Source organism: Paenibacillus sp. A14, assembly GCF_036864815.1.
Lineage (GTDB): Bacteria > Bacillota > Bacilli > Paenibacillales > Paenibacillaceae > Fontibacillus > Fontibacillus sanfengchensis.
On record NZ_JBAGJD010000001.1, the window covers coordinates 801673 to 859343 of the forward strand.

Here is a 57671-nt window from a genome sequence, read left to right on the forward strand (position 1 = left end):
TGCTGAGTTTGATTTCGTCTTTACCCCAATAGTTTTCGTTCTTCGTAACTTCGATCGTTTGGCCTTTTGTCCAGGTAGTCAACGTAAACGCACCGTTAACGATCATTTTGTCTTTGTTAACCGCCCATTTCGGATCGTCCTTCACGGATGGATGAACCGGATAGTAGGTATAGAAAGAAGTCAGACCCACGAAGTAAGGAGTCGGCGAAACCAGTTCCACCTCAAGGGTGTAATCGTCAACGGCTTTTACGCCGACTTGACTGAAGTCTTTGATTTTTCCTGAATTATAATCTTCAGCATTTTTCAAGTAGAACAATTGATAAGCATAAGGAGCTGCCGGATTTGTTTTCGGACTTAACACGCGCTCCCAAGCGAAAACAAAATCGCTGGCTTTCACCGGGTCGCCGTTGCTCCACTTCGCATCTTTGCGAAGATGGAAAGTAATTTTATTGCCTTTAGCTTCCCACTTCTCGGCTGCAGCCGGTTGAGGTTCACCGGACTCGTCCATACGAGTCAACCCTTCGTACATCGTTTTCAGAACCGTATTGGCCTGGCTGTCTTTCGCTTGAGCCGGGTCAAATGTAGGAGGCTCCGCACTCAGGTTGATTCTAAGCGTCTGATCCGCGGCCAACTTCTCTTCACCGCTGTTCGCAGCCTTCTCGCCGCCGTTGGAAGATGTGTTGCCACCGTTTGATGCGCCCTGGTTCCCATTCGATCCGCATGCCGCAAGCAGCGTGCCAACCGCAAGAACGAGCGTCAAAAGGAGCAAGAGGCTCTTACTCTTCTTCATCTTGCAGTTCCCCCTTAAAATTGTGGTATATGTTTTAAGATTATACAACCAGCGGTCAAAAAAATCCAACAAAAATTTTCAATAAATTAATCGAAAATTAATATAATCGAGCTTTTTCTTAACAAAATAGTCCAATATACAATATTGACTTTTCATTTCGTTTACAATTAACCTCGGATGTTAATGTTTTATGTAGATTTTTGCATACTCATTAGCTTAGCCTACTGCGCCGTAACATATGTAAAAATACTAATGAGAAATAACAAGACATAGGCCAGGCCCGTTCCCGCAAACGTAAGTCTCCAAACCGCTCTCAATAACCTGCGGACATCGACCTTCCCTTTCATCCGGTTTTGCGCTCCGCCGATGAGTCCGACGGCAATCAGCAGAATCAACAGGATAAGGTAGAACCCGAACTTGGAACCGAAGACGTTATTGAACAAGGCGGAAACCGAAAGGATCAGAAATACCGTGGTGACATCCATCGCCAGCTTGATCGCCGCTTTTTTGTCTTTCTTCATATAATTGGCGATGAAATACACCAGCAGAAAAGGAATGAATGGCATGACCGAAAGAACCCCGACAGACGAGAGTAATATACTCAATAGTTCCACCTCCCCGGCGCGATTGGAATTAAAAAGCTCACTCGCTTGGTTAAATGCTATATTTTTATACGGTTCAGACCGGATGAAGCGCCCTCACCAAGCGCCAGACAGCTTCATGTCCGGGAGCGGGAATCTTTGCCGCATGGGCCATCTCCACCAAACGCCCGTTGATATGATCCACTTCCGTTATCTCTCCCTGAAGCACGTCCTTCAACATAGAAGAGATGTTCCCCGAAGTGGAGCGGCAAACGCTCATGACCATAGCATAAGTATCGGGCTCACAGGGAATACCGTGCGCAAGGTAAATTTGCTCCGTCTCGCGGCATAACTGCTTCAGCAGTTGCCTCCGTTCTTCGCCGATGAGCAACTCTCCGTTAGAAACCCTTAACAACGCCGTTAAAGGATTAATCGCCGCATTGATCAGCAGCTTCTTGTAAATCTCCGTATCGATGTCATTCGACAAAATGGCTTGAAATCCTGCCTGCGTCAGTTTTTTTGCCAAACATTCAGCAGTTTTTACGTTTTCATGGCTCGCCCGAGTCTCATTTTCCCGACGATTCTCGCTTGAAACGGATTTCGCATACGCTTCCGCTGCCTGGGGCAGCCCTAGTTTTGTGACCCCCGCTCCGGAACGGATCACCTTGCTTTTGTCCGCCAGCTTGGCCCCTTCCGTAGTGATGGCCGCATAAACCGGAAATCCCGGGAAAGCTCCGCGCACCTTTTCGATATGTCCGATCCCGTTTTGAAAGCATAAAATCCCGGTGGTTTCGCCAAGCAGCTTCCCCGTATGCCGCAAAAGCGGCCCTTCAATATGACGCTGTTTCGTCATCAAAAAGACCCAGTCCGCCGCCTCCCCAACTTCCCCCTTCACCGCAGCATCGATAGGGTAGGCCGTAAAACTCCCCGGCGCAAGCCGAACCGCGCCGCCCGGGTATTCTATACTAAACCCGCCGGAATTCAAGAACTGGGATTGCTCCGGGGTTCTTGTCCAAAAGCGGACCCGCTCTCCGGCATGAACCAGCATTCCCCCAAACAGCAGCCCGAGCGCCCCGGCGCCTATAATCTCGATTTTCATCAGAAATACATCTCCTTCTTCTGCCCCGCCTCCGGTTTTCACTAATTCTTTTATACCAACCTTTTCTTCTCCCGAAAAGACAAAATCCCGCCGGATCGGCAGGATTTTGTCTTTTTGTTATTCGATGCGCTCCAGATTCCCGTTCGCATCCATTTTAAAACGGGTTTTCGCTTCTTCGTCCTCTTCATTCAGGAAAGCCAACCGGCGCGCCCGGTCCATAATTTGAATTAAAGCTTTGTAGTCATCGTTCACAACCCGGTAATCGGTCTGTACTTCATTCACTTGCGCAGACAACTGCTCGTTCTCTTCTCTTAGTCTGGCAAGCTGCTCCTCTTTCTCGCGCAGCTCCTTCTCCAAATTTTTTACATGCCTGTTCGTATCCTGAATGGAATTCTTCCAACCGCGTAAAAAACGGATGACGGCATCGATCGAGATCGTTTCTTCCGTAGCCCCATCGCTCCGGTAAGTCCCTTCTTCCAACTCGGCCGGGGCCAGTGAAGAAATGGCGGGATTGCCCGCGAGCGTCCCCTGCTTTTTCATATAGTTGCGTTTTTGGCGTTGCGCTTTGGCGATGCCGATCGCGGCTTCATATTTCTTCCGGACACAACTGTTCCACCGGAAACCGCAGGCTGCCGCCGTTCTTCCGATTCGTTCCCCCACTTCCTCAAATGCCGTCAACTGGGTGCTGCCTTCCCGAATATGGCGCAGAGTCACTTCCGCCAAGATCAAATCATCCTCAGCGCTCCACGCGTCTTGTCTAACTGCTGTCATGCTATAAAAACCTCCTAACGACATCCTGATATACCGTCTTCCGGCCGGAATTCCGGCAGGCTTGCTGGTAAAATATTTCTTACTCCATTTCTATGCCTCTCATAGAGTTCATAGAATCTATTTGATACTAAAATGTATTTCCAAAACGGCCCTGGTCCATACCTCACGTCAAAATAAAAGATTTTTTATAAGGGTGTAACTCAAGTCAATAACGAATATCACAAGTCAAGGTCTTAAAAGGTAAATTTAGTGACTTTTCGTTTACACTTATATGACTTGCGGGTATAATGAGGTATAGAATTCAGTAGACGTGTATACATAGGAAAGGGGGATTTCTCTTGGCACGCATGTTCCGCGTCCTCGGCTTCTTCACACTCGCCATCGGACTTATGGCATTTGCCGGTGACCTGATTGAAATGGCTTTGCTTTTTTTCCTGCAAACGGCGTTTTTCGTGTTGTTCGGCTACCTGAAATTCACGGAAAGAACCTATATCCTGTTGTTCTGGGGATATATGATCGTTGCCTTTACCGGCTTCAGCTATTGGACCATTTTCCAAATGGGGCTTCCGTTGTAAGCAATCCCCTTGGCTTTATAACTCAAAGGCGACCCGGCCGCGGCCGGGTCGCCTTTTTTTCATTTGGACAAAACTAATAACCCACTGCTATTCGCCGAACTGGTATCATATATATGATGTAATTCAACGTAGGGAGAGAAAACCATTGAACAGACGAACCACGGCGCTGTACCTTTCGATATTGTTTGCGTCCGTCCTCCTGTTCCCGGTCCAGGTTTCCGCCGTCCCGATGTCCGACGAGGAACTGAAAGTGCTGCAGGAGAGCCTTTCCATCGTGGAGCTCGACCGGGAAATCACGAGAATTGAGGAAGAACAGCGTCAAACGGAGCAATCCATCGGGGAGCTTGAACAGCAACTGTCCAGTAAGAGTGAACAGATCGAAGGCAGCCGGGAACAGGCCGGAAAGAGGCTGGCCGCTTATTATATGGGGGAAAGGGAAAGCTTGCTGTCCGCCTTGTTGTCGGCCAACAGCCTGAAAGATTTTTTGTCGATGCTGGATTATTATCAGCTTATTGCCGAAAGAGATCACTACATCTTGAACAAATACAAGACCGAGTACGACGGTTTGGAAAAGACCAAACGCAAATTGAACCGCTTGTCCGCGGAGCTTGGGTCCATGAAAGAAAGCCTTGTGAAGCAGCGGACCCGGGTAGCCGCCCTGCAACAAAGTGTTGACGGATCGCTGGGCGCAAGCGCGGACCCCGAGAAACTTAAAGCGATGATCGAGGAGTTGACCGTTTACTGGCAAAATGTCGGTCTATATGAAATACGCCGGTACTTTAAAGAACTGTCCGCGGCCATGGCGGAATTTCCGGACTTTTTGCAGGAGCACCAGGAGAGCCTTTCCTCCGAAAAAGAAGGGTATGTACTTACCGTCAAGGAGAAAGATTTGAACGATTTTTTGCATTCCCGTAGTGACTTGTTGAAAAATATGGCCTTTGTGTTCGAAAATGAACGCATTATCGCCGAAGGGCGCAGAGACGGCCTGGAGCTGAAAGTGGAAGGAACATACACGGTTGAGCAGGAACCGCAAAATTCGATTGTCTTCCACGTAAGCCGGATTGTTTTTAACGGACTGGAGCTTCCGGATACGACCCGTACGGAGCTTGAAAATGATTTTGATCTCGGCTTTTATCCCAAAAAAATCGTCCCTTTTGTGGAAGCCACCGAGGCCTCCATCCAAAAAGGGACGCTGATTGTAAAGTTAAAGCTGGATTTATAATCCTAATGAAGACAGTTCATTCAAGTAAGCCTGCATTCCTAAGCCGCCTTTAAGAAAAGCCGCGGTAACAGAGGCATATTTCTCCATCCTTTCGGGAATTTCGGCGCCTGCGGGTACCGGAGTTCCCTTTCCTTTTACAAGGGACGGAGGTAGACCGGCGGGTATACCGCCGTGCTCCGCCTGTACATACAGCTCTTTGCGAACCGGCAAGTTCCCGGTCAGTTCAAACCATTGACGCTGTTGAATCTGGTTCGTCATCGCGGCGATCCACCGCCCCGCGGCTTCCCCGTTGTCCGATCCGGCCGTCACCGCATAGCTCCGTCCCGTGATCCACATTTCCCCGGAAATAGCCTGATCCGGGAAGACGATATGGAGGCCGCCGGAATTACGCCGGCGAGCCTCACTCCATTTGACCAGCCCAAATATCGCTTCCCCGCTGGATAGTTTATTCCAGACATTATCTTGGCCGGAAGCGCCGCTTCCGGAATGGAGCAAATACGGACGCAGCGCATCCAGCAGTTTGACCGCTTCCTCGGTTTCTTTGGACCGCTTGAACACGGAGTTGGCATCGCTTGATCCGGTATGACCCGAAAGCTGCAAGGTCAATGATATCCCCGCATAAGGATCTCCATAGTCAAAGGTTATAAGAGAAGGTGGATGAGTTTGGGTTTTGTATTTTGCCAACAGTTCTTTCCAATCTTCCGTTGTCAAAGGGAGTTTCAAATTTTCCGCCTGCAGCTTGTCGTCCCGGTAAACCCACACATAGGGATCGATGTCCAACGGGACAGCCCATGTATAACCGTTCCACTCGTTCTGCGCCAAGGAAGCGCTTAACACCTCCCCGGTTAAGGTTCCCGGATAATAGTTTTCGGTCGGCAGCAAATATCCGTCGGAGGCCAGTTGGCGTACCCACGCATTGTCAAGCAGCAGCACGTCCGGAGACTCCCCGAGCTCGAGCTTCTGCCGAATCGCCTCCAATTCGCTTCCCATCGTAAGATTGGTTAACTCGACCTTCATTCCGGTTTCGTCCATAACCTTTTGATTCAGTTGCTGAAGTTCGCCAAATTCGGCTCCGCTCGTTTGAACCGCAACCGCAATATGTCCCGGCTCCTTATCCGCCTCCCTGTTTTGGGGGGCGACCGGTTCGGATTCGCCGCGATCTTCCGAACTCGTCAGCGTCGATGTCTCGCTGGGCGACAAATTTATCAAGGCGAGCAACAGGATGGCAAAAAGCACCCAGTGGTTTCTACGCTTCACACCCGTTCTTCCTCTCCGCAAGTTCAAACTTAATCACCTGTATCCCTGGACATGAGCCTATATTCCTCCTTATTGTAGCAAATCTTCCTGGAACTTGTCCTTACAAATCATGACAAAAAGCCGGGACAACGCCCGGCATTAACCCTTATTTTGCTCCTCTTTGTTACAGAAGATCGGCAGCGGCCTGCGCGAGCTTGGAGCGTTCTCCTTTTTCCAGCGTAATATGCCCGCTGATGCCCTGTTCCTTAAAACGTTCCACCAGAAAAGTCAGACCGTTGCTGGCGGAATCCAGATAAGGATGGTCGATTTGTTCGGGATCACCCATCAGGATGATTTTGCTTCCCTCCCCTACCCGGGAGACAATGGTTTTCACCTCGTGTCTCGTCAGATTTTGCGCCTCATCCACGATGATAAACTGGCCGGGAATCGAGCGGCCGCGGATGTAGGTCAGCGCTTCAACTTGGATGCTTCCCAGGCCCATCAGGATTTTTTCGATATCCCCCGATTTCTTGGTGTCAAACAAATATTCCAGATTATCGTAAATCGGCTGCATCCAAGGTCTTAGCTTCTCTTCCTTTTCCCCCGGCAAGTATCCGATATCCTTGCCCATCGGTACGACGGGCCGGGCAATGAGCAGCTTCTTATATTTATGATCATCCTCCACTTTCATCAGACCGGCGGCCAGCGCCAGCAGCGTTTTTCCGGTACCGGCCTTTCCCGTTATCGTAACGAGCGGAATCTCGTCGTTCAGCAGCAACTCCAGAGCCATCCGTTGTTGGGCATTGCGAGCGCTGATTCCCCAAACGGGATCATTGCTCAGAAATAGCGGCTCCAATCGGGAAGCATCCGCATTCACCCGCAGCAGCGCCGATTTCCCCGTCCCCATTTCATCCTTCAAAATAACAAATTCATGCGGATATAACGGATAGGTCAAACCAAGCTGATCTACGGACAAATAACGATACGAGTAAAATTCATCGATTAGCGAGGGATGTACTTGAATGGTCAAATACCCGCTATATAAATCCGAAGGCCCTGCGGTACGGTCGGACAAATAATCCTGTGCCGTAACGCCCAGAACATCCGCCTTGATCCGGACCAGGACGTCTTTGCTGACCAGAACGACCGGGCGGGGCTGGGGTTCTTCCTGCTGTTCCAGATGGTAGTTTAACGCTACTGCCAAAATCCGGTTATCATTCGTAATCTCAACAAACATGTCCTGGACTTTGAGAAAGCTACGGTGATTGAGCTCTACCTTAATCCTGCCGCCGGAGTCCAAGAGCACGCCGTCGTGAAGATGCCCTTTTTCCCTCAAGCCGTCCAATAGCCTTGATACTCTGCGGGCATTGCGGCCGATCTCTTCGGCGTTTCTTTTTTTCGAATCGATCTCTTCGAGCACCACGGCAGGTATGATCACCTCATGTTCGTCAAAAGCAAAAATCGCCCCCGGATCATGCAGCAAAACGTTCGTATCCAGCACAAAGATCTTCTTCACGGATATCCCCTCCACCGGAAATCTTGCAGCTCTGATTCGCATACATACTTTTTCCCGTCCGGGAAATGTTATTGGATAGAGGTAGTCAGATCCCTACTTGAAAGGACGGTTCAGCTTTATGCGAATATGGCTGTGTTTGTTAACGACGATGTTTCTGCTTACCAGCTGCGCCATAGGTTCTAGAAACGCATCACCCTCTCCTCAGGATCAAACGCAAACGAACCAGGTTCGGATGCAAGGCGGCAACGAAGTGGGAAATGGAGTTAGGAAAAATAACGTAAACGGAACGATGTCGCAACAAGATCGTCAAGTTCATTTGGAAGAGCTCGTAAAACGTATCCCCGGCGTACGGGACGCCCATTGCGTCATTATGGGCAATACCGCGATCGTCGGCATCGATGTGGACGCCAAGCTGGAACGGGCCCGGGTCGGAAGCATTAAGTACGCGGCGGCGGAAGCGCTGCGCAAAGACCCGAACGGAGCCGGAGCGATCGTCACCGCCGATATCGATCTCAACCAGCGGATCACCGAGATTGGCAACAAAATCTCAAATGGTCAACCGCTTGCCGGATTTGCGACCGAGCTGGCGGACATTATCGGGCGAATCGTTCCGCAAATGCCCGGCGATACGCGCCCTCGGGAGGGCCAAAATCCCGGCGACACCGGGAATCCTGGCGATCGCACGAACCAAAACGTGCCGGGAAATAACCGGACCGCTCCACAAACTGGAACCCAGCGGCAAATGAACATGGCTCCCGGCAGATAACGACCGGAGATGTCCAAAAGAAAAAGCCCAGCGAAAAAAATCGCTAGGCTTTTTTCATAGCGGCAAAAACCTGGTTGTCCAGCATTTCCGCCGCACGCTGATCATAGACCTTGGCATAGGCCGGTGCGGACGCAAGCTGTGCTCCGTAAAACAGCGCATTGCGAACCGCATCGATTTTCAGATCGAAGCAGCACATTTTGAAGGGGACCCCTTCGAGCGGGTCCTGAACCACTTTCGTTTTGCCGTTAATCGCATAGATCGTTTCTTCCCCAAACACAGTAACCGTAATTCTCGGATGGGCCACGATGTTGCGAACCAGCCTGGATCGGTGATCCAGCGCAAAACGCAGGGTGGAGTAATCCAGGGCATAAATCCAGGAAATCGCGCTGGAGGTCGGACCGCCGGTTTCTTCATCCACCGTGCTTAATAGTACGAAGGTTTCAGATTGAAATGCGGTGTACAAGGCTTCAGACAATTGGGTAACGAGTTCGGACATAAGCGCCAGCCCTCCTGTAATACAAATTACTTATATCAATTGTATTATATCATTGCCGAAAACTTGCATTCAATCGTTACTCGCCCGCTTGTACATCTTCGGATTTCTCTTCCGCGGCCCCCGCCGGCTTCGTTCCGGCCAGCTCGTCCTTCAGCGCCAGTTTCGCCTTATCAAACTCTTCCTCGCTTAAATAAACATAGGGGCTCTTCCACCGTCCCGTGACCGGGACAAAATCCACGTTTTCTTTTGAAATATTCCAATAAGTGGCGATCAAGTTCTTCATTTGCTCGGATTCCAGATCGGTCTCCATATTCTTGCCGACGGATTCGATCACCTTGCCGGCTCCAAGCACGCCGTTCAGCGACTTGGCCTGGTCGATCAATGCGTGAAGCACTTCGTTTTGCCGCCGGTTCCGGTCGAAGTCATCGGAAGCTTTCGTTCTCGGCCTGCAATTCGATTTGCGGTACCGGACAAACCCAAGCGCATCTTCGCCGTTCAAGTGCTGCGGCCCTTCTTTCAAGTTAATGTCGGTGCCGTCGGCACTGTCACGGTAGCACATATTGGCGTCAACATTGACATCGACTCCCCCGAGCGCGTCAACCACATCGCGGAAACCCTGGAAATTCAGCACAGTCACATAATCAATCGGCAAATCGAAGTACTTGCCGATCATCGTCTGCATCTCCTGCTCCGCAGGGATGCCCGACTTCTTCTCAGCAGCCAGGAAATTCGGGTAATAGGCGTTCAACTTGTTCGGCCGGTAGCCGTCCAATTCAAGGAGTGTATCCCGCGGCAGCGAAACTACTGTGGCCGATTTCGTCTTCGGATTCATCGCCACCACCATCATGACATCGCTCAAATGCGTTCCTGTCTGTTTACGGTAGTCCGTACCGAGCAGCAGCATCGTAAGCGGCTTGACTTTGGCGGATCTTTCCGGGGCCACTTTGCCGGAGGTTCCGGTATCGTCTATAACTTTGTCTACGGTCAGATACAGATAACCGGCGTAAGCCCCCACCCCAACAACGGCAAAGATCATCAGGCTGAGCAGCACTTTCAAGAACGTTTTGCCGCCCGACTTTTTCTTTTTCCTCGGTTTTGTACTTTTGGATGTGCTCTTTTGGCTCTGCCCCCGTGGAGGCAACCCGCTGCGATCAGAACTCATGAATTATCACACCTGATTTCAAGTAAAATAGTCGTGTAAATAAGGACTTTTGCTCATTCAGCAAAAGTTACGTCTGTTTACGGCTACTCTTGTTTGTTCGCTGCCGTGCCTTGCGCCGACGCGGTGGCCGAGGCCGCTTCCTGCTTCCGTTTGCGGCGTCCTTCCACAAAGTAGCGGATCCGCACCATCAGCATCAGAACGACGGCGACAAGGAGACATTGAATAATCGGCAGTTTGTCGATCTGAAAAATCAGCAAAAGGAAAGACCCTATCGCCATCAGCACGTACAGAAAGATCTCCTTAAGTAGGGGAAGCTTCTGCCCCGTGCGAAACACTTTGTTGTACACGAAAATCACCAGGGCAAAAATTAACAGATACGAAATGACCGGATTTTGCGCAAACCAAGCTTGCAAGACGGGTCCCTCCTTCATGGTTACATTCATGAATTACCTATTAGGGAAGATCAAATATTGGCATCCGCATTTTTGCGGTGCTTCTCCGCACGCTCGCGTTCGCTCTTGTTCAGAATCTTCTTGCGAAGTCTGACCGATTTCGGCGTAACTTCGCAATATTCGTCATCGTTCAAATATTCCAGCGCCTGCTCCAGCGAGAAGAGCCGCGGGGTTTTCATTTTCACCGTTTCGTCTTTGGTCGCCGAGCGGACGTTGGTCAATTGCTTCTCTTTGCAAATATTGACGACGATGTCGTTATCGCGGTTATGCTCGCCGACGATCATCCCTTCATAAATCTCCGTCCCCGGTTCCACAAACAACGTGCCCCGGTCCTCAATCGAAAGAATGCCGTAGAGAGTGGAAACGCCGTTTTCGCTGGAAACCAGAACGCCTTCATGGCGTCCGCCGACCTGTCCGCCCACAAGCGGCCCATAGCTGTCGAACGCATGGTTCATCACGCCATAGCCGCGGGTCAAAGTCAGGAAATGCGTAGTGTATCCGATCAGACCGCGGGCCGGAATCAGGAACTCAAGCCGAACTTGTCCCGTCCCCGTGTTGATCATATTGACCATCTCCGCTTTTCGGGAGCCCAGGCTTTCCATGACGGCGCCCATGCTTTCCTCCGGCACATCGATCAGCAGGCGCTCAATCGGCTCCATTTTGACGCCGTCGATTTCCTTGACAATAACCTCCGGCTTGGAAACTTGGAGCTCATAGCCTTCCCGGCGCATATTCTCGATCAGAATGCCAAGATGCAGCTCGCCGCGGCCGGATACGATGAACGCGTCCGGGCTGTCCGTTTCGTCGACACGCAGCGAAACGTCAGTCTCCAGTTCTTTAAACAGACGCTCGCGCAGTTTCCGCGAGGTGACCCATTTGCCTTCGCGTCCCGCAAACGGACTGTTGTTCACGAGAAAGGTCATCTGCAGGGTAGGCTCATCGATTTTCAAAACCGGCAAGGCTTCCGGCTGATTCGGATCGGCGATCGTTTCCCCGATGTTGATGTCCTTGATTCCCGCGATCGCCACGATATCGCCGGCACCCGCTTCTTCGGTCTCCACCCGTTTCAAACCCTGGAAGCCGAACAGCTTTTCGATTCTCGCCGTCTTCTTGCCGCCATCGCGCGTCATTACCACCACGCTCTGACCTTGACGGATAATCCCGCGATTGACGCGGCCGATGGCGATCCGGCCCAAATATTCGTTGTAATCCATCAGCGTTACCAGGAACTGCAGCGGTTGGTCCACTTTCTCGGTCGGCGCCGGGATATGATCGACAATCGTCTCATATAAAGCAAGCATATTCTCGTCCTGCTTCTCCGGATCCAGACTGGAGGTTCCGTTGAGAGCGGACGCATAAACGACCGGGAATTCCAACTGCTCATCGTTAGCTTCGAGTTCGATGAACAAATCGAGAACTTCGTCGATGACTTCAGCCGGACGAGCGGCCGGACGGTCGATTTTGTTGACGACCACAATCGGTGTCAACTGATGCTCCAGCGCTTTGCGAAGCACGAACTTCGTTTGCGGCATACAGCCTTCGTAGGCATCGACTACGAGCAGAACGCCGTCGACCATTTTCATGATCCGTTCCACCTCGCCGCCGAAATCGGCGTGTCCCGGGGTGTCCACAATGTTGATCAAATAGTCTTTATACGTAATGGCGGTGTTCTTCGCCAGAATCGTAATCCCGCGTTCCCGTTCCAGATCATTCGAGTCCATCGCGCGTTCTTGAACGGCTTCGTTCTCCCGGTAAATTCCGGATTGCTGGAGGAGCTTGTCGACCAGAGTCGTTTTGCCGTGGTCGACGTGGGCAATAATCGCAATATTGCGAATGTTTTTTCTTTCATGCATGGGTTTTCTCCAAATCCTTTCATCTCTGTTTACTTATTTCCTAAAGCTTGGATCAGCTTGATTCACCACAAAACAAGCGTCGGATAATTCACATCACCGACGCTTGGACATATCCCCTATATTATACGCAAAATCGTGAAAATTTCAAGAACTTCTCTCCGCCATCACCAGTTGCGCCGGGTTTTGCCGCGGGCCGCAATCAACCAAATTCCGATCGCGATCAAGACGATGGCCACCACATATATTAGCGCCAGGGAAAACAACGTAAATCCGAAGCAGATAACCGAAACACCCGCTAAAATGACGGCCGCGAGCAGAACGCCGCTCTGGCGCATCTTCGAGAAATACTCATATTCATAAAGCCCCACCGCGATGCCGAGGATCAGCCCCGGCCAGGTATACTTAAACGTATGCCAGCCCCAGAAATTCGCTATGAAGAACAGAATACTGTAGACGACCAGAATGCCCCCCGGCAATAACAGCTCGGAAGGTCCTTTCCGCCAAAAATGCCAGAGGTGAAAAATAATCCCCGGAACCAGCAGAATCAAAGGCCAGAGCGCCTTGCCCAAAAAGCTGAATACCCCGAGCTTTCCCAGCAGGATGACGATACCTGCGGCCAAAATCAAAATTCCCGTCGTGAGCTTGTTGTTATCGGACATCCCATCACACACCTTCCAGATGACAATGAAGGACAGGCCGCAGCAAATTACGACATTTCCTTCTCATTCCAGTTTATCACGAACAAAGCAAAAAAAACCACTCTGCCGCCCTGGCGGAAGAATGATTTTTTGCAAGGATTTCCGTTTGTACAACGGGGTTGCAATTACCCGCGATTGGCATTATATTTATGAGCCCAGCCGAACATAATAACGAGCGCGGCCAGAACAAAAGGCAGCAGGTGGGACAGAGTCGGGACGATCGTCTCAAGAAGGCCTCCCAGCTTTGGATCATTGAGGAGCATTTCCCCTGCCGTGTATCCCAAAATTCCCGCTCCGGCATAGGTCAAAATCGGCAGTCGCTGCAGCCATTCCGCAATGAGATTGCTTCCCCATACCACGATCGGAATGCTGATGCCGATGCCGATCACTAGAATAGCCAGATCACCGTTGGCCAACGCCGCAATCGCAAGGACATTGTCCAGGCTCATTATAAAGTCGGCGGCCAGAATCGTTTGAACCGCCCTCCACAAGGTGCGCGCTTCTTTCACCCGGGTATCCTCCCCATGCGGCATAAGAAGCTTAAAGGCGATGCCGGCAAGCATCAGTCCTCCGGCCGCCTGGATGAAAGGTATTTGTAATATGATAACTGCAATCCAGGTCAACAGGCAGCGCAGCAGCACCGCGCCGAGGGCTCCCCACCAGACCGCCTGTTTGCGTTGGTTGTGGGGCAGGTCTTTGCTGGCCATGGCGATGACCAGGGCGTTGTCCCCGCTGAGCACCAGATTGATAATCAAAATCTCGGAAAGCAGAAGCAATTGTTCCACACGTATCCCCCCTTTAAAACATGTATGTCCCGAGGGGGCAAGCTATGCTTTTTCTTTTGTCGGTAATAAAAATCTGGACAAATGAATCCTTTTGGTTAAATAATTCGTATATACGTTTGTAGAGGAAGTGACCTTCAAGTGGAATTATTCAGTCCAGCATTTTTTCTCGCTCTGGTCAACATCATTTTTATCGATTTGATCCTGGCCGGGGACAACGCAATCGTCATCGGGATGGCGGCCCGAAAGCTTCCGCAAAGCGTTCAGAAGAAGGCGATTTTATACGGTACCGGCGGTGCCGTTTTACTTCGTATCCTGGCTACGCTGGTCGTGGTATGGCTCCTGCGCATTCCGTGGCTCTTGGCGGTGGGCGGCCTCATGCTCGTCTTCATCGCGTATAAAGTGCTCTCCGATGAAGGTGACCACGATTCCATCGAAGCCAAGGATTCGCTTTGGCCCGCTGTCCGCACGATCGTTATCGCCGACGCGGCGATGGGACTCGATAACGTAATTGCCGTCGCCGGGGCATCCGGGCAGCATATGATTCTCGTGGTGATCGGCCTGCTGATCAGCGTTCCGATTGTCATTTGGGGAAGCACCCTGTTTATCAAGCTGTTGACCTTATTTCCGTGGATCGCTTATGTTGGCGCCGGCGTTCTGGCTTACACCGCATCCCATATGATTACCGAAGAGCCGCATTTCCTGCACTTCTTTGAGGACAACCCTGTCATTCGCTACCTGTTCATTGCCCTGGTCGTGGCGGGGGTTCTATTGGCTGGCTATCTCAAGAAACAGAAACAGAAACAACGCAACGAAGAGAAGAAGGCCAAGTCGCACCCGGCAACCCGATAAAAAGCTGTGCAAAAAAAGAAAATCGCTCCCGAAAGCCAAATCAAGGTGGCCTTCGGGAGCGATTTTTTTAAAACCATTTTTCGGGAATAGCCGCCGTCTCTTCTTGGCCGGACTTCCGCTTGACCTCTTCATGCGGACGGATGACCAGCGTTTCCGTACCGTTTACGGCAGCTTCCACCTGCTCGGCGAGTTCCGTTAACCCGGCCTCAATCTTTTCCACAATCCGAAGGTTCGGATTCGTGGAGGGGGATTTCGGCACAAATAAAGTGCAGCAATCCTCATAGGGCAAAATCGACAGGTCGTACGTACCGATTTTTTTCGCTGTTTGAATAATCTCTTCCTTGTCATTCATAACGAGAGGACGAAGCAGCGGTAGATCGGTAGCCCGCCCGATGACATTCATGCTGGGCAATGTTTGGCTGGCCACTTGTCCCAGACTGTCGCCGGTCACAAGGGCAAGCGCACCACTTTGCTCGGCAAGCTTGGTGGCGATGCGGAGCATGGATCTCCGCATCAGCGTGATGATCAAATTCTCCTGCCCGGTTCGGGCCAGCGTCGTTTGAATCTCCGTGAACGGGACGAGATGCAGCCTGACCTGGCCGGCATAGCGGGACAGCACCTTGGCCAGCTCGATCACCTTCTCCTCGGCCCTCTTGCTCGTAAACGGGTAGCTGTGAAAATGCACGCACTCGATTTCAAGACCGCGGCGCATCGCGGACCACCCCGCGACCGGACTGTCAATTCCCCCGGAGAGCAGCAGCATCGCCTTGCCGTTCGTCCCCAACGGAAAGCCGCCCGCCCCTGGAATGACTTCGGAAAAGATATAAGCTCCCTGCTCCCGAACCTCCACGCGCAGCTCCACTTCCGGGTGGTGGACATCCACCTTGAGTTGCGGGGAGGACTGAAGCACCGGCCCTCCGATCAATCGGTTCATTTCCTGAGACCCGTAAGGGAACTCCTTCCAGACCCGCCGGGCATTCACCTTGAAGGGAATGGAACGGTCGGAAGGAAGTTCCTGTACAAAATCCTTGGCCACCGCAACGATCTCCTCCAGCCGGAGAGGTGCGATTTTAACCGGGCTGATGGAGTTCACGCCAAATACCTGTTTCAGCGCTTCGGCAATCTCCATCGCGGGCTCCCCGTTTAACCGGACATAAATCCGGCCGAACTCCCTTAAAATCTCCACCGCGGGATATGGGCGAAGCAAAGTTTTTATATGCATCAACGCCGCCTTTTCAAAGCGCGTGCGGTTTTTTCCCTTGAGTGTGATTTCTCCAAAACGGAGCAGCAGCATATCGTATGCGATCATGTTATGTTCTCTCCCTTTAAGTGTCGGACTCGGGCTACCGCTTTGTTCAGTGCGACAAGCAAGTCCTGAATATCCTGCTCGGTATGCTCATCGCCCAGACTGATGCGAATGCCCGAGTGGCAGATGTCCGGCGATTTCCCCATAGCCTGAAGAACGCGGCTGGGCTCGGCTTTCCTCGACGAGCATGCGGATTTGGTGGACACGAGAAAACCCTCCTCTTCCAGCATATGCAGCAAGGCCTCCGCTTTCATGCCGGGGTGGGAAAAATGCACGATGTGCGGCGCTCCTTCCGGAATCGAATTCATCTTAAGCTCGGGCAGCCGCGAAATTCCTTCCATTAGCATCGCCTTGAGCCGCTCCAACCTTTGCGAAACCGCCGGTTCCGCAGCCTTCGTCATTCGAATCGCCTTGGCCATCCCGACGATATAAGGGATGTTCTCCGTCCCCGGACGAAGCTCCCCTTCCTGCCCTCCCCCCGTCAATAGAGGAAAAAGCGTTACACCATCACGGACATAAAGAAGCCCGATTCCTTTCGGCCCTCTTATTTTATGCGCTGACAGACTATATAAATCAATGCCGCTCCCCTTGAGGGACAACGCGGCCTTTCCGAATCCCTGAACACCGTCCACATGAAACAGTACCCGGGGATACTTCTTTTTCAGCATGCTGCCGATTTCAGCCACCGGCTGCACGCACCCCGTTTCATTATTGACATGCATCACGGAAACCAGAACCGTGTCCGTCTTAACAGCTTTCGCCACTTGCTCCCCTGTGATTCTTCCCGCCGCGTCGACTTCCAGATAGGTTACCTCCCAGCCCTGGCGTTCCAGCTGTTTGAAGGATTCAAACACGGAAGGATGCTCCGTCTTTGTCGTGATCAAATGTTTCCCCCGGCTCATCCACTGCAGGGCGGCGCCTTTAATCGCCATGTTGTTGCTTTCGGTAGCCCCGGAGGTAAAAACGATCTCTCCGGCTTGGACTCCCAAAGCTTCCGCGCAAACCTCTCTCGCCTTCCGCAACAAGCGGGCGCTTTCTTCGCCGTAACGGTGCAAAGAGGATGGATTCCCGTAGTGGGCGGACATCACCTCGGTGATCGTTCGGACGACCTCCTCATAGGGAGGTGTCGTTGCCGCGTAATCGAAATATTTCATGTATATCCCCCCTGAAGAATGTCCCATGTTAAAAAGACCAAAAGGAAAAACGCGCTCTCCGTTCAGGCGTTCTTCCTTCTGATCTTCCTTAGAGAAACCCGCTAATAAAAAGCGGGTGCTGCGACTATCCAGTTTCCCCAATCAGCCTCTAACTTCGTACTTTGAGCGGGCGGCCGCGATTTTGCCGATATAGTTCTGCGTTTCCCGCGGCAGCAGGTGCAGCTTCTCCATCAACTCCGCGTCATTGGAAATCCCCAATCTTTGCAGTCTTCCCGGACCTGCGTTGTATGCGGCCAGCGCCGTATTCTCGTTCCCGCCAAAACGTTTGAGTTGGTTGGCCAGGTACCGCGTTCCCCCATCGATGTTCTGGGCCGGATCAAAAGGATTGCTGACCCCTAGCCCGGCGGCGGTTCCATCCATCAGCTGCATCAGCCCTTTGGCCCCCGCGGACGATACGGCTTCCGGATTAAAGGAGGATTCCGTTTCAATCACCGCTTTGATCAAGCTTTCGGACACGCCGTATTTCCGGCTGGCCATGGCGATCAATTCGTCCAAATCCCCGCCAAGCCGCGGGGGTTTACCCGTAAAGGATACCGGTGCCGACTCGGAAGGCTGCACGGTCGCCTCCACAGCCTGATCTCCGCCTGCCGGCAGCGTCTGCCACAGCATGCCATCGTAACTGTCCCCATAGGCCAAAGCGGTGGCGGTCAAGGAGTCAGCCGCATCATTCATTGACGAAGATTCTCCCTCTGCCATCATCATCTCTTTCAGCAATATATCAAACAAGGAGCCCTGGCTGTCCACCGTGTTTCCCTTTTCCGAATTCCCTTGTAAATCCAACTCGCTTCTCGTTTGAAGCTGAATTAACTGTCCCATGGTTCGCGGATCGATTTGCATGTAAATAAAACTCCTCTTCTACGCTCAAAAGGTATTATTCCTATATTTTACACGGGAACCGGAAACTTGACCACCCATTTTATCGGAATTTGCAAAAATAACTCGAATCGATAAAAGGCCGGCGTCTTTCGACGTCAGCCTGAAAACGGAGTTTTACGGAAATTAGCGGGTAAACGGAATAAGGACGAAATAGCTTAACGTGGCGACGATACCTAGGCCGATGGCCCAGGCGCCCGAGGTTTTATTTCCCTGGCTGTAAGCGTAAAAGCCCATCACGGCAGCCAGCGGCCCCAAAATAATGGACCACATGAAAAGGGATGCGATCCCGAGCCCAACGCCCACATATCCGACGGTTCTCCCGGCACCTGCCGTTTGGGCTTGGTTCCGGTCTGCGGCTCTAACGCCCCCCGCTTCCGTCCGCTCCGATAAAGTCTCTCGATTGGCGACGGTTCTTATGGGCGCGACTTCGGCGGCATACTCTTCCTTATGCGTTTTTCTGGGATAATCCACACGCTTTTTGGAAGACTCCGGGTATTTCGTTTTCCCCTTGATTCGATCAGTCATCACAGCACCTCCTGAAATTAGGTAGCCCTTAGGATGATTTTGGCTTAAACGTGTGACAGCAAGTCGCTGAGGACGATGCAGCTTCGTCCCGATGATCGGTGTCGAAGGACTCACCGGCAAACTCGGCATTGTAACGGGCATCGGCGTGCTTGTCGATATCGATCATAATTAAGTCCGCCTTACAAACGTTTTGTTCTCCCCAGTAAGAGCAATTGGACACACTACATTTAACAATGGGTTTATCCCCGTTTGGCATTTTGATCACCTCACAGATCATTGTCCCCGGTCCCCGGTTGGCCTATGCGCCTCCCGTTTTGTCAAATTCATGCAACAAAAAAAGATGCCTGACCGGCATCTTGGAAATGGCTTAACCGTTATTTGCTCCGCATCCGGAGCTGTGTCAGATAATCGCTTTCATAATAAGTTAATTCATCCCGCAGTTCCTCGTACACTTTGGAAATGTCCAAAATAATGTCCCGGGCCGCGCGCACCGGTTTCTTACGGAACCGAATCGCGTCTTTACCGGTATAGGCATATCGCCCGTCTTCGGAATAGCTTTCATTTTTCGGGTAAAAAAAGGCGTTTACGCAATCGTGATAAACATGATAAAGCGTTTTTTCGGCGGATTCCGCATCAAATGTTCCCCGCCGCAGTATAATTCCCAACTTTTCCTGCCACACCTCTGAGAAAACGAGTAAATGCCGCAGATCGGCCATGAATCCCCGATAAAAATGAGCGGTCTCTTCATCCTGGCCTTCCGCCAGCTGTGGCAACGTCGTATGGTTAAGGAAGGTTTCCATTTGGCCGATTGCCAATTTCAATCGTTCTTTCGCACTCGCACATAGTTGCTGGATACTGGTTTGTGACATGGTTCCCATACTCCCTCTCCCCTGAGCCGTCAGGTTTCGGCGCCTTATAGTTTGTCCCCGGGTCCATCGTACCATAAAATCGGTGAAAGCGGTATCCTCAGGTATGAACGAGGGAATAAAACGCCCGGTATTACCTCATTCTATGCATAACACGATAATGCCTGTAAGGAGGAACTTCTGATGAAATGGCAGAGATGGGCCGCACTGGCTCTGGCGGGAGTTGGGGCCGTTGCCCTGTACAACCTGGTTCCGGACACGGCCCCTCCTGTTCCCCCCAACCCCGGAAAGGGAGCTCGGGTCGAGGCGGCTCAGGAGCAAAAGCTGAAGAAAACGATGCTGCATCGGGATATGAAGGCAACGGAAAAACTGGCGAGACTGGATGCGAAACGGCATCTCAAAAGTATGGCGGGCCAATGGCCGGCCGCGTCACAGGCAGAGCGTTTGCGAACAGCCCGGAATCTGCAACAAGACCATTTGCAGTTCCTCTCTCTAAGGTGGCGGTCCGGGGAACAGGAACAAGAAATCCGCGGCAAATCCTTCCGTCCGGAACAACAAGATTTCAAGCAGTTGAACGGATATCTGGGCTTTGCCCGCAAAGCGCTGCAAAAAGGCCGGGCTTATGAATCCCCCGCCTTTCCAAGCGGTAACCCTAAGTATTTCGTCCTCGCCGAGCCTTCCGGACAAACCGGAGAAGGGATCATTGCAGTGATGGATACGGGGATTTTACGGCGCGTACAAGAACATCAGAACAAAAACCTGCGCCTGATCCCGTATCCGAAAGAAGGAAAGTACAAAATCGAATCTGCCCATGCGGACACCTTACGGGATATAACCGTAAAAACCGGCCATGACAACGAAAAAGCCAGTCATTATTATGAGAATGAAATTGTCGTGACATTCGGGCAGACGCCTTCCGCCCGGGAGCTTACGAAAATGCAATCCGATCTCCGGTGCAAACCGGCACGAACCATCGGACGGACCTATATCTTCCGGTCAGAGACGATGAATATGCAGCAGCTCCACGACTATTTTCAAAAGAATTGGAAGCCGAATTACATGGAACCTCATTACCTGTACCTCACCAATGAAAATGAGACCGGCCTTGCGGATGAGCAGCACCCCGAGATTCCCAACGATTTGCTGTTTTCGGAATATCAATGGAACCTTCCCATCATTGAAACCAATCGGGGATGGACGCTGTCCAAAGGCAGCGATGATGTGATCGTCGCGGTAGTCGATACCGGCGTGGACCTGGATCATCCCGACCTTCAAGGGCGATTGCTGCAAGGCTATAACGTCGTTGCACCGGAAGAAGCGCCTTCGGATGATGTCGGACATGGCACGCACGTGGCGGGAATCATCTCGGCCAACGTGAATAATAACGAAGGCATTGCCGGAATGATGTGGGGCGGTAAAATCCTCCCGGTCAAAGCTTTGGACAGCACGGGTTCCGGTACCACCTATTCCGTGGCGCAAGGGATTATTTGGGCCACGGATCACGGAGCCAAGGTGATCAATATGAGCCTGGGCAATTATGCCGACTCTCAGTTTCTGCACGAAGCGATCAAATATGCCTTTGACCGGGATGTCGTGCTGATCGCGGCCACGGGGAATGACAACACGGAGCGTCCGGGTTACCCGGCCGCCTATCCCGAAGTGCTGTCCGTCTCTGCGACCGATTTTCAACAGCAGCGCGCCTCCTTCTCCAACTACGGAGATTACGTGGATGTAATGGCCCCGGGCGAAAGCATTGCAAGCACGTATCCCGGCAACCAATACGCGGCTTTGTCCGGCACCTCCATGGCCAGTCCCCATGTTTCGGCACTGGCGGCTTTGATCCGTTCGATTAACCCGGATCTGAAGAACACCGAGGTGATGGATATTATCCGCAGCAATGTCATTGACCTTGGCGACGCCGGACACGATAAATACTTCGGTTACGGACAAATCGACGTGTTTGCGGCGTTGGAGGCTGCGGGAGGCGGAAACGACGCTCCCCTTCAGTTCTGGCCCCAGTCGATGCAGCGCAAGGTCGACAAGATTTTCAAGGAAGGCAAGTAACAAAAAAAAGAGGCTGTCCTGAGCATACGCGCTCGGGACAGCCTCTCTGTACAGTTATAGAAGTAAAAAACAAGGTTGCAGTGATGAAAGTTTGCCGTAAGCCGGGTTCTGTACTCTTTGCGGTAAAACGGGAACTACCCTCCCGCGTTGAGCGACAATCATCTATCTAGGCCGCACATTACTGGGCGGCTCCAGCGACCAACCCGGACGCGCCTCGGGCTAAGGCTGCTTCGCGAAGAAGCTGCGTCCCATTAGGTCTTGCTCCAGGTGGGGTTTACCAGGAACGAAGTCACCAGCGTTCCTCGGGGTCTCTTACACCTCGGTTCCATCCTTGCCTGTGCACGCTTTGCAGCGGCCATCGGCGGTCCGTTTCTGTGGCACTATCCTTCGGCTCGCGCCGACTGGACGTTATCCAGCACCCTGCCCTATGGAGCCCGGACTTTCCTCCCGCGGCTTAAAGCCGCCGGCGATTGTCTGTCAAACTTTCGAAGGCAACACTTGATAGTATACAGGGATTGAAGAGGAATCACAAGTATGAAACTGCAGGAATTACAGGAAAATAAACGGCTCCGTTTGGATTTCGGAGGCATGCACGGCCGTACTGTACTTTTGTTCCGCAAGTTTCTCCTTCAGCCAGGAGGCAACCTTGGACTTCATGATTTTCTCCGCATTGTGACCGGGGTCGATCAGCGTCATACCGGCCATCTCCGCATCCTGAGCCGTATGATAATCGATATCCCCCGTGACGAGCACATCCGCTCCCCGGAACATCGCCGCCTTCCAATAACGGCCCCCCGAGCCGCCAAGCACCGCCGCTTTTTTGATCTGACGGTTCAAATCGCCCACTACGCGAACCTTAGGAACATGCAGCCTCTCCTTCACCCGCTGTACAAATTGCTCCAAAGTAACGGTCGTATCCAGCGGGCCGACTCTCCCCAGTCCAAAGGTTCGGCCTTTGAGATCCATCGGGTACAAGTCGTAAGCCACCTCTTCATAGGGATGGCTTTTCAGCATGGCTTGGATGACTTTGTTCCGGATGCTTTGCGGCACTACGGTTTCAAGGCGGATCTCCTCCGCTCTCTCCATTTTCCCCTGCTGGCCGATAAACGGATCGGTCCCCTCGCCGGGAATGAACGTACCGTAACCTTCGATGTTGAAGCTGCAGTGGCTGTAATTGCCGATCGCTCCCGCTCCGGCGTTAAGTACGGCATCCAGTACCCGTTCATGGTGATCCTTCGGCACGAAAACGACGAGCTTGTACAGATGGTCGGTATGAATGTCCTCCAAAGGGCCGCTGCTTCGGATCCCTAGCGCTTCCGCCATCCAGTCGTTCATTCCGCCCTCGGTAACATCCAGATTGGTATGGGCTACGTAGACGGCGATGTCGTTCTTAATAAGCTTCTCGTAGACTTTCCCCATCGGTGTGTCGCTTTGCAGATTGGCGAGCGGACGGTAAATGATCGCATGATGGGCGATGATCAGATTGGCCCCTAGCCGAATCGCTTCATCCACCACCGCTTCATTCACGTCGAGCGCGGTAAGCACGCCGGTGATCTCCTTTTGCAGACTTCCGAGCTGCAGTCCGATTTTATCGCCCTCCATGGCGACATGTTTGGGAGCAAGCTGCTCCATGATCTGAATTACGGTTTGACCTTCGGCAAGCATGCCAACACCTCCTTAAGCTGATAAATCCGGCTTGTCAATTCCGCTTCCTTCCCGCGCGCAGTCTCTTGTGTGGAGGCGGCGACGGACTGGCGTATCCTATCCAGCTTCGCGATTTCCGAACGCCACTTGGCCACCCACACTTCCGTTGGAGCCATTGTCAACCGCGGGCCCATCAGCAGTTGAAGTTCCTGTGAGAGCGATACGGAGCAGCCGGGAATGCGTCGTTCCTGATACAAAGCCTTATTCAACTCGTCAGCATCCGCAGCGCGTTCCGCCGTAAGAATTTCATAGATCTTTCCGTCTTCCTCCAAAATGGCTTCATCAGTCAAGTACCAACCGTTCTCCACCAGCCACCGCCGAACGAGTTCCTCCCCCACGTTGGGCTGGAGCACCAAGCGCGTCACTCCGGTCAACTTTTCCCGTCCCTGCGTCAATATCGCAGCGATTAAGGCTCCGCCCATCCCGGCGATCGTAACGCAATCGACCTCGCCCGGCGCGATCACGGCCAAGCCGTCACCTTTCCTTACCGAGATGCGGCTGCTTTCCCCGGCCTCGGCAACCTGCCGCTTGGCCGCTTCCAGCGGACCCTCATTGACCTCCCCGGCTACGGCGAACGCAGCGATACCGTTTTGCACGGCGTAAACGGGCAGCAACGCATGATCCGAGCCGATATCCGCCATCCTGCAGCCTGCTGGGAGCCGGTCGGCGATTTGTTGTAGTCTGGCCGAAAGTTTCATGTAAAAGCCTTCACATCCTTTTTTACCCTATATTCTGATCCAGCAGCTCCGGTCCGCCGCCTTTCTTAATTTGCAATGGCACCGGAAAAGAGCTAAAATAAATAACAATAAATCATAAAGAAGGAAATAATTCCCGAAGTCCAAAACGCGCCCCGTCAGCGAAAAAAAAGACCTTGCTGCTTGCTGCAGAAGGTCGGTTCCACGCTTATTCGAGAAAATCCTTCAGCCGTTTGCTGCGGCTTGGATGGCGCAATTTGCGGAGCGCTTTGGCTTCGATTTGGCGAATTCTTTCCCGTGTAACGCCGAATACTTTGCCCACTTCCTCCAGCGTTCTCGTTCGTCCGTCGTCCAATCCGAAACGCAGGCGAAGTACGTTCTCTTCCCGTTCGGTCAGCGTGTCAAGAACATCCTCCAATTGCTCCTTCAGAAGCTCGTATGCGGCGGCATCCGCCGGCGCCAAGGCTTCCTGGTCTTCAATAAAGTCGCCCAAATGGGAATCGTCCTCTTCCCCGATCGGTGTTTCCAGCGAAACCGGCTCTTGGGCGATCTTCATGATTTCCCGTACTTTCTCTACGCTGAGTTCCATCTCGGCGGCGATTTCTTCCGGCGTCGGTTCCCGTCCGAGCTCCTGCAGCAGCTGTCTGGATACACGGATCAATTTGTTAATGGTCTCCACCATATGAACCGGAATACGTATCGTTCTTGCCTGGTCAGCGATAGCCCGGGTAATGGCCTGGCGTATCCACCAGGTAGCATAGGTACTGAACTTGAAGCCCTTTCTGTAGTCGAATTTCTCTACGGCTTTAATCAGACCCATGTTTCCTTCCTGAATCAGGTCGAGGAACAACATCCCCCGGCCCACATAGCGTTTGGCAATACTGACGACCAGACGCAGATTCGCCTCGGCCAGACGCCGCTTGGCCTCTTCATCGCCGTTCTCGATGCGCTTGGCCAATTCCAGTTCATCGTCCCCGGTAAGCAAGGGAACCCTGCCGATTTCCTTTAGATACATCCGGACCGGATCATTGATTTTTATGCCGGGAGGCAAGGTCAGGTCATCTTCAAAACCGAATTCGTCCCTGCCAGAATCCCGACCTTCCTCATCATGATTCCGGTTGGTTAACTCCTCGTCGCTGTCGCCGGTAATGTCGATGCCCAAGTCCGCCAAATGTTCAAAAAACTCGTCCATTTGCTCCGGATCCTGTTCGAAGGGTGAGAGCTTCTCCATGATTTCTTTGTACGTTAACGAAGACCTCTTTTTTCCTTGTTCGATCAGACGGTCTTTCACCTGGTCGAGAGTTAGTTCCGTTTCTAGTTCAGTATGTTGATCATTCGTCATTCCTGGCTCCCTCCTCCCTAGAAACATCGAAAGTCCTTCCTCTTACTGTCTCTCTAGGGCAATAATCTCACTTGCAATTTGGGCCGCACGCAAAAAATCGCCGGCTTTCTCGGCCGCAACCATTTCTTCTTTTTTGCGCTTGATTTGTTGCTGGAGAGGTACTTTTTGAATCTCTCTTATACAATCATCGAGCTCCTGGGTGCTCCATTCCCGGGGCGTCTCCATCATGGCGATGGAGATGACGGTCTGCTCCAGCCGTTCATCCTGCAGCGATGAAATGAACCTGCTCGCATCCGGGGCCTTCCCTTGCGCATAATAGGCGTATAGATAAGCAGCGATCGCCGCATGATCTTCGATGTTAAATTGGTCCCCGAGCCGTTCCCCGACGTAACGGGCAACCTCGTCATCCTGAAGCATAAAGGAAAGCAGCCTGCGTTCCGCAACATGATAAGCGGGCAATAAAACCGGCATTGATGCCTGCCCCTTTTTATGCCTACCATTATTCCACCTTTTGGTCTTATTATCCCCGGGCGGGTTCTTTTTTTGCATGGCTTGGCGCAATTCGTTGCATTCCTGCTTCAAACTGTCGAAGGAAACCTGGAGATCGGAGGATAACTCCTTTAAATAAATCTCCCGCTCCGTAGGCGACGGCAATGGCGCAATCACTTCGAGCGCTTCCTTGATGTAGGCTACCTTTCCGTCTTCCTCTAGCAGTATATGGTTTTTTTTCAGATATATAAGCTTAAATTTGACGGATGAAACAGCCCCGTCCAGGATCTGATGCCTAAAGCGCTCGCCCCCGTATTTCCGGATAAATTCGTCCGGATCCAGTCCTTCGGGAAGCAGGGCAATTTTTGTCACAAAGCCGATCGCTTCCAATATCGGGATGCTCTTCAAAGCCGCGGCTTGTCCCGCATTGTCACCGTCGTAGCAAACGATCACCTCGTCGGCAAGCCCCCTCATCATGGAGGCATGGCTTTCGGTTAACGCCGTTCCCATCGTGGCCACACCGTTATGAACTCCCGTTTCCCAGGCGCTGATCACATCGCCGTATCCCTCGAAAAGGACGAATTGCCGGCTCTTCCGAATTTCGGATTTGGCCTGGTGAAGATTGTACAGCGTCCTGCTTTTGCTAAACAGCTTGCTTTCCGGCGAATTCAAGTACTTGGGCTGACCTTCTCCCAGCACCCGTCCGGCGAAGCCGATGACTTTACCGTTCCTGTTATGCAGAGGAAAAATAATACGGTCCCGAAAACGGTCGACATATCCGCTTCCGTCCTGCTTGGCGGAGATCAGACCGCCCTTCTCCATCGTTCCCAGATCAAAAGAACGCTTCTCCAAAAATTGGACCAGCGTATCCCAACGCGCCGGCGCATAACCGATTTGGAACGTGTCGATGGCTTTGTCCGTAAAACCGCGATTCTTCAAGTAATCCATGGCGGGCTTCCCATGCTCGGTATTCATCAGCAGAAAATGGTACAGCTTGGAGCTCCACTCATTGGCTTGCAGCTGTTGTTCCAGTTCAAGATTTCTGGGTGCAGCTCCTTGGCCTCCGCCCCCGAAATCAAACGGAATATGGGCTTCCTCGGCCATCATCCGGACTGCCTCCGGGAAGGTTAGACCTTCGATCTCCATACGGAACTTAATCGCGTTGCCGCCCTTGCCGCAGCCGTAACAATGAAAAATTTGCCGATCGGGCGTCACCGTAAAAGAAGGGGTCTTCTCGGAGTGGAACGGACAGAGCCCCTTCATGTATTTGCCCTGTTTAGTCAGATGAACGTGCTTGCCGACCGTGTCGACGATATCGTGCTGCCGCAAGACCGCCTCGATGACTTCCTCCGGGATCGTGCCTCGTCCGGTATTCATCCAAACCACCTTCATCTTTCATAACACGTAAATAGTTATTCGATAAAATTACCCATTCTCCTGCAAATCTCGCAAAAGTTTTACCAATACCTCGGCAAAATGCGTCCTGTCTTCATCGGTAAAAGGCTTTGGGCCTTTTAAATAGCGGCCTCCGCGCCGCGCCTTGGCATGATGATGGCGGCGTTCGAGCAAATAATCAATATTCCCCGGGTGATAAATATCGCCCCGGGGAGACATGGTTTTGCAAGATTTGGCAATGGCCAGCGCCGCAAGACCATAGTCTTGCGTAATGACGATATCGCCTCTCGCAATATGGTTGGCAATGTACAGATCGGCGCTCTGCTGGCTTCGGTCCACCTGGACAACTTCCACGCCTTCGCTTTCGCGCAGCACATGGTCGTATGAAGAAACCATCAGAACCTTGATGCCAAAGCGCCGCGCCGCCTCCGCAATTTCGGTTTTGACGGGACAGGAGTCTCCGTCAACGACGATACGCGTATTCACAGACTCCCGCTCCTTCCTTCAGCCCTTCTATTATGCCCAAACCAGCTTGCCGAAGTCGGCAAACGCCTTGAGATCTTCATCGATCGCCGCCAGTAAGGCCAGCCGGTTGGTACGGATTTCCTCATTTTCCGCCATAACCATAACCGCATCAAAAAACACGGTGATGGCTTCCTTCAATTCACCCAGCTTCCGCAGCGCCGCCGCAGTGTTCCGGGCATCAAGCAGGGCCCGGTATTCGCCGCTCACGCCGCGCCATTTCTCATAGAGGGCTTTTTCCGCCGGATCTTCAAGCAGATCGGAGCGGACTTTTACGGCGGAGGCCTTGGCAGCCAGGTTGCTGACGCGTCCGAACGATTCCACCGTCGTCTTAAAGTCATCCTGACCGTTTACGGCATCCATCAGAGCGGCCCCGCGCGATACGACGGACACCACATCTTCATACCCCGCCGCCATAACGGCGTCCACCACATCGTAACGCAGAGTGTCGGACAGAGTTTTTCTGACGCGTAAGCCAAAGAACTCCATCAAGTCCTTCATAATCTCATCGCCGGAGCTCTTCAGCTCATGGAAGTGCTGATGCGTTTCCAGGGCGATGGCGAAGACATCCGTCAGCCGGAGCGAAAGCTTGTGCTCCAAAATAATCTGTACGATGCCGGCAGCCTGACGGCGCAGGCCGTAAGGGTCCTGCGAGCCGGTCGGAATAATGCCGATCGAGAAGCATCCGGCGATCGTATCGATCTTGTCGGCGATGCTCACGATGCTTCCCACAGACGAGGCCGGCACGGCATCTCCAGCGAAACGCGGCTGGTAGTGCTCGAAAATCCCTCGCGCCACCGCTTCCGATTCTCCGGCTTTGCAGGCGTAATCTTCACCCATGACCCCTTGCAATTCCGGGAACTCGTAGACCATTTGCGTGACAAGGTCGAATTTGCAAATTTCCGCCGTCCGGTTGACCGCTTCCGCCTCGCCCGTATCGATGCCGAGCAAAGCGGTGAGCTTCTCCGCATTGCGGCGGATGCGGCGGACCTTGTCGCCCACGGTGCCCAGCTCTTCGTGGAACACAATGCTCTCGAGCTTCGACAGCGCGTCCTTGATCGCCAGCTTTTGGTCCTCTTCATAGAAGAATTTCGCGTCGGACAATCTGGCGCGCAGCACCTTCTCGTTACCCCGGGCGATGATATCCAGGGAGCGGGCATCGCCGTTGCGAACCGTGACGAAGAAAGGCAGCAGCTCCCCTTGGCCGTTCAAGACAGGGAAATAGCGCTGATGCTCGCGCATGGAGGTAATCAACACCTCCTGCGGAATCTGGAGGAACGACTCCTCGAACTTGCCGAACAGTACGGTCGGCGTTTCCACGAGGAACAGCACCTCTTCCAGCAGGTCGTCCTTCACGGCGATATTCCAGCCCTTTTCTTCCGCCAAGGCCTCGATCTGGCGTTTGATCATGTCTTCCCGTTCATTAACGTCGGCGATGACGTGCTGCCCACGCAGTGTTTCCACATAAGCGGCCGGTTCCGCGATCACAGTCTCCTGTCCAAGGAAACGATGGCCGCGCGTTACGTTGCCGGCTTTAACCCCGGCGATCTCAAGCTCGATAACTTCATCGCCGAATAAAGCCACCATCCAGCGGATCGGACGGACGAATTTGAAATCGTGGCTTCCCCAACGCATATTTTTCGGAAAATTCATCGCCTGGAGAATTCCTTGCAGCCCCGCGGCCACAAGCGATTTCGTCTCCACCCCTGCCCGGCTCTTGCTAACGTAAATGTATTCCGTTCCGCCGAGTTCCTTGAACGTAAATTGCTCGGGATCTACGCCTTGACTGCGGGCAAATCCCAGCGCCGCTTTACTCCAGGCGCCGCTCTCGTCCAAAGCGATTTTACGGGAAGGCCCCTTGACTTCTTCATGGACATCTTCCTGTTTCTCCGCTACCCTTTTCACAAGCACCGCCAGACGGCGAGGTGTAGCGTAACTCTCGATCGAGCCGTAAGGAATCACAGATTCCTCCAGCCATTTCTCCATGCGTTCCTTCAGTTGCTCCATGGCCGCGCGAATAAAGCGGGCCGGCATTTCTTCCATGCCGATTTCGAACAAAAGATCTTTAGTCACGGACAACGCCCCCTTTCTGCAGCATCGGGAATCCGAGCTTTTCACGTTCCTCCAGGTAGGTTGCCGCTACCTGACGGGCGAGATTGCGCACCCGCGTAATATACCCGGTCCGTTCCGTTACGCTGATCGCCCCGCGGGCATCCAGAAGGTTGAAGGTATGCGAACATTTCAGGACATAATCGTAAGCCGGGAACACGAGATGCTGCTCCATCGCTTTGTTCGCTTCCTGTTCATACATATTGAACAAAGTGAACAGCATTTTTACATCGGAAATCTCAAACGTGTATTTCGAATGCTCAAATTCGGGCTGGTGAAATACGTCGCCATAGCTGGTGCCGTCCACCCATTCCAGATCGAAGACGTTCTCCTTGTCCTGGATATAAGAAGCCAGACGCTCCATACCGTACGTAATTTCCACGGCCACAGGATTCGTTTCGATCCCGCCAACCTGTTGGAAATACGTAAACTGCGTAATCTCCATACCGTCGAGCCAAACTTCCCAGCCAAGTCCCCAAGCCCCGAGGCCCGGATGCTCCCAGTTGTCCTCCACGAAGCGGATATCATGCTCCAGCGCGTTGATGCCCAACCGATTCAAGCTCTCCAGATAAATTTCTTGAATATTGTCCGGCGAAGGTTTCAGGATCACCTGAAACTGATGATGCTGATACAGCCGGTTCGGGTTTTCCCCATAGCGGCCGTCCGCCGGACGGCGGGAAGGCTCCACGTAGGCTACGTTCCATGGCTCCGGCCCGATGGAACGCAGAAAGGTCATCGGATTGAGCGTTCCCGCTCCTTTTTCCACATCATACGGTTGCACGATGATACAGTTTTGTTCCGACCAGAACTGCTGCAGGGTCAAGATCATTTGCTGAAAATTCATGAACCACAACTCCTTTACACTTGGTTATGCCGAATCAGCGGGGAGAACCGGGACGCCAAAAAAAGCCCCCGCCTCTACGCCTGCTGTCAGACGTAGGGACGAGAGCTTGCTCCCGCGGTTCCACCCTACTTGATTTGCGAAAGGCACAAGTTACCCGGCCTTACCTCAAATCCGCTTTTCACGTTCATTTTCCCATGCTCCCGGGGCGCCGTTTCATGAGTCCTTCCGTCCGGGCTTGCACTCTCCCCGGCTCGCTGCAGCGGTGTCGTTCCCATTACTCTTTCCCGTTCAACACATGAGTTCCCCATAAATCCGCTATTCAAAATCATGGAGAAAATTCTCATTTATAATATCTGATTTTGCGAGCTTCGTCAAATCTCGTATTTGTCCAATTGATCCAAAAATTGACGCGACTTAAGCCGAAGGCCGAGCTGCATGTCCATAAAATGGCGCATGACGGTTTTCAGCTCCTGTTTCGTTGCATCCTTTACTTCGATGTTACCGAGCCTTCTTAAATCCATTCTTTCGAACAGCGACAGCAGTTTAAAAGTGCCCGGCGAAATTTGCAGTGCCGCCGGGTCATGATGACGGCAGGACCGGCACAGTTTGCCTCCCAGCCGCGGACTGACGGTCAGTTGATCATCGGTACGGCCGCAGGAAATGCAGGCCTCAAACGACGGGCCGTAACCGGCTGCCTGCAATATTTTCATTTCGAACAAATGGATTACGATTTGCGGATCTTTACCGGCCGACAACCCTTCCAGACACGCCTTAAGCTGGGTAAACCAGAAGCTGCCCACCTCTTCGTCCTGCAAGGTTTTGTCCAATAGCTCGCAAGCATACGAGGCATAGGCCGCCAGAAACAAATCCTCGCGCAGCGTTGCATGAGCATCGATCAACTCCCCGGCGTTCAGCGTCCCAAGGCCGCTGTTTTGCCGGAAAAACACATATTCCCCATAGGTAAATAGCTGAGTCAACGCCCCATGCCGGCTCTTGATTTTTTTCGCCCCGCGTACCAATACCCCGATCTTTCCGTGGGTTTCCGTGCACAACGTGATGATTTTATTTCCCTCGCCGTAGTCCATGCTGCGGATGACAATGCCTTCCACCCTGTATAGCATGCCTCTTCCCCCAAGCTTGACCTGTTTCAATACAGAGCTGTTCTAGACATTCAGGAACATCTCTCAGAACTGTTCGACCGTCTCCTCCTCGGCAGACAGTTCTTCCGCCGCCGCAACTTCCTCATCGGAATTGCCGCTGGCTTCTTTATACAGCAAGTAAGCATCGACATCTCCAGTCATCGCAAAATACTTCCACGAAAAATCTCGCATTCGTATTCACCCTTTCTTCGGAAATGACGCGTGCATCTTCAAAGAATAGGATGTGCGAGCGCGAGCGAACTATGCGTTGCAATTACTCCCAGTATAAAGCACTCTCCGTCCAGAACTTACGCATCCCGGTGAAACCCGAGATCCTTCAGAATCCGCTCCTGGTTGCGCCAATCTTTCTTGACTTTTACCCACAACTCCAGGAAAATCTTCGATCCCAGCAAATTTTCGATGTCTTGTCTGGCCAGCTTGCCTACTTCTTTCAGCAGGGAACCTTGCTTTCCGATGATGATTCCCTTTTGCGAATCCCGCTCCACAAAGATGACCGCCGAAATGTAGACGACTCCATTGTCTTCCACTCTCATGTCTTCGATCGTCACAGCGATCGAGTGCGGTACCTCTTCCCGAGTGAGATGGAGAATTTTCTCCCGAATGAGCTCGGCGCAGACGAACTGCTCGGGGTGATCGGTTACCTGGTCTTCGGGGTAATATTGCGGACCTTCCGGCAAATACTTGCCGATCTGTTCAATCAAGGTATTCACGTTATTCCCGAGCTTGGCCGAAATCGGCACAATCTCCGCGAAATCATAAAGCTTCCGGTATTCTTCAATAATCGGGAGCAGTTCCTCCGGTTGAATGCGGTCTATTTTGTTCAGCACCAAAATTACCGGAGTGCGCACATCCTTCAGCCGTTCGATGATAAACCGGTCTCCGCCGCCCAATCCTTCCGCGGTATCGACCAGGAATAAAACGGCCTCGACTTCGCCGAGCGTGTTAAGCGCCGTAGTGTTCATATAATCGCCGAGCTTGGACTGTCGTTTATGGATCCCTGGGGTATCCAGAAAAACGACTTGCATTTCCTCGGACGTATATACGCCGTGTATTTTGTTTCGCGTCGTCTGCGGCTTGTCCGACATGATTGCGATCTTCTGACCGATAATCTGGTTCATCAGCGTGGACTTTCCGACATTCGGCCGGCCCACGATCGCGACAAATCCGGATTTGAATTTATTTTTCGCCATGATGTTAGTCCTTTCCGTTTATTCGCCAGAGTTACAGATCCGACGAGCTGAAGTAGAAGGGCAGCAGCTCCGCAACGGTCGTCTCGCGGATCTCTCCCTTAAGGTTTCCAAGGATGACCGGCATATCCGGCCCGCACAGCTCCAGCATCACCTGACGGCATACGCCGCAGGGCGCGATCGGTCCGTCGGTGTCTCCTACAATAGCCATCGCTTGAAACGTTCCCGGCTTTAGGCCGTCGGCAATGGCCCGGAACATCGCGGTCCGCTCCGCGCAATTGGTCGGCGAATAAGCGGCGTTCTCAATGTTGCAGCCATGATGAACATGTCCGTTTTGGTCCAACAGAGCGGCCCCGACCCCAAATCCCGAATACGGAATATAGGCTGTGGCGCGAGCTTTGATCGCTTCCTGAAGCAGTTGACTGTGATTCATTCTCTCATCTCCTTGTTTACAGGTCGTTCCGGCTTACGATCCCCACCCTAAGGCTGTGCTGACCGGTTCGTAGAACAATAAAATCCCGATGAAGACGGCAAAAGCCGCGGCGACCAAAACCGCTCCGGCCGCGGCATCCTTGGCCATTTTGGCCAAGCGGTGCCATTCCGGAGCCGCCAGATCCACTGCAGCTTCGATTGCGGTATTGATCAGTTCCGCCGTGATTACCAAGGCTATGACCAGGAGCAAAACCGCCACGTCCCTTGCCGGCAAGCGAAAATACAACGCGGCAAGCATAACGACGACCGCGGCCGCCGTATGGAACCGCAGGTTACGCTCCGTCTTCAGCGAGGCGGCGATCCCTTCCCAAGCGTTCCGGAAGGCGGTCCTGCATGTACGCCGCGGTTCCATTACCGAACGAGCCCAACCTGGGCCAATGCGGCTTCCTGTTTGTCCATCATGACCTTCTCGCTCGCCGTATCCTGGTGGTCGTATCCGAGCAGGTGAAGAAAACCGTGCACGACCAAAAAACCGATTTCCCGCTCCAGCGAGTGTCCATACTCCTCGCTCTGGGCTTTGGCGCGCTCTACCGAAACGACGATGTCGCCGAGCACGTCCGTAAGTTCGTCCAGCTCTTCCCCCTCTTCAAGCTCATAAACGATATCCAGCTCCTCGTCCAACGATTCGTTCATGGCAAAGGACAGGACATCCGTCGGACGATCAATACCGCGGTACTCGCGATTCAATTCATGAATGGCTTCATCAGTGACAAAGGTGAGTGCAACCTCGCCTTCCGTAATTTCTTCAGCTTCGCCGGCTTTTTGCAGCAACCGGTCCAGCAGTTCAATGAGATCGTCGCCGATCTCGAGTACGTCCTGCTCATTGTTCCAAACCAGATTGAGCGCCATTCGCTTCCATCCCCCTGTCCTTCTCGTCATTTCCTTTGGTCTTCTTGATTTGCTCCGGGTATTCGATCCGGGAATGGAAAATCCCCATGACCGTCTCCTTCAGTGTTTGGGCGATCAGATCCAGCTCACGCATCGTCAAGTCGCACTCATTAAACTGATGGTCATCGAGCCGGCTCTTGATGATTTTCTCGATCATCGTTTCCACCTGTTCCACCGTCGGCTTGCGCAGCGAGCGCACCGCAGCTTCCACGCTGTCCGCAATACCGACGACCGCAGCCTCCTTGGACTGCGCTTTCGGACCGGGATAGCGGAAATCATCTTCGGTGAAATCCGGTTCGATGCCCTGTTCTTCCGCCAAGGCCAGCGCCTTGTGATAGAAATAATGCAGGAATGTCGTTCCGTGATGCTGCTCCGCAATATCCCGGATCGGCTTCGGCAGCTTGTACTCTTTCTGCATCTCCACCCCGTCGCGGGCATGGGCGATGATGATCGATTTACTCAGCTTGGGATCGATAAAATCATGCGGGTTCTCCATATTGTTCTGGTTCTCGATAAAATAGCTGGGCCGCTTCGTCTTGCCGATATCGTGATAGTAGGACCCGACCCGACACAGCAGACCATCCGCCCCGATCGCTTCCGCGGCGGCTTCGGCCAAATTTCCGACCATGACGCTGTGGTGATAAGTCCCCGGCGTCTCCGTCAGCAGCTTGCGCAGCAGCGGGTGGTTCGGGTTGGACAGTTCTACCAGCTTCAAGGCGGACAGAATGCCGAAGGTCACCTCAAAGAACGGCATCAGGCCGATAACTAGAATCGTCGTGAGCAGGCCGCCGACGATCGCGAACCCGATCGCATATAGCGTGCTCGAATCCTTCCAGCCGTCATTGTTCAGCAAAATCATGGTGAAAACCGAAAGCGAGCCGAACAAGCAGATCATGATTCCGGCTTTAAGCAGCGTGGAGCGCTGGCTGGCCCGGTGAATCGCAAAGATCGACGCAAATGAAATAACGAGTGCGAAAAAGCCGAATTCAAAGTCAAAAATCTGCCCTTGATGCACATTGAGGATCACGCTGGCCAGAATGCTGAACAGAATCGAGCAGATATAGGCCAGGGACAGATCGATCAACAGCGTAATCAGCATGGCTCCCGTCGCCACCGGCGCGAGATAGCCGATATAGGCCCGCTGCTCGTTTTGAACGATCGCGGTGATATGCATGGAAACGATCGTAATCAAAACAATCATGAGCAGCATAACGAACTGCGAGTTGTTATATTTAAAGCGGCTGACACCTTCCGACTGCCGCATAAACATAATCAATCCGATCGTGATCAACGTGGACAGCATTACAAGTCCAATCTGGGGCGAATAATTGACCTCGTCCTTCAGCAGACCGTTTTTTTCAAGCAACGCGTACATTTCCTCGGTAATTTTCTCGCCTTTTCCAACCAGCACGTCGCCCTGCTTAATATAAACGGTCGGCGTGTTCTCGCGCGCTTCCACCTTGGCGGCCTTCGTCGCTTCCTCGTCATAGAACTTGTTGGCCGTGATGGACAGGCGTGCAAGCTCCTGTACAACCTCCCGGGAGATTCGTTTGCTGAGCGAACTGGTGGAGACCATCTCGGCAACTTTGGCCCGGGCCGTTTGCGCATCCACGATTTGATCCGTCATCAGACGGGCTACGATATCGGCGGCAACCGGCTTCATTTCATTAATATCTTCGGGAGTCAACCGGGGGATCTTGATAAACGTCTCCTCGGAAATCTGGTACTGCTGTTCATCGACCTTCTGCGTCACTTCCTGAAACAGCGTCGGCGAATAATTTTCCGAATTTCGGTTGTTCATGATGAAGTTTTGGATATGATCCTTCACCCGCTGCGGCAGTTCTTCCCGGTAAATATCGATTTTGTCCGCCGTCGCCACCTGATCGTCCTGGTTCAAGCGAAAAATCCGGTCCAGGAGATTGGCAACCAGCGCCTCGTTGCGAAGCGGAAGAATCGTGTATACCTGCCCGACCTTTTCGGCAGCTTCCTCCTGGGCTTTCAACGTGGCTTTTGTATCCGGAATCTCCATGGGCGCCAGGATTTCCTTGTCGCTTGGCATGCCCACGGCGATATCATAAGTTTCCGGCAAAAGTTTGGGAGCCATGCTTATATAAAGCATGGCTACTAGCAGCACATACAGCACGTATCGGACCGATGCGCTGGTCTTCCACCCCGCTGTTGTAGGATTAAATTTGTTTTTTCCTTGATCGCTCTTTGAGGTCATAAAGGCAGCCCTCCTGAAAAATTTAAAGGCTTTGGTCTCCGGATTTCGGCTGCCGCCGGGGACCTCCAACAAACAGGTGCCCATGCGACTAAATGCCACCCGGAAGGTTCGGAGGCCGGCTTAACCCTGATTTTCAGCAGCACGGTCGTAAGCTACAATAATCTTTTGGACAAGCGAATGCCGGACCACGTCCGAATCCGCGAAATAGACAAATCCGATTTCCTCCACGGTTTCCAGAATCCTTCTGGCTTCCACCAGACCCGATTTTTTTCCTTTCGGCAAATCGATTTGCGTAACGTCACCGGTAATCACCATCTTTGAACCGAACCCGAGCCGGGTAAGAAACATCTTCATTTGCTCGGGCGTCGTATTCTGAGCCTCATCCAGGATAATGAAAGAATCGTCCAGCGTCCGTCCGCGCATATAGGCGAGCGGAGCGATTTCAATCAATCCCCGCTCAAGCGCCTTCGCCGTTTGCTCCGGTCCCATTACGTCGTAAAGGGCATCGTACAGCGGACGCAGGTACGGATCCACCTTCTCCTGCAAATCGCCCGGAAGAAAGCCCAGGCTTTCTCCCGCTTCCACGGCTGGGCGGGTCAAGACGATCCGTTTTACCGCCCCTTCCTTCAACGCCGTGATCGCCATAACGACGGCCAGATAGGTTTTCCCCGTTCCGGCAGGGCCGACACCGAACACGATGTCGCGTTTACGGATCGTGGTGACGTAATGCTTCTGGCCGATCGTCTTGACTCTTAGCGGCTTGCCGCGATAGGTCACCGCAATTTCGCCTTTATATAAATCCAGCAGTTGATCGGCGCGAAGCTCCTTCGCGAGATCAATCGCATAAAGAACATCTCTTTCCGTCAAGATATACCCGTTGCGAACCAGTTGCAACAGCACCTCGAACAATTGCTGGGCGCGCTCGGCTTCATAAGCCTCGCCCCTTATCGTGATCTCCGACTCTCTCAGGACAATGCCCGCCTTAAAATGCTCTTCCACCAATTTCAAAAAGGCGTCCTGGGGGCCGAACAAGGCCAGTCCCTCACCGGCATTTTGAAGCGATATTTTTATGCTCTGTTGTTGTTCCGACAAATAGCCTCATTCTCCTTGGTCATGTACTATGGGAAGTTCTTCCCCTATGTTTTGCTCCACTTCAAAAAGCACTTTCATATAAACTTTACCATTGTCTGTCTTCTCATGCAAAATTTTTTGACTCAAAACAACGCTATCCGCCCCGTTTTTTGCGGCAATATCCCGTTTCGCCCGCTCGATTCCGTCACGAATCGCCTTGTCCTTCGAGAGTTGGATCTCAAGTTCGGTAGTTTCAAGCACTTTTTCGCTCATCCAGCCGATCGGCAGTTTAAAGCTTCTCCAGGTCAGCGGATTGAATTCCGTCATCACCTGGGACTTCTCGAAGGGAGTCTTCCCATAGCCGGAAAGCTGGATCGCCGTTTTTCCGAAGTAGAGATATCCTCTTTCTTTCTTTTCACCGGTGTATACCTGCTGCTTGCGGACCAGTGGAACTTCAATCACATACTCGTGCCAGACATTCCCCTTGACTTCCCCTTTGGAAACGACCTTTTCTCCGCCCTGAATCCCCGAAATCAGGATCTGCCCCTTTTTGACGCGATCGTTTTTCTTCACTTCGGGTTGCCCTTTTTCCGCGTAAATATAGGTGACCACCGCGTCGGCCTTGCTGATCAAATGCCGCGGGCTCATCAAATTTTTGTCCTTCGGCTGCGTCGCTTCGACAATTTGGATCGATACCCGTGTCCCGGTTCGGGACACTCCAACCCACGACGTCCCCGGCAGCTTGCGGTTCAGGTTCGCGGAGAGCTTGTCCTGCCGCGGCAAGGCGAAAATCCATTGGAACGGGTAAAGCCCCTCTTCCCGGGCTATATTGAGCACATCTTCTTCCGGAATCTCGACATTGCCTTTCACTTCGATATCCCATACCAACTGCGACAAACTGAATACGACGGCGATAAACAGAGCAAACCCGGAGACAAACCATTTGCGCCCCCATAAACGGATTAGAGCAAAGGGGAGTCCGAAGCGGCGCTGTACGTGAACCCGGCAGCCTGTCCGCCGCAACAGCGGACGCAAACGAAAAAAGTCCGCCACATGCATTCTCATTTTCATGCGTCCATCCGGCAAGCGCTCCACATCCCAAATTTCGATGCCGTGTCCCGCCAGCTCATTAATAAGCCGTTCCACTGATCCGCCGCGGATCAGCACGCTCACGGACCCCCGCAATTGGGAAAATATCGGTGTTTTCACTGGGATTCCTCCATTCCGCGATATTTAATGCCGTGGATTCGCCCTTCGACAACGACTTCCTGCGGCATAATCTCCCTGATGATGAGTCCGCTGCCTTCGACCTCCAGCGTCCCTTGGCTAAGCTCCAGATGCAAGGATTCGGGGGAAAAGTGCACCACGCCCCGGTGATTCTCTATGTATAACTGCTTACCTCCGATCAAGGTGAGCCTGGGCAAATCGAATACAAGATCACTCGGCAGGTCGAGCGCATCGACCGTCCATTTGCGGATTTTGCGGACAAACCGGCTCATATGAGGCAATCCTCCTTCCCCTACTTTACACCCTATGCAGAAGGTCACGGATTTATGAGAAACAGAAAAAACACCCTCTACAAAAGTAGAGAGTGTTTACTTTGGTTTAAACTATGACAAAAGCTGTTGCACTGCCTGATTTACAAGCTTGCCTTCCGCCCGGCCTTTGACCTTGGGCAAAAGCGCGCTCATCACTTTCCCGATTTCAGCTTTCGAAGTAGCACCGGTTTCCTGGATGGTCTGCTGTACAATAACTTTAATTTCTTCTTCGCTCAGCTGTTCGGGAAGGTACTCGGCAATAATTTCGGCTTCTGCTCTGACACCTGCGGCAAGATCGTCTCGACCCGCTTTTTCAAATTCTTGGAGGGCATCTTTGCGCTGTTTGATTTCACGACTTAGGATATCAAGCACTTCATTATCGTTCAAAGGTCTTTTCAAATCTATTTCAAGATTCTTAATCGTAGCACGAACCATTCGAATGGTGGAGAGTTTGAACTTGTCTTGACTCTTCATCGCTTGCTTCATATCTTCGTTCAATCGCTCGCTAAGACTCATGGTAGCCAAATCCTCCTAAAACTTTCTTTTACGAGCAGCCTCAGACTTTTTCTTGCGCTTTACGCTTGGCTTTTCATAATGCTTGCGTTTCTTCACCTCAGCCAATACGCCATCTTTAGCGATGGAACGTTTAAAGCGACGAAGTGCAGCATCAATTGTCTCGTTTTTGCGAACTTTAGTTTCAGACACCAGTTTTCCCTCCCTCCGACCAGACCGTCCAAGAGCATAACACGGTTCATCAAATTTCATTATAGGGGAAAAATAAATAGGGTGTCAACCTGCAGACCCTAATTTTAATATATGGAAGAAAAAACACGCTTTCAGGCGTGTGAATCCGAATTCGCCACCAACGCGCCGAGCCGCGCTCCGCCGAGCAAGTGGTAATGAATATGATAGACGGCTTGTCCGCTATCCTGACCGCAATTGTTGATCAGACGGTAACCGCTCTCCGCCACCCCAAGCTTCTTGGCTGCCTCCTGGGCAACCCGGTGCATTTCTCCAATCAGCGCGAAGTCCTCTCCTTCCACATCGTTCATCGTAGCGATATGCTTCTTGGGAATGATCAGCACATGCGTCGGCGCAGCCGGTTGAATGTCATGGAACACCAGGAACCGCTCGTCTTCGTACACTTTATTCGAAGGAATGGAGCCCTCCGCAATTTTGCAAAACAAACAGTCATCCATCTGAAACCCTCCTGAATTTTTAACTTGAACTATACACTTCGCAACATTATCATACCGGAAAATGGCAAAAAAAAGAAGCACCCTGCTCACTCAGCGAGTTCGCGTTTCGCACGGACGTATTGGACCGAAATAAGAAATCTCCCATCTCTGTCACCAATACGTCCGCCGGGGTGCTTCAAAAAATTGATGTCGGCTAACTGTAGTATAACAGCAGGGTGATACTGTATCTGTGATTCACATCACTCTCGAATTTTTTTTACATTTGCTCCAACACGATCTTGGAGCCCGAACCGCCGCTTTCCGCCGGGATAACAACCAGCTTGCGGGCCAGACGGGAGCGGAGCTCGGTGACGTGGGTAATAATTCCCACGGCCAGATGATCGTGATGCAGATGCTCTAGCGAGCTGATGACCGTATCCAGAAGCTCGGGATCGAGGGTTCCGAAGCCTTCGTCCAAGAAGAAGAACTGCAGCGGATACTGTCCACGCAGCTGAATTTGCGCCGATAGCGCCAGGGCCAGGGCCAGCGAGGTCAGAAAGGTCTCGCCGCCCGAGAGCGTGGATACCGGACGCTTGACGCCCCCGTTTGCATCGTCGCAAATGACGAAGCCGCCGCCCGAGTCCGTTTCCAAGGCGTAGCGCTGTTTGGTCAAGGAACGCAGCCGCCCGGATGCCGCACGGCTGACGCTCATCAGCTGTTCCTCCGCCACATATTCGACGAAGGCGTTGCCGCGCAGGGAAGACTGAAGTTTGCCTAGCAGCCCGAAACGGTGCTCCAATTGAAGCCTCTTGTCTTCCAAATCCCTCCAACGGAGATGTCTGCGCTCCAGGTCCTCCAAATCGCGCTCGGCCCGGGCTTTGGCCTGCAGTGCCGCTTCATCCTGCGTTCTGGCGACCTCCAGCGCTTGGCTGCATTCCTCCCACTCCGCCTCGGTAACGATCCTGCCGCCGAGCTTGGCATCCAGTTCTTTTAGACCGATTTCATGCTCGCGTTCCTGTTCCCGGTGAATGCGGATCATCTCGGCCATGTCCGCGGCCTGGGCCGGATCCAGAAACGCCCCGCGTACTTCTTCCTCCGCCTGAAAAGGAGAGGAGGACAGCTCGCTAAGCCACCGCTCTTCCCGCTCTTTCTCTTGGTCCACCCCGGCGGCCAGCGCCTGGCGGGCCAGGGCGTCGGCCTGGGCGGAGTCCCGATGCACGGCTTCGGCGTCCGCTTGTTTTCTGCGGCTCTGCTCCGCCGCCGTACGAAGCCCCTCCAGCCTCTGCTTGGCTTCGGCCAGCGCCGTTTCAAGCGGAACCTCCCCGATCCAGGAGATGAGCCTTTCGCGTTTCTCCCGGTATAGCGAGGCTTTCCCTTGCTCCTGGATCTCCCACTGAAGCAGGAGTTTGTCCTGTTCGTTCAAATCCTTGCCGAGTGCGGTAAGTTTGGCCGATTTTTCCTCGATAAACGGAATGCTGACGGCTAGCCGCTGCTTGATATCCTCGCTCTTGCGATCCTTCTCCTCCAGATCCAGGCGGAGTCTCTCCGCTTCCTCCAGAGCCGTCTCCCCGAACTCCCGGGCCCACTCCTCCCGCTTGCTTTCCAGTTCCGCACGAGTGGCCGCGCTTTTTAACACCGTTTGTTCCAGCAGTTCCCGGGCCGCCGCGGTCTCCGCACTGGCAGCGGCCACGCCGGCCCGGATCTCGCCCTGCCGCCCTTTGGCCTCCCGCACTTCCCGCTGGAGCCGCTCCAGCGTGGGCTGAAGCTGTGCCCGTCGCTCGCGCAGCTCCTGCGCCTGTACTAATACAGCCGCGAGATCCGACGCGCCGACAGGAGCGGAGTTACCCGGCTGCTCCGCGGCGACCGCCGCCTCCCGCTGCACGGCCTCCGCCAAGCGGGTTATGCTCTCGGAAGAGTCCAGCAATTCCAGTTGGGTTCGGCACAAATCCGCGTCCCTGGATACGGCGTGCCGCCAGTCGCGAATGCCGGACAAAACGGCGGATAACTCATTCAACTGCGCGTCGCCGACGCTGGGCTCGCCGGTTACGCCCTCGGCTGCCAAACCCGGGTGATGCACGGAACCGCAAACCGGACAAGGCTCTCCATCGCGCAGTTGCTCCGCAAGCCGGCGGGACCACGCCTCTTCCTCCCTCTGCTTCAGCAGAAGGCGCATCGCCGCTTCCATCCGCTGGGATTGCGCTTCCAAAGCGGCGCCTTCCGCTTCCAGAGTCTGCAGCCCGCCAAGGCATTCCGCCGCCGTTTCGGCCAGCTTCCCGCCGCGGTCATGCGCGTCCCGTTCGCGGGCCAGTATCTGCTGGAGCGCCTGCTCCGCCCGCTCCGCTTTGTCGCGCTGGCGGTTCTCCTCCAACGCCGCCCGTTCCGCCTCCTGCAGACATCTCTCGAGATGCTGCTTAAGCAGGACGGCGGTCTGAATCCGCTGCCGCTCCGCCGGCTTGACCTCGCATTCCTTGAGCTGCGCCTCCAGCTCCTGCTGGCGCTGCTTCGCTTTCGCCAGGAGCTGCTCTTCCTTGAGCAGTTCCTCCGCCGTCGCCTCGCGCTGGCGTCCCCCCTGCTCGCGGGAGGCCTCAAGCTCCCGCAGCTCCGCGGCCAGCGCGTCGCACTCCCGCTGGAGCAGCCGCGCCTGCTCCAGCTGATCCAGGCGCAGCAGCAGGGCCGGCTCGTCCCTGCCGAGCGCCCCCGCGGCCGCCTCCGCTTCCGCGGCGGCCCGGGCAGCGGCGGCCTGCGCGGCAGCGGCCGCCTCCGCGGCGCGGGCGGCGGCGGCCCCACGCTCCTCCGCCTGCTGCCGCGCCGATTTCCAGGCCGTGAGCACCGGCCTGAGCGTTTCCGCGGCCTGCGCCCGCGCCAGGCGCGTCTCCTGCTCGCGGACCGCCGCGTCCCGCTCGCGCAGCGCCGCCAAAAGAGCGGCCCGCTCGGCCCGCTCCCGGCTGAGCTCACGCACCTTGGCGAGCGCATCCGCCCGCCGCTGGGCATCGCCGAGCTCGCGCCGCCGCACCTCCGCCTGCGCCGCGGCCGCCTGGAGCGCGGCTTGCGCTCCATTCAGCGCCTCCTCCGAGGCATCGCCCAGCCCCTGCTGCTCCGCGGCCAACTGCTTCAGCTTCTGCTCCGTCTCCTTGACCTGCTTACTGAGTTTTTGGGCCAGCAGGTCCCCATACTTTTCCAGGTGAAAGAGCCGCTGCAGCATCTGCCTGCGGTCCACGCCTTTCAGCGACAGGAACTCCGCGAATTTCCCCTGCGGCAGTACGACCGCCCGGGTAAAGTCGTCCATCTTCAACCCGATCTTCTCTTCTACCTGTCGGGTGACCTCAGCCAGCTTGTCCGCCAGCACCTTTTCCCCTTCCGGGGTAATCTCGATGAAACGGCTGATCGTATTGCTGACGGAAAGCTCGCCCTGGCGTTTAAAGCGCCGCTCTACCCGGTAGCGTTCCGCCCCTTTGGCGCTCATCAGTTCGAACGTAAAAGCGACGAACAAGGCGTCCTCGGAATGGTTCATGATCCCTTGAGTTCCGCCGGACGCCCGGCCCACCTTGCCGTACATCGCGAGGGTAATGGCATCCAGCAGGGTGGATTTTCCGCTGCCCGTCGGTCCGAAGATCCCGAATAACCCGGTATCGCAGAGGGCGGTAAAATCGATCTCCTGCATTTCTCTGTAGCTTTGCAATCCCGACAACTTCAGACTGATCGGCTTCATTCGCCAGCCTCCCCTTCACGCGCTTCTTCCTCCTCGTCGAGCAAGGACATAAACAGTTCCACCAGTTCGTCCTCCGGTTCCGCACCGCCGCTCTGGCGCTGATAAAACTTCCGGAACAGCTCGTGGACCGGCATTTGGGAGCGCGAAGCCGCCTCCTCTTCCCATTCCCGTCCCGGATAGATCGGGCGGATATGAACGATCCCTTCATGCGCCTTGCGCAGTTTCTGGATCTCGCCCATGGACATCGCCTCGGTCAGGTGAATCTCCAGATCGATGAACGCATTGCGATCCCTTCCTTCCTCCAGGAGGCGCCAGGCTTCCTCCAGCCCGCCCCGGCAGCTCCAATGAACCAGCGGCTTTCCGCTGGTCAGAAACAGCTCCTCCAGCAGCGGCGACCCGCCCGGGGCCAGATCAAGCTGCATCACCGATTTGGCTTGCCCCGCTTCCGAAAAGCTGTAGGAGAGCGGGGAACCGCTGTAGCGGATCAGGCCGCTTCCTTTAACCGCCTGCGGCCGATGCAGGTGACCCAGGGCCGTATACTGCGCGCCGGTATCCAAAGCGGAAGGATCGACGGTATAAGCGCCGCCGACCTGAATCGGCCGCTCCGAGTCGCACTCCACGCCGCCCAGCACATAAATGTGGCTCATCGCCAGATTGACCGTATCTTTGCGGAAAGCTCCCGAGAGCTGGCGCATCAGTTTGCCGACTTTGGCGCTGTATGCCAGCCGCAGTTCGGTCTCGTCCCCGTCGCCGGCGAGCAGCTCGGCCAGCCGGGACTCCGACGGATAGGGCAGCGCGGCGATCACGGCGGTTTCTCCGGTCCGGGGCACAGGGGTCCGTACCGCTTCCGCCGTCGGCAGACCAATGAGCGAAATGCCCCGCCCCGTGACGAGCGGGGCGGCCGCCGATACCCGTTCCGGCTGGTCGTGGTTGCCGGAAATGACCACAAGCTGCCGGCCTTTCTCAGTCAATCTGGCCGCCGCTTCATAAAACAGCCGCTCGGCCGCGGCGGGCGGGTTCACACTGTCATAGACGTCGCCGGCCATCAGGATGAGATCCGCCTGCTGGTTGTCCGCCATAAGCACCAGCTCGTCCAGGAATTGTTCCTGCTCGGCCAGCCGGCTCCGCCCCTCCAAGGTACGGCCAAGATGCCAGTCCCCCGTATGCAAAATGCGCATGTCTTCCTCCCCCTCAGTCTGATCTGCAAAAAACAACATTTAAACTTACTTGATATCTCCGATGCCGCATCTCAAAAGCCCGCCAAATTAACGGCCTTTCGAGCCACTATTTCGGCCCGATTCGACTTCGCGGGAATAATAGGTATCGTCGGTACCACTGCTTGCAGTTTTGAGATCCATCGACTGCGCAAGCAGGACGGACCGAACTCCCCACACCGGTTTTTCCGAAAAATTACAGTTAATAGTGGTGCTGTACAACCCGCCAAACCTAAAGCTTCACCGTTTCTCCGGTATCGAAGAAATACAGCCACTTCTCATCGACAGGCACACCGGTGATCTCCTCCACGGCGGAAGCATACAGTTCCAACTGAAAACGGTAGGCTTCCGTCAGCGCCTGAATCCCACCGCGGTGCGGCAGTACCCGGTCGCTTTTGTAATCGACCAGAATCTGCCGGCCCTCCGCGAAAAAGAGGCAATCGACGATCCCTTGAATCAGCACGGTTTCCTGATCCAGCATTCCCGTGGCTGTCAGTTCGGGCTTACCGCTGTCCCCAAGCGGCCCCTCAATCAGGGGGGCAAGTCTCGGATAAGCCTCCGCGGCCGAGAGACCATAGCTGAACGGCATTTCGCGTCGAACCCAATCCGCTTTGGCTAGCAGCGCCCCCAGCGGGCTGGCGAGAAAGTCGCCGATGCGCCGGACGTCCAGAGCCCCGGCCTGTTCATTCGTCAGGATCTGCCGTTCCACCAACCAAGCCAGCGTTTCGTGAACCGTCTTCTCCCCGGGTTCCCGATCAAAAGGCAAATGCTGCATGATCGTATGATAGGCGGTTCCCCGTTCGGTCGGCGTCATCCCGGCCTGTTCCATGAAACGGGGACGATGCAGATGCAGCGTAAAATCGATCTCCTCCTCCGGCTTCTCCAGCTCTCTGCGCAGTTCATGCCCGGCAAAGACATCGCTCGGAGGCTCCTCTTGGTCCGCCAGCATTCTTTTCATCTCGGTGACCGAGGTTTTGGCGGAAATGCGCGTAGCGGCTTCAAAAGGATAGGACCAGTCGAGGCGAGCGTCCACTTCGTCCTTGATTCCGGCTTCTTCCTCTCGTACCGTCACGGGTGCCGGTCCTCCCGACAGCAGCAACTGAAGCATGGAGGGGCTCCAACCCGACTCTTGATCCGAACCGGATCCGGCATCGTCCACCTCGACAGAAACAGCCGCCTCCGCTTGCGATTGGAACATCTCCCTTGCCGGGAAAAAGCCGATCACCCACTCCGCGGCGGTCAGGTCCGGCATAGAGGCCGCGGGCTCCGGCAAGCCGGCAAAACGGCGAAGTTCGGCCGCGGCCGGATGCCTGATCAGCGAAGGGCCGATCCAGTCCAGATAAGATCGGCTCCGGGCCAGCAAATAGTCCGGCAGCTGTTCTTCGCCGACCTCCAGCGCGCTGCCCCAAACCTCCGCCGCCTTCGCCAAATCCTTGACCGACGAAACGAGGATCAGCTTATCCTTGGGACGGGTCAGCGCCACATAAAGCACCCGCATCTCTTCCGCAAGCAGCTCCATTTGCGCCCGCCGGCGGATCGCCAGATTCGGCAGCGTCGGGTAACTGACCCGGAGTGCCGGATCCACGAATCTTGGGCCGAAGCCCATCTCTTTATGCATCAGGAAGCTGGCGTTCAAATCCTGACGATTAAACATTTTGGACAATCCCGCCACAAACACGACCGGGAACTCCAGCCCCTTACTCTTGTGGATGGTCATGATTTGCACGGCATCTTCCTGGCCTCCGGCGGATGCCGCCGCGCCCAGATCGCCGCCGTTTTCCCGCAGGCGGCCCACATAGCGCAAAAATCGGAACAAGCCTCTCGAGGAGGTCGTCATCTCGAACTGTCTCGCCCGGTCATAGAGCGACCTCAAATTGCCCTGCCGCAATGGTCCGCCCGGCAGCCCTCCGACCCAGTCCAGGTACCCGGTCTCCCGGTAGATCCCCCAGATCAGGCGGCTGAGCTCGCCTTCCCGGGCTTCGGCTCTCCAGCGTTCCAACTGGCTTAAAAAGCCGCGCAGTTTAAGGGCCAGCGGCGCGGCCGGATCATCGGGGTTCCCCTCCGCCGCCTCCAGAACCGCCTCGTAATAACCGCCCGATCCCGAAGCCAGACGGATTTCCGCCAGTTCCTCCTCTGTCAGCCCATAGATCGGCGAGCGAAGGACCGCCGCCAGGGGGATATCCTGGCGCGGGTTGTCGATGACTTGCAGCAGCGACAGCATCGTCTCCACTTCCGAGGCCTGGAAGTAGCCTTGGCTAAGCTCGCCATAGGCCGGGATCCCCTCCATTCGCAGCTCTTCGATCATAACCGGCGCCCAGGAAAGCGTTGAACGCAGCAGGATGACCATATCCCCGTAGGAGACGGGCCGCATCTGCTTCAATTGCTTGTCGTAAATGAGCAGCGGCGGTTTGCCGCCATCCCCCGTCAATTCCCGGATCCGGGCCGCCACCGCCCGCGCTTCCAAGCGCACCGCTTCGATTTCGGCGGCGGCCTCTTCGTCCGCCCCTTCCTTGCTCTCTTCGGAAGCGGCTTCCCTCGGGTCGGCGGCTCCCACTTCCCCGTTCCGGTCGATTAGCAGCAGCTCCGGCCGATAATCCGTACCTTCGCCCGCTTCCGCCACTTCGGGAAAGCCTTCGCCGTAAACCAGCTCGGCCCGGGCGTCATAGGCGATTTCCGCCACGCCTTCGTTCATGATTTGTCTGAACAGCATGTTTACCGCGTTAACGACCTGCTTGCGGCTGCGGAAATTTTTCGCCAAATCGATCCGGAGCCCCGCTCCGTCGAAGCTGTCGCCATAGTTCCGGTACTTCTCCAAAAACAAGCCCGGCTCGGCCAACCGGAAACGATAGATGCTCTGCTTCACGTCCCCGACCATAAACCGGTTGCCCGGCGCCGGACGGGAGATAAGCCGGACGATATCCTCCTGCACCGTGTTGGTGTCCTGATACTCGTCCAGCAGGACCTCGTCGAATTGGTCCCGATACTCCATGGCGGCGTCCGAGGGGATCGTCTCCAGCGGCGTCGAATCCGGGTGACGGAGAATTTGCAGGCAGTAATGCTCCAGGTCGGAGAAATCAAGCCATCCGTGCGTCGTCTTCTCTTGCCGATACCGTTCGCCGAATTCGGTGATCAGATCGGCCAGCTCCTCCATAACCGGAGCCGCCTGATAGAGCTCGTTCAGGAACGCCTCCGCGCTGCGCCCGAACAGTTGGCTCCGCAAATCGCCGACCCGTTTCTTGGCTTCTTCGCGCAGACCCTTGACTCTTTCCTGGATCACCGGATCGGTTTGATCTTTTTTGCACGGCTTTAATTTTCCGAACGAAACGGATTGGAACCTATCGTACAATCCCTGCCACGCCCCCGCCAAGACGGCGGATTTCAAGGACAACACGGTGTTCAGGTCCTCTTCCACGGTCGCCGCGTACGGCGCCGGTCCGCCCGGAGAAAGGGCCAGCTTCTTGGCCTGCGTCAACAGGTCCGCCGCTCCGCTTAACGCCATGTCCGTGTCGGCAAGCAGGCTTGCGATCCACGGGCTGCCCTCCAATGCCGACGGATCAGCGGGGCGGAAAGCGGCCGCGGCCTGCCGCAGCCAGTGCTCCGGCCAGGAATGGCTGCGGGAGAAATCGTACAGCTTCTGGACGAGGGCAAAGACCGCATCATCCGTACGCTCTCCGCTAAACCAGTCGACCAGCGCCAAAAAGCGGCTGCCTTCCTGCTCCACCGCGTATTTCTCCTCAAACAGCTCCTCCAGCACTTCCTGGCGGAGCAGCGCCGTCTCGCTTTCGGACGCGATCCGAAACCCGGGATCGAGCGGGATCAAGGTGTAATACCGCTGAATGACCTCCATGCAAAAGGAATGGAGCGTCGTAATCGAGGCCCGGCCGAGCATCGCCAGCTGTCGTGTGAGATGCTCGTTTCCGGGATTGCGCTCCAGTTCCTTCTCCAAAGCTTCCCGAATCCGCTGCCGCATCTCCGAAGCGGCGGCCTTCGTGAAGGTCGCCACCAGCAGACGGTCGACGCTGAGCGGTTCATCCGCCGCCGACAGCTTGCGGATAATCCGCTCGACCAGCACGGCGGTCTTCCCCGAACCCGCCGCGGCGGCGACGAGGATGTCTCCACCGGACAACGTGATCGCCTTCCACTGATCATCGCTCCAAAAAACGCCCGGCGGCTTCGGTATCGTCATCATGGCTGTTCCTTCTTTCATTCTGTCGCTCCTTCCGCTGCGCCCAGCAGGCTCCATATCTGATCTTTGGCCGGTTTGTTCAGCAGGTGATAACCGCCGCCCTCCATCGTCTCTTCAAACCGGCAGACCGGCTTGTACACGCAATGGGTGCAGGCGCTCTCCGTTCCTAGACGGTACGGGGAAATCTCCACGTCCCCGTCCGTGATCCGGGTGCCGATATCGATGATCGTCCGGCGTACCGAACCGAGCAGCACTTCCCATTGTTCCGGGGTCGCCACGGGAGCGCTGCTGTAAAAACTGCCGTCCGTTTTCACCGCCACCGGCAAAATCTCCGAATGCCCTTTTTCCAGCAGCCCGTCCATTTTGGCGATCACGTCCCGGTCCGCAAGCAGCAGGCCTTTCATTTTAAACCGTTTCAGCAGCTCGCTCCGGGCCTCCTCTTCACTCAAGCCATTGCTGCTTTGCAGCAGCGGATTATGGACGTGAAAATAGAGCGCTCCCGCCGGCAAGGCCGGCTCGCCGAGCCAAGCTTCCGCCGACTGCAGCAGCACATCGAGATAGGTCAGCATCTGCAGCGCCAGACCGTAATACACTTCATGCAGCTTGAGATCGGTTTGGCTTGATTTATAGTCGATCACCCGCAGCAGCAAGCCGTCCTCGCCTTCCGCGACATCGACCCGGTCGATCCGTCCGACAATCTCCATTACGCAGCCGTTCGGCAGCTCGAACGTCAGGGGCGGTAGCGGCCGGTCGGGCCCGAAATCCAGCTCGAGGCCGATCGGCTCGAAGCTGCCCCGCCGGGATTGCTCGCCCAAAATGACCGATGCCCGGCCGACGATATTTTTGAGCTTCCGCGAAATATATCCGTACCGCTTCGAGCTGAGCAAAATTTCGCCCTGCAGCTTCGGAGCCAACCGGTCGACCGCGGCGTTCGCTTCTCTCAGGCACTCTTCCTCCGTCAGGCTTCCCCAGCTCCGGTTCTGCTCTCTGAAGGTAATCGCCATTTGGCTGAGCGCCGCATGAAACAGCTGGCCGATATCCGGCGCCTTCAGCCTGTACAGCTGTCTTTCCTTCAGCTTGAGACCGTGAGAAGCGAAGTGGGAGAAAGGGCAGGCCGAAAACTTCTCCATCCGCGAAACGCTGGTGCGCAGCCTTTTACCGTATAGCTTGCGGCTCGTCGCCGGCGTTAGCCCGCTGACGCGGTTGCGGTAATCCAGCGAGCCGAGCAGCCGGGAGACGTCCCCCTCCCATTCGGGTCTCGATTTGAACCAGCGGAGCGCCTCCCACCAAACGGGTGAGATAGACAGCCCCGTTTTCCAGGCCCGCAGCTGTCCGAGCAGAGCCGGCAGGGTCGGAGCGGGACGGCTCACGAACTCCAGCTGCCGCTCCTGCGGATCCTCCGCGGACGGAGCTTCGCCAATAAATTTCTCCTGCAGCATTCCCGCCGGAAAAATCGTCTTCGCATGCCGGATGACCTCGGAAGGGAGCAATGTCTTTCCTTCTTCATCCGCCATGGGATAGCTCAGCCAGAGCGAACGGCTTGCCGCGGACAAGGCCCCGTAGATCAGAAACCGCTCATCCAGCAGGCGGCGCGTCATGCCGGGTGCCAGCTCTAGACCGGTCTCGCCTAGAAGCAGGCGCTCCTGTTCGCTAAGCACCCCTTCCTCCTGGAGATTGGCCGGCATGATCCCCTCGTTGATGCCCAGCAAAAAGGCATGGCGCACATGCCGGGTTCGGGTCCGGTCGGTGCTCCCGACGACCACCTGATCGATCGCCGGAGGAACCAAACCCAGCTTCAGTTCCTTCAGTCCGGTTTCCAGTACCCCCGCAAACAATTCGGCGGTCAAGTTCTCTTCCCCCATCATCTCCACGATTTGATCGAGCTGATCCAAGACCGCGCCCCACAGCTGTCGATGCTCCATCGCCTGCTGCGGCCGACCTGCCGTCAACGCCTTGTGGGCCAGCAAGTCCAATCGCCTCGGAGCCTCGATCTCCTCCAGAAGGCGGTAAACCGCCGCGCACATGTCCCGGACGGTCTTGGCCCGCTTCAGCCGTTTTTCGAAGGCGGACAGCGGCGCCACAACCGCTTCGCGACATTGTTCAAGGAGCTGCATCCGCTCGTTCTCCGCCCCCCGGCGTGCGGTCTCGTCGCCTTCCAAAGAAAGGCTCGGCACCCCTTTCCACGGTCGTCCGTCATGCCAACGGTAACCTTGAATCCCGCTCGCCAGCGCATAATTCTCCAACAGATCCATATCGTTACGCGTCAGGCTCCCGTCCAGCGGAAGCAGAAACTCGCTCTTAACGCACCGGAATACATCCTCGTACTTCCAATATTTAAGCGCCACGTCCAGCGAGCCGCGAATCATTTCGATCAGGGGATGATGCAGGAGGCTTTTCTTCCGGTCCATGAAAAAAGGAATCCCGAAGTCCTCCAAAACCGGAGTAACGATATGCTCATAATCATCCAGATTCCGGACGAACATCGCCATGTCCCGCCAACGCGCTCCCTCTTCCCTGGCCAAACGGACCATTTCCCTGGCCGCACCTTCGACCTCGGTTCTCCGGCAGCTTGCCGCGTGCAGGGACAGCGAATCTGCCAGATCCGCCGGTGGAGTTTCCCCGCTCCAGGGAGTCCGCCGTTCATAGGCCGACTCCAGATAAGACAGCGTTTCGCTGCCTTGATAGCGCGGAAAAGGGCGCGACGTTAGCCGGACGTTCGGCTTCACCTCGATGCCGAGCGATTCCGCGAGAGACCGAAGCTTGATGTAGGTCGTCGCCGTCGAATGAAAAAGATTGAGCTCATGCGGCGGCACGCCGTCGTCATACGGACGGTCCAGCGTCAGGGCAACCGTAACGGTTGAGGCCGTTTGCATCAACTCACCGATTGCCCGGTACTCCCGCGGTGTAAAGGTGTGAAAACCGTCGATCCAGATATCCGCTCCGCGCAAATAGGCCGAATTCTTCGCTCCCTCGGCCAGCTTGAGGACATGGTCTTCCCCGTCGATATATAAGCGCGAAAGCTCAGCGTCGAATTCCCGGTAAAGAATATTCAAATCATGGAGCTTGTCCCGGAGCAGACGGGACTGACCCGCGGCGGATTCCGGCATTTGCAGATGATCTTCCAGACGGGTAAAATCCGCATTGTATTTCTTGAGCTCCGTATAAAGCGAGTTGATCCGGTCGATCAGCCCCAGCTGTTCCCCGCCGTGGCTGTACAGCTTTAACTCGTCCTTATGGCGTCTGAGAATTTTGTAGAGTAGCATTTTTTTGCCTTCTTCGCTGATCGGAATCAGGGCGGAACCGCCGCACTCCTGCATTACGCGCAAGGCAAGGCGGCGAAATCCCAACACCTGGACGCGGACTGTCCCGCGCAGCCCGGGCGCCCGGACAAGCGCCTGCTCGATCTGGAAGGTCCCCTGTTCGGGCGCCAGCAGAATCATGGGCGGTCCGGTCGGATCTTCCCGCAGCCGGGTTGTAACCTGCTCAAGCACCAGGCTGCTCTTGCCGCTTCCCGCGCGGCCGATAATGAATTGTAATGACATGAAGGTGCCTCCCACCTGCGAAGGCCTGAATCCCCCGCCAAAAATTGTCTGAATCTTGCGACAACGTGTTTAAGTTACAAACAAGTATACCACACTGTATAAAAATAGGAATGTACGTTCCCCGAGCAAAAAAAGGGTTTATTCCCTCAGGACCTTGTCCTGGGAATAAACCCTTTTGCCGGGATTCGGCTATTTAGATCCGCTGCCGGCCTGCATTTCCATGATGTTCCTCTCAATTTCAGCGGGCGCGGGATACCGGTCTTCTTTTTTGGAAACGACGATGCTCGCGAGCATATTCCCGTATCTCAATGCTTCCTCCATCGGTTTGCCTTCCAGCACGCTGTGGATAAACCCGGCATTGAAGCTGTCTCCGGCCCCCGTCGTATCGTAAGCCTTTACAGGAAATCCGGCGTGATGCACGGCTCCCGACCGGGTATAAGCGCTTGCCCCCCGGCTTCCCCGCTTGACGATAATCGTGTTGGCCCCTAGAGAAATTAACTGCTTCGCGGCTTGATCCACGTCGCTCGCTCCGGTCAAATGCAAGATCTCTTCGTCGTTCGGCATAAAATAATCGATGTAGGGCAGGAAGGAGATGATCTCCTGCCTGCTCTTTAAACTCCAACCGTCAATGGCCGAATTCGCATCGAAGAAGGTGATTTGACCGGCGGCCTTAGCCCGTTTCAAGCAGGTAAGGGCCGCATCCGGGCCGAAGCCCGGAGCCAGGAAATAACCGTACAAAAGCGTGGCGCGCGCCGCTTCGAAATCCGTTTCCCCTTCGACCGAAGCCGCGGTTAAGTCGTCGGCATTTCCTTTATAGGTCACGAAATAGCGATCTCCGCCTTCTTTTACGATCGATACGGACAAAACGGTTCCCTTTTCGCTTCGCGCAAGCTCATTTTCGATCAACGGAGCTATCTCATCGTAAATTTTGTTACCGTAATCGTCTTCGCCCAAAAGGGAGATGACCCGTTGTTTGACGCCGAGCTTGGCCAGCGGAAAAATCGTGTTGGCCAGGCCGCCGGGCCGTAAAATCATTGTGTCGACCATATGCTCTTCGCCGAAGTCCGGCCGCTCTTTCACTTGCGCTAGGATCAAATCCGCGGTGATCACACCTACCAAATTTATCATCGGGGTTATTCCTTCCCTGTAACTTTCGTGATGATTTCGGCTTCCCCCGCGACCAGGCCCCGCTTCGCCGAGAGCTCGATGGCGGCTAACTGGATGACCAGCGAGTAAGGAATGGGGCTTACGTATTCGTGAACCGACGGAATTTCGAGCGACATGACGCGCTCGTGCCGCAGCCCTTCATCGGAGACATAGAGCACCTTCGCGCCCAATTCGGCCATTTCCAGCACATACTTTTTATTAATATCGTAAGTTGTTCCTTTAGGATTGAAGAAGATAGCTTGCAAGTTTTCTTTAATCAATTCGAATGGGCCATGCCGGAACTGCGGGGCCGAAGCTGCTTCGGCAAACATGCGCGAAGTTTCCTTCAGCGTCAAGGAACCCTGCCGCGCCGTGTAAACCGAAGGCCCCCGGCCCAGGAGAACGAGCGGCTTCTCCGGATTAATAAAATCGACAAGCAGCTTCCGGTACTCATCTTCTCTCTTCAAATGTTCTTCGATGACGTCGGCGGCCTGATAAAGCGAATCCGTCAAATCGTTCCCCGCCATCTTCGCTCCCATTAACAGCATCAAAGACGCCGTCGTCGTAAAAGATTTCGAGGAAGCGATGGCCTTTTCTTTTCCGGCATGCGTGAGGAGGACCTCCCGGGCCAAACCGGCTAAAGAGCCGTCAGGAGAGTTGGTGATGGCCGATGCCGAGGGATAGCGTCTGGCCAATTCCTTGGCCTCAAAGCTCTCCCCACTCTGCGAAACGATGTAAAGCTGATACTTGTCCAGGAAAGAATCGGGATAATAGTATAAAATTTCGGAATTGTCGATAGCCGAAGCTTGGATGCCGTGCAGGTTCAGATAAGAGACAAGCAGCTCGGAGGCGGCCAGGGAACTGCCCATGCCGGTCAACAGCAACGGTTTTTCCCCCGCCGCGCTGAAAGAAGCGTTGTTTCGAATCGTCTCCCGGATCGCCTCCGGTTGTTGTTTAACCTCGTTGAAAAATTGACTCATAATCCTCATCCCTTCTCAGAGCCTTCCGACAGGCCGCTGATGATATATTTTTGTAAGAATAATGCCAAGGCAATCGGCGGCAAAGATGCCAGGAAACCGCCGGTAATCTGCATGCCGAAATCGATCATGCCCCGTTTTGAAAACTCGGAGATCGCCACCGTAATGGTCTTGGCGTCATAAGTCGAAGTGAATATGCTGGCGAACATAAACTCATCCCAGGCGATCAGCAAAACGAATATTCCGGTTGCCACCAACCCCGGAAGCGACAGCGGCAGCAAAAACTTGAACAATATGCCGAGCGGCGACACGCCGTCGATTTGCGCCGATTCTTCCATGGATCTTGGAATTGAGCGGAAGTACGTTTGCATCATCCAAATGACATACGGCAGGTTAAACGCCGTGTAGATCAGGATCAGCGCCGGCTTATGGTTGATCATCCCCATCCGGGCGAATATCACGTACAGAGGGATAAGCAGCACCACTTCCGGCACCATGCGGAAACCAAGAATCGAAACGAGCAGGGTATCCCTGCCGCGGAATCGGAATCTGGCGCAGGCATACGCCGCAAACATCCCGATGAGCAGGGTCAGCAAGGTGGAGCTGAGCGCGACGATCACACTATTTTTCATCGCCGTTAAAAATGGGGGCAGGCTGCCGTCGCTCGCTTCACCCGAGAACACCCTCGTATAATTGCCAAGCGTCCACTCCGATGGCCACAAGTGCAGGGTTTTCGCGTTCAGATCCCCGCTGGAAGAGAAGGTGGCGGTCACCAGCAGGAGCAGAGGCAGCGCCGTGAACAGCATGACAAGACAAACGCCGACATATATCCAAAACTTCTGAGCTCTTGTTCTCTCCATAGGTCACTCCGCTTTTTTGTATAGAATTTTGATGTAAATAAAGGCGAATATCAGAATGAAGATCGACATCACGAACGCCAAGGACGAGCCGTAACTGAACTTGCCGAACATCATGGAGGTTTGATAGGTCAGGAAGGAGAGCACTTGCGTTCCCCCGGCCGGACCGCCTCCGGTCATGATATAGATGATGTCGAATACCTTGAAGGCTTCCATCGTCCGCATGATGAGCGCGACCAATATGGCCGGGCTTAACAACGGAAGCGTGATGCTGAAAAATCTTCGGAACGCCGAGGCTCCATCGATTTTACCCGCTTCATAGGCCTCCATGGGGAGGGACTGCATCGCCGCCAATAAAATGAGCGTCACGAAAGCCGTATTTTTCCACACATCGGCGATAACGATGGCATTCATTGCCGAGAAGGAGGAACCCAGAATATTAAAGTAACCATCCGTAATACCGAGGGCGGACAGCAGCACGGTGACCGTTCCATGGTCCGGATCGTAAAGCCATTTCCATAAGACCGCATTAACAATGGTCGGCAAAGCCCAAGGGATAAGCATAAATCCTCTTACAAAGCCTCTTCCCGCGAATTTCTCATTCAGAATCAAGGCAAAGGCCATGCCGAGAACGAATTCCAAACCTACCGAAGTTACCGTAAAATACATCGTTCGACCGACGGCCTGCCAAAAGGACGAGTCCGAAAGAACTTTGGCGAAATTCTCAAAGCCTACGTAATCCCAAAGCTTGGGATTGTCCAGCTTATGCACATTTTTGGTCAAGTTAATGAAGCTGATAAAGATCGCATAGAGCAATGGAAGCAGGGTCACGCTCAGGATGACAAGAAAACTGGGCAGCAAATATCCGAATGGTCTAAGTTTTTTGATCATACATACCTCCACATCCAAATGAGACTCCGCAGGCCCGGCGGGATATCCCGCCGAAGCGGGACCCGGTTAATTGCCGTTCGCCTGAAGTTCTTCCGTCGTTGCCGCCAGCTCATCCAGCGCGGTCTTTGCATCCTTTTGACCGGTCAAGACCGACTGAAGAGCAATTTGCATATTTTTGGAAAACTCATTGTAAGCATCCAGCGAAGGGCGGGAAATCACCTGTTCCAGCTGTTTCTCCATATCCTTCAAGGCGGTAAAGTTCTTATTCAGATCCTCGTCGCTGTAGAGGTCCTTCCAAATCGGAAGAGAGCCGGCATCCAGCGATTGCTGCTTTTGGACTTCCTTGCTGCCCAGATATTCGATAAACTTCCAAGCGGCGTCTTCATGTTCCGATTGCGGAGTGATCGCCAGGTACATGGATCCGGTAGCCGCCGTATGCGGAGCTCCCTCGGCCGCAGGTACCAGCCCCACCTTCACCTTGTCTTTGACCTTGGAATCGCTGCCGTTCAGTTCTCCCCAGTAAAAGGACCAGCCGGCAACAAACGCCGTTTTTCCGTTTTTAAATGCGTCCAGCACCTGACGGTCATTGTAGTTGATCGACGCCTTGTC

Annotated in this window: 53 protein-coding genes and 1 other RNA gene (2 of these 54 only partly in view); 5 read left to right on the top strand and 49 right to left on the bottom strand. The window is 54.4% G+C overall.

Translation table 11 applies throughout. The annotated features are described in order from the left end of the window. The 4 genes from V4U88_RS03935 to V4U88_RS03950 form a co-directional block, all read right to left on the bottom strand. Positions 1–790, bottom strand: the beginning of a protein-coding gene (locus tag V4U88_RS03935) for a peptide ABC transporter substrate-binding protein (RefSeq protein ID WP_334071914.1). It extends 917 nt beyond the left edge of the window; the window shows 790 of its 1707 coding nt (coding positions 1–790); it begins with the start codon at positions 788–790; its stop codon lies off the left edge, out of view. 221 nt (positions 791–1011) lie between these two features. Further along, complete coding sequence (locus V4U88_RS03940; RefSeq protein WP_334071915.1) at positions 1012–1395, bottom strand: DUF3397 domain-containing protein; 384 nt, start codon at positions 1393–1395, stop codon at positions 1012–1014. Positions 1396–1468: 73 nt separating this feature from the next. Beyond that, positions 1469–2470: a ketopantoate reductase family protein gene (locus V4U88_RS03945; protein ID WP_334071916.1), complete on the bottom strand. Its 1002-nt coding sequence runs from the start codon at positions 2468–2470 to the stop codon at positions 1469–1471. A gap of 117 nt (positions 2471–2587) precedes the next feature. Beyond that, positions 2588–3241, bottom strand: coding sequence for an RsfA family transcriptional regulator (locus V4U88_RS03950; protein ID WP_334071917.1), 654 nt, complete (start codon positions 3239–3241; stop codon positions 2588–2590). Positions 3242–3579: 338 nt separating this feature from the next. Here V4U88_RS03950 and V4U88_RS03955 point away from each other — a divergent pair, with 338 nt between their 5' ends. After that, the gene (locus V4U88_RS03955; RefSeq protein ID WP_334071918.1) at positions 3580–3816 is read left to right on the top strand and encodes a DUF2626 family protein; all 237 of its coding nucleotides are present in this window, start codon (positions 3580–3582) and stop codon (positions 3814–3816) included. A gap of 145 nt (positions 3817–3961) precedes the next feature. Continuing rightward, the gene (locus tag V4U88_RS03960; protein ID WP_334071919.1) at positions 3962–5038 is read left to right on the top strand and encodes a coiled-coil domain-containing protein; all 1077 of its coding nucleotides are present in this window, start codon (positions 3962–3964) and stop codon (positions 5036–5038) included. On the opposite strand, the gene V4U88_RS03965 is transcribed toward V4U88_RS03960, so the two are convergent. After that, positions 5033–6295, bottom strand: coding sequence for an extracellular solute-binding protein (locus tag V4U88_RS03965; protein WP_334071920.1), 1263 nt, complete (start codon positions 6293–6295; stop codon positions 5033–5035). The genes V4U88_RS03960 and V4U88_RS03965 overlap by 6 nt on opposite strands. 163 nt (positions 6296–6458) lie before the next feature. Continuing rightward, a complete protein-coding gene (locus tag V4U88_RS03970; protein ID WP_334071921.1) occupies positions 6459–7790 on the bottom strand; it encodes a PhoH family protein in 1332 nt (443 codons plus the stop codon). 148 nt (positions 7791–7938) lie between these two features. Between V4U88_RS03970 and V4U88_RS03975 the strand changes: the two genes are divergently transcribed. After that, complete coding sequence (locus tag V4U88_RS03975) at positions 7939–8556, top strand: YhcN/YlaJ family sporulation lipoprotein (RefSeq protein ID WP_334072072.1); 618 nt, start codon at positions 7939–7941, stop codon at positions 8554–8556. A gap of 43 nt (positions 8557–8599) precedes the next feature. Here the strand turns inward: V4U88_RS03975 and V4U88_RS03980 are convergent, their stop codons facing one another. From V4U88_RS03980 to V4U88_RS04005, 6 genes are all read right to left on the bottom strand, one after another. Next, positions 8600–9052, bottom strand: a complete 453-nt coding sequence (locus V4U88_RS03980) for a pyridoxamine 5'-phosphate oxidase family protein (protein WP_334071922.1) — start codon at positions 9050–9052, stop codon at positions 8600–8602. A gap of 76 nt (positions 9053–9128) precedes the next feature. Then, positions 9129–10214, bottom strand: coding sequence for an LCP family protein (locus tag V4U88_RS03985; RefSeq protein WP_334071923.1), 1086 nt, complete (start codon positions 10212–10214; stop codon positions 9129–9131). A gap of 83 nt (positions 10215–10297) precedes the next feature. Next, positions 10298–10627: a YlaH-like family protein gene (locus tag V4U88_RS03990; RefSeq protein WP_334071924.1), complete on the bottom strand. Its 330-nt coding sequence runs from the start codon at positions 10625–10627 to the stop codon at positions 10298–10300. Between the two features lie 50 nt (positions 10628–10677). Continuing rightward, the gene (gene typA / locus V4U88_RS03995) at positions 10678–12519 is read right to left on the bottom strand and encodes a translational GTPase TypA (RefSeq protein ID WP_334071925.1); all 1842 of its coding nucleotides are present in this window, start codon (positions 12517–12519) and stop codon (positions 10678–10680) included. Positions 12520–12683: 164 nt separating this feature from the next. Further along, entirely contained in the window at positions 12684–13178 is a 495-nt protein-coding gene (locus tag V4U88_RS04000; RefSeq protein WP_334071926.1) for a hypothetical protein, read from the bottom strand. 164 nt (positions 13179–13342) lie between these two features. Beyond that, positions 13343–14002, bottom strand: coding sequence for a TerC family protein (locus V4U88_RS04005; protein WP_334071927.1), 660 nt, complete (start codon positions 14000–14002; stop codon positions 13343–13345). 138 nt (positions 14003–14140) lie between these two features. Here V4U88_RS04005 and V4U88_RS04010 point away from each other — a divergent pair, with 138 nt between their 5' ends. Then, positions 14141–14851, top strand: coding sequence for a TerC family protein (locus V4U88_RS04010; RefSeq protein ID WP_334071928.1), 711 nt, complete (start codon positions 14141–14143; stop codon positions 14849–14851). 67 nt (positions 14852–14918) lie between these two features. Here the strand turns inward: V4U88_RS04010 and thiI are convergent, their stop codons facing one another. From thiI to V4U88_RS04040, 6 genes are all read right to left on the bottom strand, one after another. Continuing rightward, positions 14919–16157, bottom strand: a complete 1239-nt coding sequence (gene thiI, locus V4U88_RS04015; RefSeq protein WP_334072073.1) for a tRNA uracil 4-sulfurtransferase ThiI — start codon at positions 16155–16157, stop codon at positions 14919–14921. Next, on the bottom strand, positions 16157–17311 hold the full coding sequence (locus V4U88_RS04020) for a cysteine desulfurase family protein (RefSeq protein WP_334071929.1): 1155 nt from the start codon (positions 17309–17311) through the stop codon (positions 16157–16159). The genes thiI and V4U88_RS04020 overlap by 1 nt, the downstream gene beginning before the upstream one ends. A gap of 141 nt (positions 17312–17452) precedes the next feature. Next, the gene (locus V4U88_RS04025) at positions 17453–18208 is read right to left on the bottom strand and encodes a lytic transglycosylase domain-containing protein (RefSeq protein WP_334071930.1); all 756 of its coding nucleotides are present in this window, start codon (positions 18206–18208) and stop codon (positions 17453–17455) included. A 162-nt stretch (positions 18209–18370) separates the two neighbouring features. Next, positions 18371–18772, bottom strand: coding sequence for a hypothetical protein (locus tag V4U88_RS04030; RefSeq protein ID WP_334071931.1), 402 nt, complete (start codon positions 18770–18772; stop codon positions 18371–18373). A 28-nt stretch (positions 18773–18800) separates the two neighbouring features. Next, positions 18801–19049, bottom strand: coding sequence for a DUF1540 domain-containing protein (locus V4U88_RS04035; RefSeq protein ID WP_334071932.1), 249 nt, complete (start codon positions 19047–19049; stop codon positions 18801–18803). A gap of 97 nt (positions 19050–19146) precedes the next feature. Then, positions 19147–19641 (bottom strand): YpuI family protein, encoded by a 495-nt coding sequence (locus tag V4U88_RS04040; protein ID WP_334071933.1) that lies wholly within the window; start codon positions 19639–19641, stop codon positions 19147–19149. 180 nt (positions 19642–19821) lie between these two features. Between V4U88_RS04040 and V4U88_RS04045 the strand changes: the two genes are divergently transcribed. Further along, the gene (locus V4U88_RS04045) at positions 19822–21702 is read left to right on the top strand and encodes a S8 family peptidase (RefSeq protein WP_334071934.1); all 1881 of its coding nucleotides are present in this window, start codon (positions 19822–19824) and stop codon (positions 21700–21702) included. 82 nt (positions 21703–21784) lie between these two features. Here the strand turns inward: V4U88_RS04045 and rnpB are convergent. The 31 genes from rnpB to V4U88_RS04200 all read right to left on the bottom strand — a co-directional run. Beyond that, positions 21785–22188, bottom strand: an RNA gene (gene rnpB / locus V4U88_RS04050) — RNase P RNA component class A. Positions 22189–22251: 63 nt separating this feature from the next. After that, positions 22252–23367: a Nif3-like dinuclear metal center hexameric protein gene (locus V4U88_RS04055; RefSeq protein WP_334071936.1), complete on the bottom strand. Its 1116-nt coding sequence runs from the start codon at positions 23365–23367 to the stop codon at positions 22252–22254. After that, complete coding sequence (locus V4U88_RS04060; RefSeq protein ID WP_334071937.1) at positions 23343–24104, bottom strand: tRNA (adenine(22)-N(1))-methyltransferase; 762 nt, start codon at positions 24102–24104, stop codon at positions 23343–23345. Before V4U88_RS04060 ends, V4U88_RS04055 begins: the two co-directional genes overlap by 25 nt. Positions 24105–24309: 205 nt before the next feature. Then, complete coding sequence (gene rpoD / locus V4U88_RS04065; protein WP_334071938.1) at positions 24310–25443, bottom strand: RNA polymerase sigma factor RpoD; 1134 nt, start codon at positions 25441–25443, stop codon at positions 24310–24312. Between the two features lie 42 nt (positions 25444–25485). Beyond that, positions 25486–27309 carry a DNA primase gene (gene dnaG, locus V4U88_RS04070; RefSeq protein ID WP_334071939.1) on the bottom strand — a complete coding sequence of 608 codons (1824 nt, stop codon included), beginning with the start codon at positions 27307–27309 and terminating at the stop codon, positions 25486–25488. Positions 27310–27357: 48 nt separating this feature from the next. Next, positions 27358–27813 (bottom strand): YaiI/YqxD family protein, encoded by a 456-nt coding sequence (locus V4U88_RS04075; protein WP_334071940.1) that lies wholly within the window; start codon positions 27811–27813, stop codon positions 27358–27360. Between the two features lie 30 nt (positions 27814–27843). After that, on the bottom strand, positions 27844–29922 hold the full coding sequence (glyS, locus tag V4U88_RS04080; protein WP_334071941.1) for a glycine--tRNA ligase subunit beta: 2079 nt from the start codon (positions 29920–29922) through the stop codon (positions 27844–27846). Then, complete coding sequence (gene glyQ, locus V4U88_RS04085) at positions 29915–30802, bottom strand: glycine--tRNA ligase subunit alpha (RefSeq protein ID WP_334071942.1); 888 nt, start codon at positions 30800–30802, stop codon at positions 29915–29917. Before glyQ ends, glyS begins: the two co-directional genes overlap by 8 nt. Positions 30803–30927: 125 nt before the next feature. After that, complete coding sequence (locus V4U88_RS04090) at positions 30928–31077, bottom strand: hypothetical protein (protein WP_334071943.1); 150 nt, start codon at positions 31075–31077, stop codon at positions 30928–30930. A gap of 96 nt (positions 31078–31173) precedes the next feature. Next, the gene (recO, locus tag V4U88_RS04095) at positions 31174–31923 is read right to left on the bottom strand and encodes a DNA repair protein RecO (protein ID WP_334071944.1); all 750 of its coding nucleotides are present in this window, start codon (positions 31921–31923) and stop codon (positions 31174–31176) included. 63 nt (positions 31924–31986) lie between these two features. Next, complete coding sequence (locus V4U88_RS04100; protein WP_334071945.1) at positions 31987–32133, bottom strand: YqzL family protein; 147 nt, start codon at positions 32131–32133, stop codon at positions 31987–31989. Between the two features lie 116 nt (positions 32134–32249). Continuing rightward, positions 32250–33152: a GTPase Era gene (gene era, locus V4U88_RS04105; RefSeq protein WP_334071946.1), complete on the bottom strand. Its 903-nt coding sequence runs from the start codon at positions 33150–33152 to the stop codon at positions 32250–32252. 31 nt (positions 33153–33183) lie between these two features. Next, a complete protein-coding gene (cdd, locus tag V4U88_RS04110) occupies positions 33184–33582 on the bottom strand; it encodes a cytidine deaminase (RefSeq protein ID WP_416367243.1) in 399 nt (132 codons plus the stop codon). A 33-nt stretch (positions 33583–33615) separates the two neighbouring features. After that, positions 33616–33993 (bottom strand): diacylglycerol kinase family protein, encoded by a 378-nt coding sequence (locus V4U88_RS04115; protein ID WP_334071947.1) that lies wholly within the window; start codon positions 33991–33993, stop codon positions 33616–33618. Next, positions 33993–34490, bottom strand: a complete 498-nt coding sequence (ybeY, locus tag V4U88_RS04120; protein WP_334071949.1) for an rRNA maturation RNase YbeY — start codon at positions 34488–34490, stop codon at positions 33993–33995. The genes V4U88_RS04115 and ybeY overlap by 1 nt, the downstream gene beginning before the upstream one ends. After that, positions 34462–36753, bottom strand: a complete 2292-nt coding sequence (locus V4U88_RS04125; RefSeq protein WP_334071950.1) for an HD family phosphohydrolase — start codon at positions 36751–36753, stop codon at positions 34462–34464. The genes ybeY and V4U88_RS04125 overlap by 29 nt, the downstream gene beginning before the upstream one ends. 120 nt (positions 36754–36873) lie before the next feature. Next, complete coding sequence (locus V4U88_RS04130) at positions 36874–37845, bottom strand: PhoH family protein (protein ID WP_334071951.1); 972 nt, start codon at positions 37843–37845, stop codon at positions 36874–36876. A gap of 6 nt (positions 37846–37851) precedes the next feature. Next, the gene (gene yqfD, locus V4U88_RS04135; RefSeq protein WP_334071952.1) at positions 37852–39033 is read right to left on the bottom strand and encodes a sporulation protein YqfD; all 1182 of its coding nucleotides are present in this window, start codon (positions 39031–39033) and stop codon (positions 37852–37854) included. Then, positions 39030–39323, bottom strand: coding sequence for a sporulation protein YqfC (gene yqfC, locus V4U88_RS04140; protein WP_334071953.1), 294 nt, complete (start codon positions 39321–39323; stop codon positions 39030–39032). Before yqfC ends, yqfD begins: the two co-directional genes overlap by 4 nt. Positions 39324–39434: 111 nt before the next feature. Then, positions 39435–39878 (bottom strand): GatB/YqeY domain-containing protein, encoded by a 444-nt coding sequence (locus tag V4U88_RS04145; RefSeq protein WP_334071954.1) that lies wholly within the window; start codon positions 39876–39878, stop codon positions 39435–39437. Positions 39879–39893: 15 nt separating this feature from the next. Further along, positions 39894–40067, bottom strand: coding sequence for a 30S ribosomal protein S21 (gene rpsU, locus V4U88_RS04150; RefSeq protein ID WP_005547957.1), 174 nt, complete (start codon positions 40065–40067; stop codon positions 39894–39896). A gap of 131 nt (positions 40068–40198) precedes the next feature. Then, positions 40199–40561, bottom strand: a complete 363-nt coding sequence (locus tag V4U88_RS04155) for a histidine triad nucleotide-binding protein (protein WP_334071963.1) — start codon at positions 40559–40561, stop codon at positions 40199–40201. Between the two features lie 256 nt (positions 40562–40817). Further along, the gene (locus V4U88_RS04160; protein WP_334071964.1) at positions 40818–44249 is read right to left on the bottom strand and encodes an AAA family ATPase; all 3432 of its coding nucleotides are present in this window, start codon (positions 44247–44249) and stop codon (positions 40818–40820) included. Then, positions 44246–45427 carry an exonuclease SbcCD subunit D gene (locus V4U88_RS04165; RefSeq protein ID WP_334071965.1) on the bottom strand — a complete coding sequence of 394 codons (1182 nt, stop codon included), beginning with the start codon at positions 45425–45427 and terminating at the stop codon, positions 44246–44248. The genes V4U88_RS04160 and V4U88_RS04165 overlap by 4 nt, the downstream gene beginning before the upstream one ends. A 268-nt stretch (positions 45428–45695) precedes the next feature. Continuing rightward, the gene (gene addA / locus V4U88_RS04170; RefSeq protein ID WP_334071966.1) at positions 45696–49670 is read right to left on the bottom strand and encodes a helicase-exonuclease AddAB subunit AddA; all 3975 of its coding nucleotides are present in this window, start codon (positions 49668–49670) and stop codon (positions 45696–45698) included. Further along, the gene (gene addB / locus V4U88_RS04175) at positions 49667–53191 is read right to left on the bottom strand and encodes a helicase-exonuclease AddAB subunit AddB (RefSeq protein ID WP_334071967.1); all 3525 of its coding nucleotides are present in this window, start codon (positions 53189–53191) and stop codon (positions 49667–49669) included. Before addB ends, addA begins: the two co-directional genes overlap by 4 nt. A 189-nt stretch (positions 53192–53380) precedes the next feature. After that, on the bottom strand, positions 53381–54319 hold the full coding sequence (locus tag V4U88_RS04180; RefSeq protein ID WP_334071968.1) for a carbohydrate kinase family protein: 939 nt from the start codon (positions 54317–54319) through the stop codon (positions 53381–53383). 5 nt (positions 54320–54324) lie between these two features. Continuing rightward, positions 54325–55317 carry an SIS domain-containing protein gene (locus V4U88_RS04185; protein ID WP_334071969.1) on the bottom strand — a complete coding sequence of 331 codons (993 nt, stop codon included), beginning with the start codon at positions 55315–55317 and terminating at the stop codon, positions 54325–54327. 5 nt (positions 55318–55322) lie between these two features. Beyond that, a complete protein-coding gene (locus tag V4U88_RS04190; RefSeq protein WP_334071970.1) occupies positions 55323–56174 on the bottom strand; it encodes a carbohydrate ABC transporter permease in 852 nt (283 codons plus the stop codon). A 3-nt stretch (positions 56175–56177) separates the two neighbouring features. Continuing rightward, positions 56178–57062: a carbohydrate ABC transporter permease gene (locus V4U88_RS04195; protein ID WP_334071971.1), complete on the bottom strand. Its 885-nt coding sequence runs from the start codon at positions 57060–57062 to the stop codon at positions 56178–56180. Between the two features lie 66 nt (positions 57063–57128). Then, positions 57129–57671 carry the final stretch of an extracellular solute-binding protein gene (locus V4U88_RS04200; protein ID WP_334071972.1) on the bottom strand. The gene runs 741 nt beyond the window's last position, so only the last 543 of its 1284 coding nucleotides appear in the window; its start codon lies beyond the right edge, outside the window; it ends in the stop codon at positions 57129–57131.

Bases quoted from the DNA above. Each gene is read 5' to 3' on its own strand.
- V4U88_RS04025 (WP_334071930.1), bottom strand. From the start codon at position 18,208: ATGCAAATCGATCCGCGAACCATGGGACAGTTAATTCAGCTTCAAACG.
- V4U88_RS04190 (WP_334071970.1), bottom strand. From the start codon at position 56,174: ATGGAGAGAACAAGAGCTCAGAAGTTTTGGATATATGTCGGCGTTTGT.
- addA (WP_334071966.1), bottom strand. From the start codon at position 49,670: ATGAAAGAAGGAACAGCCATGATGACGATACCGAAGCCGCCGGGCGTT.
- V4U88_RS04060 (WP_334071937.1), bottom strand. From the start codon at position 24,104: ATGAAACTTTCGGCCAGACTACAACAAATCGCCGACCGGCTCCCAGCA.
- V4U88_RS03985 (WP_334071923.1), bottom strand. From the start codon at position 10,214: ATGAGTTCTGATCGCAGCGGGTTGCCTCCACGGGGGCAGAGCCAAAAG.
- V4U88_RS03980 (WP_334071922.1), bottom strand. From the start codon at position 9,052: ATGTCCGAACTCGTTACCCAATTGTCTGAAGCCTTGTACACCGCATTT.
- V4U88_RS04090 (WP_334071943.1), bottom strand. From the start codon at position 31,077: ATGGGAACGACACCGCTGCAGCGAGCCGGGGAGAGTGCAAGCCCGGAC.
- V4U88_RS04000 (WP_334071926.1), bottom strand. From the start codon at position 13,178: ATGTCCGATAACAACAAGCTCACGACGGGAATTTTGATTTTGGCCGCA.
- V4U88_RS04055 (WP_334071936.1), bottom strand. From the start codon at position 23,367: ATGCTTGCCGAAGGTCAAACCGTAATTCAGATCATGGAGCAGCTTGCT.
- V4U88_RS04145 (WP_334071954.1), bottom strand. From the start codon at position 39,878: ATGAGTCTTAGCGAGCGATTGAACGAAGATATGAAGCAAGCGATGAAG.
- dnaG (WP_334071939.1), bottom strand. From the start codon at position 27,309: ATGAATACCGGACGAGGCACGATCCCGGAGGAAGTCATCGAGGCGGTC.
- V4U88_RS04180 (WP_334071968.1), bottom strand. From the start codon at position 54,319: ATGATAAATTTGGTAGGTGTGATCACCGCGGATTTGATCCTAGCGCAA.
- V4U88_RS04165 (WP_334071965.1), bottom strand. From the start codon at position 45,427: ATGCGCATTTTGCATACGGGGGACTGGCATCTTGGCCGTACCTTGGAG.
- addB (WP_334071967.1), bottom strand. From the start codon at position 53,191: ATGTCATTACAATTCATTATCGGCCGCGCGGGAAGCGGCAAGAGCAGC.
- V4U88_RS03950 (WP_334071917.1), bottom strand. From the start codon at position 3,241: ATGACAGCAGTTAGACAAGACGCGTGGAGCGCTGAGGATGATTTGATC.
- recO (WP_334071944.1), bottom strand. From the start codon at position 31,923: ATGCTATACAGGGTGGAAGGCATTGTCATCCGCAGCATGGACTACGGC.
- era (WP_334071946.1), bottom strand. From the start codon at position 33,152: ATGGCGAAAAATAAATTCAAATCCGGATTTGTCGCGATCGTGGGCCGG.
- V4U88_RS04045 (WP_334071934.1), top strand. From the start codon at position 19,822: ATGAAATGGCAGAGATGGGCCGCACTGGCTCTGGCGGGAGTTGGGGCC.
- V4U88_RS04035 (WP_334071932.1), bottom strand. From the start codon at position 19,049: ATGATCTGTGAGGTGATCAAAATGCCAAACGGGGATAAACCCATTGTT.
- V4U88_RS04100 (WP_334071945.1), bottom strand. From the start codon at position 32,133: ATGCGAGATTTTTCGTGGAAGTATTTTGCGATGACTGGAGATGTCGAT.
- V4U88_RS04155 (WP_334071963.1), bottom strand. From the start codon at position 40,561: ATGGATGACTGTTTGTTTTGCAAAATTGCGGAGGGCTCCATTCCTTCG.
- V4U88_RS03975 (WP_334072072.1), top strand. From the start codon at position 7,939: ATGTTTCTGCTTACCAGCTGCGCCATAGGTTCTAGAAACGCATCACCC.
- yqfC (WP_334071953.1), bottom strand. From the start codon at position 39,323: ATGAGCCGGTTTGTCCGCAAAATCCGCAAATGGACGGTCGATGCGCTC.
- V4U88_RS04115 (WP_334071947.1), bottom strand. From the start codon at position 33,993: ATGGAACCGCGGCGTACATGCAGGACCGCCTTCCGGAACGCTTGGGAA.
- V4U88_RS04185 (WP_334071969.1), bottom strand. From the start codon at position 55,317: ATGAGTCAATTTTTCAACGAGGTTAAACAACAACCGGAGGCGATCCGG.
- V4U88_RS04125 (WP_334071950.1), bottom strand. From the start codon at position 36,753: ATGACCTCAAAGAGCGATCAAGGAAAAAACAAATTTAATCCTACAACA.
- V4U88_RS04040 (WP_334071933.1), bottom strand. From the start codon at position 19,641: ATGTCACAAACCAGTATCCAGCAACTATGTGCGAGTGCGAAAGAACGA.
- glyQ (WP_334071942.1), bottom strand. From the start codon at position 30,802: ATGAATTTTCAGCAAATGATCTTGACCCTGCAGCAGTTCTGGTCGGAA.
- typA (WP_334071925.1), bottom strand. From the start codon at position 12,519: ATGCATGAAAGAAAAAACATTCGCAATATTGCGATTATTGCCCACGTC.
- V4U88_RS03945 (WP_334071916.1), bottom strand. From the start codon at position 2,470: ATGAAAATCGAGATTATAGGCGCCGGGGCGCTCGGGCTGCTGTTTGGG.
- V4U88_RS04020 (WP_334071929.1), bottom strand. From the start codon at position 17,311: ATGAAATATTTCGATTACGCGGCAACGACACCTCCCTATGAGGAGGTC.
- V4U88_RS04195 (WP_334071971.1), bottom strand. From the start codon at position 57,062: ATGATCAAAAAACTTAGACCATTCGGATATTTGCTGCCCAGTTTTCTT.
- V4U88_RS04160 (WP_334071964.1), bottom strand. From the start codon at position 44,249: ATGAAGCCGATCAGTCTGAAGTTGTCGGGATTGCAAAGCTACAGAGAA.
- V4U88_RS04030 (WP_334071931.1), bottom strand. From the start codon at position 18,772: ATGACTGATCGAATCAAGGGGAAAACGAAATACCCGGAGTCTTCCAAA.
- rpoD (WP_334071938.1), bottom strand. From the start codon at position 25,443: ATGACGAATGATCAACATACTGAACTAGAAACGGAACTAACTCTCGAC.
- cdd (WP_416367243.1), bottom strand. From the start codon at position 33,582: ATGAATCACAGTCAACTGCTTCAGGAAGCGATCAAAGCTCGCGCCACA.
- ybeY (WP_334071949.1), bottom strand. From the start codon at position 34,490: ATGGCGCTCAATCTGGTTTGGAACAATGAGCAGGACGTACTCGAGATC.